Genomic DNA, 57,671 nt, shown 5'->3' on the forward strand with positions numbered 1-57,671 from the left:
GGTAAGTTAAGAAATGATCAAAAAATACTGTTTGTTATTATTTGTCTTAGTACAGAATTTATTGACCCTATTTGTATAATCAATCCATTTATAATTCTTTATTTTCAATTCAAGCTTTTTAGTTATTTCATCTTCAATTTCATGCATTATTCTAACTGTTTCACCTATTGTCATATTAAATCGGCTGGCTGCCTGGTGGTAAGGCGACTGGTCTTTGAGAAGGTTTAAAAATTGCTCCCTGGTTTCGGATTGTTGAGCTAACATATCTTCTACACTTTCAATAAATTGATAAATCCGTTTTTTTCTCCTTGGCAAAGAAGCAACAATATTTCTCGCAAAAATTTCCATGATTCTTTCGTTCATTGCAGACCATTCTCTTCACTTATACTTTCTTCAAAGGCAGGAAGGGGGTCTTCTAATAAGGACCAGTCAGATACAAGCTCTTCCGGTGTTAGTAAACATTTATCCAACGTCTCTTCGATTTGAGTTCGGTCCATATCAATACCGATCATTACTAATTCATTAATTCGGTCACCATATTTTTCATCCCATCTTTCTAACAATTCAGGATCTCCCTTTAAAATCTCCTGTTGTTCCTCAATGGTTAATGCTGCAACCCACTCTCCTGCCCCCTGAATCGTGATTGTTGGACCCGCCTGAGAGAAAAGTCCGGCTACTTGATTTCTCGAAGCCAGCCAGATAAACCCTTTGGCTCTGACAACCTCAACCGGCCAATTGTTGATCCAATCCATTAGGCGAGAAGGGTGGAAAGGGATTTTTCTTCTGTAAACAAAGGATGATATTCCATATTCATCTGTTTCAGGAATATGTTCTTCATTTAGTTCTTTAATCCAACCTGCAGCTTGGCTTGCTTTTTCAAAATCAAAGCTGCCTGTATTCAGCACTTCTTTTAAATCAATTTGGGAAAATAAAGTTGGAAGGATTTTGGCGTCACCATTGAGCTTTCTCAAAAAAGCGATTAGTTCGTCTACATCTCCCTTCTCCAATAAATCTGTTTTATTTAAAAGAATGACGTCAGCAAATTCAATTTGATCAAGTAATAAATCGGCAATATCTCGGTAATCCTGTTCATCTGTTCCCAGTTTCCGATCCAAAAGGGTTTCGCCTGACACATAATCCTGCCAGAAACTATTACCATCTACTACTGTCACCATTGTATCCAACTGGCAACGATCTGAGAGGTTAATTCCCAGCTCTTCATCATAGTAAGTAAAGGTTTGTGCTACAGGAATCGGTTCGCTAATCCCGGTAGACTCAATGACAATGTAATCAATATTACCCTCATCTACTAACCTTTTTACTTCTATGATTAAATCCTCCCGTAATGTGCAGCAAATACAGCCATTTTGAAGTTCAACCAATTTCTCTTCTGTTCTTGAAAAACCTCCGTCCTTGACAAGACGGGCATCCACATTTATTTCACTCATATCGTTTACAATAACGGCTACTTTTAAATTTTCACGGTTATTTAGAATATGATTTAACAACGTTGTTTTACCTGCTCCCAAAAACCCACTTAACACAGTTACAGGGATTTTCTTCATACCTGTCAGCCCCTTTGCTAATAATAGTTTGTTCTCTATGTACCTGAATGTTAATTGCTATACATTCACAGTTAAATTGCAGATTTTACTCAAATCGTAATAATTACGTTTTATATTGTATACTGCTATTAAACAATTGTAAATAATTACTTTCGTAATCATTACGTTTTAAGTTGACAATCCCAATTTTAACAGCTAAAATTTAAACGTCAATAGTAATCATTACGATTTAAACATAAGGAGTGACAAAAATGCGTGTAAAAATCACATTAGCTTGTACTGAATCTGGAGATCGAAATTATATCACAACAAAAAACAAACGAAATAACCCGGATCGTTTAGAATTAATGAAATATTCACCTCGATTAAAAAGAAAAACCCTTCATAGGGAAACAAAATAATTTATTAATGGAGCATTCATGACTAATATGGGTGCTTTTTTATAACAGGTAAGAAAGGAGCTGATCTACGTGTACGATTGGATTATCATTGGTGGCGGCATTCAAGGATGTACTCTTGCTATTTCATTGATTAAAAGTGGAAAGGTTTCTCCCCGTAAGCTTTTGATCATTGATCCTCACGAACAACCAATTTCACAGTGGAAACGGAATACAGACAGGATTGAAATGGAGTATTTACGGTCCCCATCTGTTCACCATCTAGATGTAGCCCCGTTTAGCCTCCAATGGTTTGCCCGGAAGGCAAAATTCTCTCAGCCTTTTTACGGCTACTATAAAAGGCCTTCACTTTCACTTTTTCATCAACATTGCGAGTCCGTTTTTCATGAAATTGACCTGAAACAATCATGGCATATAGGCAGAGTTTCTAATCTCGAAAGAAAATATGACGAATGGTGGATTCAAACTGAGGATAACTCTTGGTTACATACAAAAAATGTTGCTATTGCAACTGGATTTACAGAAGCATTAAACTACCCATCCTGGTCAAATGAGATGAAGGAAAGATATCCTCATCTCATCTGCCATATCTTTGAAAAGGAAGTGCCTGAAACTTTTAATGAGGGTCAGCCCTTGGTTATTGTAGGAGCTGGAATTACTGCTGCCCACTTATCCTTAAAGCTTAGCAAATTACATGAGCAGGTGATATTAATAACAAGACATGATTTTCGTGTCCATGATTTTGACAGTGATCCCGGTTGGTTAGGTCCAAAAAATATGACCTCCTTTTTAAAAATAAAAGATTATAAAACTAGAAGACAAACGATTACAAACGCAAGGTATCGAGGATCATTTCCAAAAGAGCTTTCACTGGCATTATCCCGTTTAATCCAGAAAAACAAGCTAAAAGTGTTCTATGATGAAATTGAAAGCTGTTCAAATTGTGACGAATCATCACTCCTATTGAAACTAAAAAATTCTGAAGAAAAAATTGAGACTCCACGAATTCTTCTGGCTACTGGGTTTCAGTCAAATATGGAATACCTTAGCTGGCTTCAACCAGTAATTAACCATGAAAAACTTTTATGTGCTGAATGTGGCTTCCCAATTGTCTCAAAAAACTTGGAATGGGGAAAAAAACTCTTTGTAGTAGGTGCCCTTGCGGAATTAGAAATTGGTCCTACTGCCCGAAATATCTCAGGAGCTAGAACGGCAGCAAACAGAATCGTAAGCGCAATATAATTGAGCAAGTAAAGCATCCTAATACCATTCTTTTGAATAAAGTTGATAAAATTTCAGAACAAAAACAAAAAGAGATTGAGAATGAACTGCAAACTCTTAATCCATCTGCTAAGATTCTTCCAACCATGTTTGCAGACATAGACATTAGCCTGCACAATACGAATCCTAATGGTCGGGCTGAACATGTAAAAACACACGCTATTGAATTTCTGCATATTAACACGTACGTTCATACATTCTCTCAGCCTATTAATAAGGAATTATTTGAAGAATTCTTACGAACAATGCCTGACTCGATTTACCGCATTAAAGGGTATATCCGATTTCTAGGTACACAAGCAACATATCTATTCCAGTACGCTTACGGCATGCCTTTACATACCAAGTCGGGACTAAACATAAAGAACACGCTCGTGTTTATTGGGGATAGATTAAATCGTGAGTATCTACAGAACGCACTTAAAAATTTAGAGTTAAAAAGTGAATACTAAAAAATTATTTATCACTAAGAATTTGCACATGGTTTAAACTTAAGTTAAAATAAACACAAATCGTAATGATTACGCTTTTCAACATTCGTTTTACCAAAGAAAGGGGCTGCAAATAATATGGCCAAAAAGTCGAAAGTAGTAAAAGAGAAGCAACGCCAAGAAATGGTCAACAAATACGCGGAATTGAGGAAAGAATTAAAAGCAAAAGGTGACTATGAAGCACTGGCAAAACTACCCAGGGATTCATCTCCAACCCGTTTGCACAATCGTTGTGAAGTCACAGGAAGGCCTCGAGGGTTTTTAAGAAAATTCAAGATGTCTAGGATTGCATTTAGAGAATTGGCCCATAAAGGACAGATTCCAGGTGTTAAAAAGTCAAGTTGGTAGGTTTTTCAGTATTTCCCTTCACTCAATGTATAGATCAATCAGTAGGTCATGCAAAAAGTACATGAATATAAGTCGTTTGGAAGGCAAATAATGTCATTATTATCAACTTTAAATCGTAATGATTTCGTTTTGTATAAGAAGGATCATGAATATGGCTACATGGGATTTAAGTAACACCAAAAACCACGTCTTCATTTGTAACGGTAGCAGCTGTGATCGAGCGGGAGCAGAGGAACTACCACAAGCAATCCGAAAAGAAATTTCTAAACGAGAATTAGATGATTCGATTCACACCACTCGAACGCGGTGTAATGGAAGATGCCATGATAAGTGTGTTGTTATCACCTATCCAACAGGGATATGGTGTTGTACTGTTCGCGGAGATTTAATTCGTATTCTGCGGACGCTAGTTTTTTCTATGGAACAAGGGCAAGTAAAATTTGATCGTGTATTAATTGAGACAACTGGTCTTGCAGACCCTGCCCCTGTAGCGCAGACATTCTTTATGGATAGTATACTTTCAGAAAAGTTTGAAGTCGATAGCATTATTACCGTTGTAGATAGTAAACATATCTCGATGCATTTGGATGGTCATGACGAAGCACAAGAACAAATCGCCTTCGCCGATGTCATCATTTTAAATAAAACCGATTTAGTCTCTAATGAACAATTGGATATGTTAGAAAACAGAATTAGCCAAATGAACCCGACAGCTAAATGCTTGCATGCGCAGAATTGCAACGTTGCCTTAACTACTATCTTGGGGATTAATACGTTTGATGTTAACCATAAACTCGAAATTGACCCCCACTTTTTAGAAGATCACCATCACCATCATCATGATGATATGGTATCCTCCATTGCTTTTAGAGAAGAAAGACCTCTTGATATGGAAAAAGTTAATCAGTGGATGAGTTACCTTGTTCAAGAAAAGGGGGAAGACTTGCTGAGATATAAGGGAATTCTTTATATTCAAGGAATGAAAGAAAGACTTGTATTCCAGGGACTGCATATGCTCTTCGCAGGAAGACCAGATCGAAAGTGGAAAGAAAATGAGGAAAAATTAAGCCAACTAGTATTCATTGGCAAAAATTTAAATAAGAAAGAACTTGAGAAACAATTTAATAATTGTATCGCGAATAACATGTAATCCCCCTTCTCTGTTTTATTAAGGAATAAGAGAAATACTATAAAAAGGCTTCCAAAAAGTATAAACAATAGCAAAAGAAACATCTTTGGTGGAGGTGTTTCTTTTGCCAGATACCACACGGTTACTAAACAGTTAAACGTAAAAATTTTTTATGATTGCATTTTCCGACAATTCTCTACTGTAGTTTCTTTCTTAAATCTATACAATAAAAAAATAGCACGTATATATAAGTCAATTGCTATCGAAAACCAAACGCCTGCTATCCCCATACCTAAGTGAATTCCTAAAATATATACTCCAATGATTCTGATTACCCATATCCCTATAGCTGTACTATACATAGGACTTTTTGTATCACCAGCACCTTGTAAAGCACCTGCCAACACTAAACCGATTGCTAAAGCTGGTTGGGCAAAGGCATCAATTCGTAAAGCAGTAACAACCATATCAACAGCATTTTCATCCGTTGTGAACCATGTAGCAAACCAAGGAGAAAGGAAGTATAACAATACCCCCACAAATGACATAAAACCAACTGCAATCCAGGATGTAATCATACCGTATTCATACGCTTCCTTTGAACGCTTTGCACCAATACTCTGTCCTACAAGGGTCGTAGCCGCAATGGCTAAACCATACCCAGGCATATAGGCGAACATTTCAATATTTCCAGCAATGGAATGGGCTGCGAAAATATCTGCTCCAATTTTAACAATCAACCCGAAATATAGCACCTGTCCTAAGCGCATGATTAATCGTTCGATGGCTGCCGGAGTTGATAATTTTATTATAAAATAAGAGTCTTTTCGGGAATATGAGCCAAATATCGTGAAGGAAAGACTTGACCTTTTAATGTAAATAAACAAAGCAATGGTTCCAATCATTCTCACAATCACCGTTGCCCACGCAGCTCCCGCTACACCCAAACCGGGAATACCAATGTATCCAAAGATTAAAACATAATCCAATCCGATATGGAGAATATTGATCCACCAACCAACCTTCATAGGCGTTTTTGTATCCCCTGCAGCTCGTAAAATACTTCCAAATGTAAACATGAGAGAAATAAAAATCGATGAAACTCCAACAATCTTAAAATACGTGATGCCGTCTTGTAATACTTCAGCTTCAGCCCCCATAAGGCGCAGCAGCGGTTCACTAAAAAATATCGTTATAAGCCCAAAATTGATTCCAGCAATGACTGATATAAATGTGGATTGACGGGCAATTGATTTTGCTTTGGAAATATCTCCCGCACCAATACTCCTTGCGATAAGAGATGAAGTTCCTACCCCAATAGCCATAAAAATGGCTATATAAACCGCTAAAACAGCATTTGCTACGCCAACTGCTGTTACTTCGTTTAAGCCTAATTTTGAAACGAACAATGTATCCACAAAGCCAACAACTGTTTGTAAAATGTTTTCAATCATTGCTGGTATAGCTAGACCAAGTATTACAACCATTTTCTGTTTAGGTGTTTTGCTATCCTTCAAGGAAAATTCCTCCATGTTTTCACCCACCTACTGAATAAAATTATCCAATGCTTTCTTTATATCATTTAACACCTCTTGCTCGTTCCCTTTCTGTACAGCATCAACAAGACACGTTTCTATATGGTCCGTCAATATTAATTTAGCTGTGTTATCAAGTGCCTTTCTAATCGCAGCAATTTGCAAAAGAAAATCTGGACAATCTCGTTCGTCGATCGCCATTTGTTTTACCCCTCTAATATGTCCTTCAATTCTCGATAGACGATTAATTACATTTTTTCGTTGTTTATGATTATGAGATGTTCTTCATTATTACCGCACATAATTTATTCCACCTTATCATCATAATATATCCCCTATAGGGGGATTTCCCAATTAATTTTTCATGTAAATCGTAATTATTACTATTTATAATCGTAATGATTCCTATTATAATGATGTAGAGTTTTTAAAAGGGAGAGATTAATAAAATGAAAAAGAAATTTATTACTATATTAAGTGTTTTAGCATTGATGTTATTCTTAGCAGCGTGTAATCAAACGGAAAAAACACAAAGTAGTGAAGACACAAAGCAATTAACCGTCTTTACAACCATTTACCCTCTTCAATATTTTACTGAAAGAATTGGTGGGGATTTGGTCAAAATAGAAAATATTGTTCCCCCTGGATCAGATGCCCACTCTGTTGAAATTAGTACGAAAACAATGATGAAAGTAGCAGAAAGTGATGCATTTATTCATACAGGAACAGGAGTAGAGGGATTTGCAGACTCGGTTTCAGATTCGTTGGAAAAAGAAGATGTAAAAATTGTGAGTGCTTCTGAAAACATAGATTTTATTAGTTCCAATCAGGAAGCCCATGATGAGCATGCCGAAGAAGAAGGCCATGATGAGCATGCTGAAGAAGAAGCCCATGATGAGCATAACGAGGAAGGTCATGAAGAACATGGTGAATCTGACATAGATCCTCATGTTTGGCTAGATCCTAATCGTTCGATTATCCTCGCTGAAAATATAAAAAATGCACTTGCTGAATTGCAACCAGAGAACAAAAAAGCATTTGAAGATAACTTCATAACCTTAAAAAATGAATTAGAAAAGTTAGATACTGAGTTTACTAACATGGTTGCCCAAACCAAAACAAAAACGTTTATTGTCTCTCACTCAGCATATGGCTATTGGGAAAATACCTATGGTTTAAAACAAGTAGGCATAAGTGGTTTGTCCCCAACTGACGAGCCTTCACAAAAAAAATTAACCGAGGTTATTGAACTTGTTAAAGAAAATAATTTGCAATATATTTTTTTTGAACCAAACTTAACGAATAAAGTAGCTGAAATTGTACAAAATGAAACAGGAACTAAAGCCTTGACGTTAAACAATTTGGAGTCAATTTCGGATGAAAACATTAAGAAAAAAGAAGATTATTTTGTTATTATGAGAAAGAATATTGATTCTCTAAAACAAGCTCTTAACTAATAAAAGCCAACACTCAGTGTTGGCTCTTATTTTATCCCTTACGATAACCTATTTCTAATAACAGATTTACTCCCTCAAGTCAAGATTCTTCAATTGTCGAAGCCACCGGGACGGTTCTTATGGTTTTTAATGAAGCTAGTTCAGGCCACAAGAACCGTCCCCACGGCCCCCCGTGGTCCCTTAATCTCTTAGGGTGTATTCAACTTTTGTTAGTGCTCCTTTAAAGACGAATTCTCCTTTGTCTGCGTATTTCGGGCTGACTGGTGTTTTCGTATCTTTTCCGACATCAATGCCTTCAAATGAGAGCTTATATCGATGAGTATCCTTTAACTTTGTTGCCCCCACTTTTTGACTATCGATATACAACACACCATTTCCTTCGTCAGGTCCTGTTTTATTAAATTGGTAGGTCACGACCGATTTCCCGATCGGTACATTGATATCTGATACGATTTTATAGCCACCTCTGTTCCCCATTGAATATTCATACACTAACTTGTTTTTCCATATATAAAAGGTATAACCGCCATCAAAACCTCCATGGGCAAGAAGTACACCATCTTCATGTTGACTTTTCCGTTCGATCGGAATCTTAATTTCATACGATCGATTGATCACCGGAGCAGCGGCTGAATCTGTGAGTCGATCCATCCCCCTATAATACGTATAGTGTTTTTTGGCTCTGATCGTATCGGGTGGAATGGATAAAAATCCTTCCTCAAAAATATCAGTTAGCGGAAATACGTCATATTTTTCGGCTTCTTTCAACCACATTTTCTGCAAGTGCTTCAATTTTTCTGGATACTTTTCCGCCAAATCTGTGGACTCGGAGAAATCTTTATCTATATGAAACAAAAACCATCGATCTTTTTCATACGGTTCACCTTTTTTATGATCGGCAACCGCTTTCCATCCATCATGATAAATCGCACGATGTCCTGACGTTTCAAAATATTGCGTGTCCCTTCCTGCTGCTTCCCGATTCATTAACAAGCCCTTAAAGCTTTTACCGGACAATTCCAATTCTTTCTCACCTTTGATGACCCTTGGAGGGCTAATTCCTAAAATATCATAGACGGTAGGCGTAATATCACTCGAATTCACGTACTGAGAGCGAATAGAACCAGGATCTTTAATAAGTGTAGGATGATAGACAATTAAAGGTACATGAACTCCCCCTTCAAAGGTAGAATTTTTAAAGCCTCTAAAAGGTGTATTACTGACTTGAGCCCAACCCTTTGGATAATCAGGCCATACTTTGCCACTTCCAATTTCCTTATAATGCTGAGCTAACTCGTCAATCGTTGGATACCATCCATTAATGGCGTTTGTAAAATTAAGAAAGCCTGTTTCCCTTCCAGAAGCACTAGCTCCATTATCAGATAAAAGGAAAATCATCGTATTGTCTAATTGATCTGTTCTACGTAGGTTATCCAGCAATTTTCCAACTTGTTCATCTGCATGGGTTAACATTCCAGCATACGTTTCTTGGAATCGAATAAAAATCCTTTTCTCTGTCCCACTCAATTCATTCCAAGCCTTTACATCTTCGGCTCTAGGAGGTAATTTGGAATCTTTCGGAATCAGACCAAGCTCTTTTTGTTTCTCAAAACGCTCCTGTCTGAAAACATCCCAGCCTTTGTCATAAACACCTTTATACATATCAATATATTTTTGCGGAACTTGATGAGGACTATGCTGTGCGCCAAAAGCCAAATATAAGAAAAACGGCTTATTGGGATAAGCACTCTCTAGATTGGTAATATATCGATTGGCGTTTTCCACAATTGCTTCAGAAAAATGATAATTCTCATCCATTGGGGATGGAATTTGCGTGTTATCAATCGTTAAGTCTGGCTTGTATTGATGTGATGAGTCCTCTAAAAAGCCATAATATTGATGGAAGCCTTTTTGAAGTGGCCAATGATCAAATGGTCCTGCCGGTGAGGTCTGATGGGTCGGAGTTAGATGCCATTTCCCAACTGCATACGTATTATAATCCTTCTCACTCAGCACCTCAGCAATCGTTGCGGCCTCTGTCCCTCCCCGTTTATTCGGGAATTCTGGGCCTAAATCAAAATTCTCTACTGTTCCCACCCCAACTTCATGGGCATTTCCACCTGTTAGTAATGCAGCTCGTGTTGGTGAACAAAGCGGCGTAACATGAGCATTATTGTACCGCAATCCATTTTGGGCTAACCAATCCATATTTGGTGTTTGAATTTCAGAGCCGTAGCTTCCTAAATCAGAAAAACCTGAGTCATCGAGGACAATATAAATGACATTCATAGGTCCTTTTTCATTGTTGTTGTTCTCTAATGACTTACTCTCCTTTTTAGAAGGACCTTTCTCTTTTGCTATATGTATTGCAGCTAGTGAATCACCATTAAATGTCAAGGTTGATGCCATTACGGCAGCTGTACTCAACACACTTAATTTATTGAAATAATTCATTTCCATCCTCCTAAAACGTATCAATCGGTCCAGTCTTATGTTTATATCCTTATTGTTGCCTATGTCTTTCTAAGAATGCGATTATTCTAGGCAAAAATAAAAGAGCCGCTATGACAGAAACTTTATTTTGTCAGAGCGACTCTTTTATTTAAAAAGGAACTGTTCCTTTTTCATTTTATGTTTTAATAATAATGGGATGTTTGATTACATCCATAATTTTACTGGCAGGCAGGCCATTTTGAAGAAGCTGAACCATGACTTTCATATATCGATGGATGTGATGAAAATATTTTTTGTAACCCGCGCATAAGTAGTTGAGTCCTGGTTCGCCATCTGGAGTGGTCAAGAAACGATGTTTTGGACACTCGCCGTGACAAGCAAATTTCACTTGGCAACCGAGGCAATACTTCGGTAAAGTAGTTTTTTTGCCTGGCCAAATTGAGTTTGCTGGATTGAATCCATCATCTCTTTAAACGTTTAATCTTGAATATTGCCAAGTTTATAATCCAGGTACATGAAGTGATCACAGGAATACACGTCCCCATTATGTTCAATGATGGCCGCTCTCCCGCATGTCTCGGAAAAAATACATACAGTCGCTGGCAGACCCATCCACGATCACCTCATAAAAAGTAGTAAACTCTTAACAAAAGATTGGTTGATTGATATTGAAGATAATTATTTACATGCCAGCTTCACAAAACGGGTGAAAAATAGCCGTAACTATTTCTCATTTTGAGTGCATAATGTAGGCTTTAAACCTACATCATGCCGCCCATTCATGACTATATAAAATAAAGGAAAAAAGTTTTTAAAAAAACTTGGAATTAGCGGTTTTCAACTCTGAGTCTACAATAAATCTATAAATATAAATTGTATGAGCAAAATTATGAGCATTTTCAATTAGCCTAAGTATCGCAACCACCAAAGTAATTTTTCCTGCTCTTCCAAGTAAAGGGCTACTTTTTCTCATTCATATCTTCACAAGGAATTACATCAAACAAACTTAATTATATAGGTTCTCTATTTTTTCTTTGTTAATCGGGTTGATGTTACTTATATTTCAGGACTCCGGAGGATTCGGGGATTTCTTTCCTGAAATGTCCATTTTATTGAGATATAAAATAAAAGGAAGGTGTCCTTCACCTTCCCTGTGAATATTTAGGATGACGCCTTGAAAATCTAGATGATACGTTTCTCCTTCAATCGTGGCTCTACCGTCAGATTTCCTGCCCGCTTTAATTTCCCCCAGCCAACCCGGGTTCCTTTTAGTGCAGCAAAAATGGATTTCCACGTTACCCATAACAATAAGTAGCGGTAGAAAAACCTTTGCAAGAACAGGGAAATGAGCGATGTAAAGCTTAACTTCTCCATCCTAAAAGCAACTAAGCAAATAAGGAAATCGACCAAAAAATAACTGACAAAAATCAATAATGATTTTTGGGCATCCCCTGCTAGAATTCCTAAAATAAACAATATATCTAAAAGCGGAGCAAAGAAAGGAACAATAAATTGAAATAGAATCATATTAGGGAGGGCAATGAACCCAAGTGATTTATGCTTTATTCCCCCAAACGCTTTCTTATGCTTCCAAAAACATTGTAAAGTTCCAAAAGTCCATCTATACCGCTGTTTTAGAAAATCGCCAATCGTTTCCGGAGCCTCCGTATAGGCATAGGCCTGTTCATCAACCACAACTTTATAGCCTTGGCGGAGGATTTTTAATGTCATGTCAGTATCTTCTGCAAGAGTATCATCGGTAAAATAGCCTAGCTCTTCAACCACCTGTTTGCGCCACGCCCCCAAAGCTCCTGGGACGACTGGGACACAATTAAGAGTGGCAAAGGCACGCTTCTCCAAGTTAAATCCAGTTACATACTCAATATGCTGCCAGGCAGTTAACAGGTTTTTTCTGTTCCCTACCCTCACATTTCCAGATACCGCCGCAATATTTTCATTAGAAAAGTGCCGAATAAGCATCGAAATCGAATCAGGAGGAACAATGGTATCTGCATCAATCGCAACAAGAATGTCCCCCTTTGCCTTCCTGACTCCCAGATTGATGGCTGAAGCTTTTCCTCCGTTCTTCTTGTGGAAAAGAAGTACCTTTTTATTAGCTTCGTAATCTCGGGATACTACCAAGGATGTTTGGTCTTTGGAACCATCATCAACAACAATGACTTCTAGGTTAGGATAATCGCTTTTCAGGATTGACTCGATGGTCCTACTTATAACCTTCTCTTCATTGTAGGCCGCGATGATGACACTTACAAACGGTGTAGACTGCCTCAACGGATGACTGGCATGTTTTTTATGTTTAAAAGCTAAACTGCCCAGAATCAAAATGCGTAGAGCCAAAATGAACATCACACTGTAAAGCAAAATGGAAATACCCTCTTTAAAGTTTGCTATATTGAACAGCAGCACTTTGAAGCTTTGTATAATCGGATTTTCCACCTCTTTGACAGGAGGCATGATATTACTTTTGCCTTTATCTATTAGATCGCTGACCGAAACAAATTTATATCCTTTATTCTGTAACTGTTCGATGATTTCAGGCAGTGCCTCAACGGTCGCCTGCCTATCTCCGCCGCCGTCGTGAAGTAAAATAATATCGCCGCTTGATGCCTGGCTCAAAACATTCTCGACAATGGCCTCGCTATCACGTAGCTTCCAGTCCTTTGAATCTATATCATAATTGACGGTGACGTACCCCATTCGGGTCACATCCAGTAATTTTTGAAAATGTGCTGGCATGTACTTTGCCTCTTCATCTCCATATGGAGACCGATACAACGAGGTGGTACGTCCAGTAATTCCTTGAATAATACGTTGAGTACTATTTAGCTCAAGCTTTAACTCCTTATCGGACATTTTATTTGTTTTTGGGTGGGAAAACGTATGGTTACCAATCTCATGGCCATCCTGATAAATTCGTTCGATTATATCCTGATTGTGTATTGCCTGATTACCAATGACAAAGAACGAAGCCTTAACCTGGTATTGTTTTAGGATGTCCAATATGCTTTCCGTATATTTAGGATCGGGCCCATCATCAAAGGTTAGGACAATCTCTTTTTCCCCCGGTTGGCTTAAACGCTCAAATTCGGATGATATTGGGTTGGTAATATAGGTTTCACTCGTAATAAAGCCAGAGTCATCAAACTGAAGGCTGCGTTCCCCCTCTTTCCAACTCTCTTTTGCCCGGTAAATATTCCCTTCTCCTGTGCTGTAAATATTTCCTCCATTCTTGACAGTAAGCAATTCTTCCGTTTTATGCCCTTTAAGAATATCCCAAACAGATGGATCCTCCGATCCGAGCCTCCAGAGTGCAATTCCCTGCGCTCCAGCCTCGGCAGACATTTTCAATTGGTTGTAGAAGGTTGCACTGTCCAGGAACCATATTTCATGCACTTTGTTGTTCTCCATATATTTAAGATAAGGAGTATGGCTCATATCATCCCATTGGATGTTCAAGTTGGCTTTTTCGGCCAGTCTTGTGACGTCATCAAAGGAAACGACTTCTCCCGGCTGCTGGCTTTCCCATTCCCAGTCATATCCATAATTCCCAAGCGCAACTATCAGCTTTTCCTTGGATAATTTTGAGAGAATCTCTTTAAACCAGGATGAAGAAGCAATGGTGCCTGGATTGTCCACATTCTCATCGTAAGCCATCACAATCATCTGATCAACGTACCTTTCCAACTCTTTGTAATCAAACGCCTCACTGGCAGCCGGTACATCGATTGAAACAGAGAGACCGTCAGCATGAAAAACCGTGTACAGCTCCTTTATAAACTCGGTCAATAAATCCCGGTCATTCTTGTTTAGATTCTCAAAGTCAATATTGATCCCATCAAAGCCCTGCTTTTTTATTAGTTCATGTAGTTTATTAATTAACTTCGCTTTTTCTTCAGGAGAATTTAAAAGTTGATGAACTGTCTCCTGATTCCACTTACCATTCTGTATGTTGTGAATTAACGGTACGATCTTAACATCATTCTTTTTGGCGAGCTCTACTATTTCCGGCTGAATATCGCTCTCAAGCTCCAGTTCAGCATTCAAACTCAACCATTGCGGGATTAGAACATCGATTGTATCAATATTTTCCCTTAACGATTGTTCACTGTTGCTGTCCCAATTCACATAGAATGCGAAAACATCATCCTTATAGGCAACTTCCTGCTGGAGAAATTTTTCATTCGCATCAATATTTGCAGATGCAACCTTAGGGGAAGTCATGGTTGCAGATGGACTGATGTGTGAAAATTCATCCGTTTCTTTTGTCTCCAATTTAGGAAGATGGGGGTTAGCATAAAGACCTAAACCAGAAAAAAAGATCACCAGACAGAATAGAATAGCTAGAAGAGCAAAGAAAATAATCAGCAGATTCCACCGTTTACTCGATTCACTTTCAAAAATAAAATCTTTTTGGCCGGGCTCAAGGTGCAAATGTGTTTTATTATTTTCACCTCGGCAACGGAAGGTCCTTTTTTTCATTTTATTACCTCCCTCATATTATTTTTTATCTTGCATAAGAACGACCTACCAGGAACTTCCTACTCACTATTTAAGCAAACTATTTTGTTCACATTTTCACAATAATAACGTAGTTTTCAATTTTGAAAGGAAACCGCTAATAACCAAAGCCATAAATTCTACCAGTATTCCAATCATTACAACAGTAACAAGAGGATTTACAAGAAGAAATAAGCTAATTTATCTAATTTTCTCGGACATCACCACTTCAAAGGAATCTTCCCTGCATAATTACCTAATAAATAAGTATTTATTGACCAATTTACCTAGTTCTGTTTCCTTTTTATTGCTGAACCCAGTAACTTCAAGTCGGCTACAGCCACTGTTTCAGTAAAATAACGATCCTTAATGTTTTTGTAATATAACTTTAATATAGCAGAAACGTTTTGATAATAAAAAAAGGTTCCTCCTGCCCAGGTATATTCTACTAATCAAGGAGGATTACTGTCTTTTTGTCGCTCCTCTAGTTATTTTGTCGAATACCTGTAAATTTTTTTAGATGCTAAAATAAAACGAGATTACTGAAAAGGAAGTGTTTGAAATGGAACCGGAACACACATCCCCGCCCCCTAAAAAAAGGAAGCTGGGCTTAAAAATAACACTTGGAGTCATTTTCCTTCTAATTATTGGTGCCGGCGCATACGGATTTTCCGTTTATAACTCTGTTGCCGGCACGCTCCAAAAAACACATGAACCACTGAAACGTTCAGAATCAGAGCAGCGTGTTATTAATTTAGCAGATGGAGATCCCATCTCCATCTTATTATTTGGGGTGGACCAGCGCGAGGGAGACCGCGGGCGTCCAGACTCATTAATTCTATTAACGGCAAACCCAGGAGATAAATCTATTCAAATGGTAAGCATTCCTCGTGATACATACACCGAAATTATCGGCAAGGGAATAAAGGATAAAATCAATCATTCGTATACATACGGCGGAGTTGATATGTCCATTAAAACCATAGAAAATTTTCTAGATGTCCCGATTGACTACTACGTGCAAGTAAATATGGATGGTTTTAAGGATCTTGTAGATGCTGTTGGCGGTGTGACCGTGGATAACACCTTGGACTTTTCCTATGAAAGGACAGACTTCCCTGTCGGTCAACTGGAATTGAACGGTGAAGAAGCCCTGAAGTATTCTCGTATGCGTGCTTTTGACCCACAGGGTGACTTAGGCCGACAAGAACGCCAGCGTAAAATCATTCAAGCTTTCATCAAAGAAGCGGTACAAATCGAAACTCTCACAAACTATGGAAGCATATTAGAGGTAATTGGCGATAATGTAAAAACAAATTTAACGTTTGAGGACATGAAAGTCATTCAGGAAAACTATTCTGAAACGCGTCACAATCTCGAACAAATCCATATAAATGGAAGTGGTAAGGAAGAAAAGGGTATCTATTACTACATTGTGCCTGAGGAAGAACGGATAAAGCTGTCTAAGATGGTTAAGAAACACTTGGATATTGAGTAGTTTACGATTAAATCAAGAATTACTGCCGTGAGAGAAATTGGGGACAAAATCATTGATTGATTTTATCAACTGGACTGATTTTGGTTTTCGGAGTTTTTGAGAAAATAGTTACAGACGGGCTAACCATGGAAGAAATCATCAATCAAAATTTATATGATGAATGGTACTTTAAATACCCTACCCAATTTATTGAACAGAATATTTAAGAGACTAGAAACAAAAGAGAGTGCCTGTTACCCCACTCTCCATTATCATTCCCACTCTAATTTGAAAAAGGGAAAAAAGGAACCTATACTTATATAGCCTTAGGTTCCCGCATCCTTTCAAGCAAAATTAACATCATTACAAGTTTGAAAACTTTTACTTCACTATAAGGCTGTCCATTAATCGCAAAAACTGCTAGCAATACAACTACAAGACATCTTAAAAAGTTCATCATATCAATACAAACAATGATGAACATCTATGACATAGACTGACAATATAGAGAAAGGCCACCATTTGATTGCGTTAGCAAAATGTTAGCAATTTATTTCCAAACAATACTTTTGAATTTTGTGCCTGACACCTAAATTTATTATTTTTTACAAGGTTACAAAGGATTTCCTCGCTACTCCTGTTTCTACTGCCGCAGTTGCAACAGCTTTTGCTACTGCTGAAGAAACACGGTCATCAAAAGGACTTGGAATCACAAAGTCTTCTGATAGTTGTTCTTCTGAAATGAGTGAAGAGATCGCATATACTGCAGCCTTTTTCATTTCTTCATTTATATGTGTTGCTTGAACATCTAGAGCACCTCGGAAAATCCCTGGGAAAGCAAGCACATTATTCACCTGATTCGGAAAATCAGAACGTCCGGTGCCTATTACTTTTGCTCCAGCAGCTTTTGCTTCATCTGGCATTATTTCCGGAATAGGATTTGCCATTGCAAAAATAATAGCATCTCTTCTCATTGTTCTAATCATATCCTTTGTTACTGCACCTGCAGCAGATACACCAACAAAGACATCTGCACCGACAATGACTTCCTCTAAGCTTCCCTCTGCATTGTTGCGGTTTGTTTGCTTGGCAATTTGATCTTTAAATGGATTCATACCAAACTGGCGATTTTCATAAATTGCACCTTTTGTATCACATAAAATGACATCATACACACCAAAACTTAATAGCAATTTAGCAATTGCAACACCTGCCGCACCCGCACCATTAATTACTACTTTTATTTCTTCCAGTTTCTTATCTACAAGTTTTAGAGCGTTGACTAATCCAGCAACAGTTACAATTGCTGTACCATGCTGGTCATCATGAAAAATGGGGATATTTGTTTCTTTTTTCAAACGTTCCTCAATTTCAAAGCATCTTGGGGCTGATATATCTTCTAAATTTACTCCGCCAAATGTTGGTTCAAGACGCTTTACCGTTTCAATTATTTCTTCAACATTTTGTGTATTTAAACAAATAGGGAATGCATCCACGTTAGCAAAACTTTTAAATAAAGCTGCTTTTCCTTCCATGACTGGCATCGCTGCTTCCGGGCCAATATTCCCAAGCCCTAATACTGCTGAACCATCTGAAACAACTGCAATGGTATTCCCCTTCATTGTATATTCATATACTCTATTTCGATCTTCATATATTTCCTTACATGGCTCCGCGACACCAGGTGAATACGCTAGACTCAAATCATTTGCATTGTTAATCGCTACCTTCGCTTTCACTTCTAATTTCCCTTGTTTGTCCCGGTGCATTTGTAAAGCTCTATCACGCAATGTGTCCATGATACCTCTCCCTTTTCCTAAAGTGTTTATGTACTTTATTTCACATACCAACTTTTAAAACGCTTCCTAAAAATTAAGAGCTATAAATATAACCCAATCATATATACCAACACACCACTTGAATAGATTTTTAAATTAATTAAATTCTTTTGTAATTAACGACCACAGGTTGATGAAAACTTTTTCAAAAATGGATAAAAACCCCGGGAACGGTTCTGCTGTTTCAGTTGGAAGCAAAAGAACCATTCCGGGGATAATACCTATGGAATAACTATTTAGTTATTAAATTCTTGTCTAAATACCGCACGCTCTTTATTTTTTTATACTCAGGTTTCCACATAGCACTTTCAATAGCATTCTCAACATCTTGGATATCCGCCCTTGCAATTCCTTCGTATATTGCAGCATTTGCTACTTCAATGGCTACGTATTTTGAGACTTCATGAAGTTTTTCAATCGATGGCAGCAGGGATGCTCCAGGTGTGCTAGTGTCTGACATTCTTGCAACCGTATAAGCAGCAGCTGCGAACATTCCTTTTGAAATCACTTTAGCCTTTGCAACAATTGCGCCAAGTCCGAGACCTGGGAAAACAAATGCATTATTAGACTGCCCAATTTCATAGGAAACGCCGTTGTATTCTACATTGGCAAACGGGCTGCCGGTTGCAATTAAGGCCTTTCCTTCTGTCCATTTGATCAGATTTTCCGGAACTGCTTCAGACAGTACAGTCGGGTTGGACATAGGCAAGATGATTGGACGCTTAACGTGTTTGGCCATTTCTTTCACAATTTCCTCAGTAAAGGCGCCGGCTTGTCCGGAAGTTCCGATTAGGATGGTTGGCTTAACCCTCTGAACTACTTCCATTAATGAAATGATCCCATCCTTATTCCTTGCCCAGCCGCTTACTTCATCGGCTTTCCTTACATAAGGCATTTGGAATTTCAGGACATCTGTTGTTTCATCTGTGAGTAATCCCCGATAGTCAATAGCCCAGAAACGGTCATAGGCTTCTTCTCTGGTTAGCCCTTCAAGAACCATGGCATCTGCCATTTGGTCAGCGATACCGATGCCGGCAGCCCCTGGTCCGAAGACAACAATTCGCTGATCCTTCAGAGTAGCTCCTGTTACTTTCAATCCAGACATAACAGCAGCAAGGCTAACCGCACCTGTTCCCTGGATATCATCGTTAAAGGTAAGGATTTTGTCACCGTATTTGTCCAAGATCTTACGGGCATTCACATTGCCAAGGTCCTCCCAGTGAAGAAGAACTTCTGGGAAGAATTTTCTTGCAGTCTGAATGAATAAATCAATGAAATCGTCATAACGCTCACCGCGGACACGCGCGAATTTGTTACCAATATAGATAGGGTCGTTAATCAAATCCTGATTGTTCGTACCTACATCCAGGACGACTGGCAGAACACGACTTGGATCAATACCGGCTGCTGCTGTATAAACGGCAAGTTTACCAATCGCAATATTAATACCACCTACGCCCTGGTCCCCTATACCTAAAATGCTTTCGGAGTCGGTAACGACGATTAAATCAATGCCATCTTTAGGTTGTCCAAGATTATAAAATGCCTTTTCAATGCCCTCAGGATCATCAATTGAAAGATATAAGCCACCTGGGCGCCGGTAGCTATGGGAATATGACTGGATCGCATCCCCGACAGTGGGGGTGTAGATGATAGGGAGCATTTCTGCTAAATGTTCTTTCAAAAGACGGTAAAACAGTACAACATTGCGGTTATATAAATCATAAAGCACTCCATTTTTAAACAGATTCGTCGTCCGCATCGAATATTGCTCATAGGCTCTGTTCACCTGTTCATCCAGGGTGAGCACCTGGGGTGGTAACAGGCCGTCGAGCCCAAGCTCTTCCCTTTCCTCTTTAGTAAAAGCCGTTCCTTTATTTATAAAAGGATTAGAGAGAATTTCTTTTCCTCTTAATGTTGTGATAATTACATTCTCATGAACATTCATGAATTTTCCTTCTTTCTTTAATAAAATACCTGTTCAACAATTTTCACAAATTCATTTCTTACCTTTCCATGTTCATAACCTCTGCACTTTTTGGTATAGGTTATTTAATTTATTTACCCTGTTTTTTAACTAAGCCAAAGCAGACAGTAAACCGCTGCCTGCTTTAAATCTTTGTTTCATTTCAAATTAGCTTAAAAGCTTTAGCAGCATGATTGCGAGGATGACAGTAGATGCTCCGCCAAGCCTTGTAGATATTTGGGCAAAAGGCATCAATGACATACGGTTAGAAGCTGAGAGGATTGCAACATCCCCTGTTCCTCCAAGACCGCTATGGCAGCCTGTAACAATGGCAGAATCCACAGGATACATTTTCATAAGTTTTCCAACAAAGTAACCAGTTGTGACCATCGAAAGCACTACAGAAACACAAACGATTACGTATGAAGGAGTAACGGTTTTTACCACGTCTTCAAGTGGAATGTAAAGCATTCCAAGTCCAACCATCAATGGCCATGTAAGACTTGATGATACAAATTTGTACAAATGGTATGCACCTTGTTCCATTTTTGCCGGCATGAGCTTAAGGCTTTTTACCAGTGCAGCAGCAACAATCATAAGTACAGGGCCTGGCATTCCCAATAACATGTGTCCTAGTCCTCCAAGTATAAAGAATGTACACGCCATTAAGAGACCTGCTCCCATCAGCGGGAAGTCAACTGGCTTATTAATGGTTACAGATTCAGTAATACCATCTCCGCCTTTTGTTTTAACCAAAACACCGTTACCAGTAAGGTGTGGTTTCTTTTGACCGAGACGAGAAAGGAGACCTGCACAAATGATTGCGGCAATATTTCCGATAACAGCAGCCGGAATCAATTGGCCGACAAATGTTTCTGGAGCTGCTCCGAGAACCTGACCATAACCGATGGAAAGTGGCAGGATCCCTTCACCGATGCCGCCACCGATAATAGGAACAACGATATAGAACAATGTATGCTTTGCAGAGTATCCAAACAACATGCCAACTAATACTCCAACACCTACAGAAGCGAGTGTACCGAGAATAAGCGGGACGAACATCTTAGAGAAGCCCTGGAGCAGGACTTTACGGTTCATCCCAAGGATACTTCCTACTACTAGTATACTTATATATAGATAAAGGAAGTTTGAGCTTTTCATTAACTGAGTGACAGCGTTTAATCCAGTTTCATTAATCACACTAAAATAGACTAAAATTGATGGAACAAGGAGTGCGAGAATTGCAGGGCCCCCAATATCCTTCAATACAGGAATTTTCATTCCAAGATGTCCGAGTAAAATCCCCATCGTAATAATGACGGCAAAGCCGCCAATCATATCAGCTGGAAGAATTTCATAAACTGCAGCAAAATAGACAACTACTGCTATAATCATGTAAAGCGGAAGTGGAACAACGCCAATCTTCACGCTGGCTAATTTTGCAAAGAAACTATTATTTTTTTGGCTATTTTTATAACTTTCTCCAGTCATTGTAGAGAGCGGTTCCAATTTTCTTGCAGGTTGTGCCATCTTTTAATCCCCCTTTGTTTGATTACATGTTCATCATATTACCAAGTAAACCGTTTTCATAGTTTGTGAAAATTTAATAATTCTTTTGGCAAATAAAAAAAGTAAGCAGTTACATCACTGCTTACAGAAAATTTTTAATTAAGTGCTCTTTGTATTGATTATATTCATGCTGATAAACAGGCCTTCCAACGGTTCCATAGATTACCTTAACATCTAGGATTCCTAAATCCTTAAGGAAGTTAAGATACTTTCTAGCAGAGACTCTTGAGATGCCTACTAGATTTGCTATTTCATCAGTGGAAAAAGGACCTTCCTTCAATTCCTGAACAGCTTCCCATACCTGCTTTAAGGTATCCTTTGTTAACCCCTTTGGCAATTCCTCTGCTATTACTGTTTCTTCTCTGTGTAAAAGAAAATCATCGAGTTCTTGTTGACTAACTTCTTTTTGTTTATCGATAAACCTATTATGCTTCTGGTAACAAGCAAGAGCAGCGTGGAACCGTTCAAACTGAAAAGGCTTAATTAAATAATCGACAACACCATACCTTAACGCCCTCTTAATCCGTTCCAGATCCGAGGCAGCCGAAATGATGATGACATCAATTTCATGCTCATTTTTCCGAAGGTACGAAAGTAACTCTAGACCCTGCTTACTCGGCATAAAAATATCCAGAAGAATGAGCTGAATATCTTCCTTCCCCAAAAATCGGATAGCTTCATCGACTGAATTTGCTGTTGCAGCCAAACGAAACCCATCAATTTTGGAAAGGTATTGTTTATTGATCTCTGCTACCATCGGGTCATCTTCGACAATCATTACATTAATCAAATCTATTCATCCTCTGCATTATAAGGTATATACACGGCGAAATTTGTTCCCTTTCCAGGTTTAGACGAAATAATCAGGTCCCCTTCCAATCTTTCAATTGCCTGTGCCAAGAGATATAATCCGAACCCGCGGTTATCTCCTTTTGTCGAGAAGCCTTTATCCAGTATTTTATTTTGGATTGCCGTCGTCATGCCCATCCCAGTGTCTTTAACCTCAATTGTTAAAATATCCTCTGCGTAATCCAGTTTTAGTTCGACTTTTTTATTTGGGCTGTCAGCAATTGCATCCATTGCATTATCCATCAGGTTTCCAATGATTGTAATCAACTCATGTGTCACTTCTGGGTTTCCAGGCGTGGGTAATTTATTTGTGCAATCAAATGATAGTGACGCTCCTGATTCTCTTGCAGAACTTAGCTTGCCAATCAGAAATCCAGCAAGTACGGGATCTTGAACTTTCTTCGTTACAAAGCCCATTTCTGTCTCCCGGTGGTTTACCGTTTCACTCACATATTTAGCAAGTGTATCATATTGTTCCGTACGAACCAGTCCAAGAATGACATGAAGTTTATTCATGAATTCATGCGCCTGTGCGCGGAGAGCATCCGCATAATTGCGCACACCAGTGAGCTGTTCGGCCAAAACTTGAACCTCCGTTTTATCACGAAATGTAGCGATTGCTCCCACCGGTTGATTTTCGACAACCACCGGCACCCTGTTTACTAGGATCGTAACCCCATGCAGGTTCTGTTCTTGGTCTAACTCCGTTTCATCCGATTTTATAATGCGAGTTAACCGAGTCTCTGGTAAATAATCTTCAATGTTCATCCCCATAGGATTTCCTTCAAGCCCAGCTTTTCTAAAAAGCTTACTAGCTGCCCTGTTTACTAGGGTGATTTTCCCTTCTTGGTCAATAGCTATAATTCCTTCGCGCACAGACTGCAGCATGGAACTACGCTCTTCAAGCAGCTTAGCAATAGCGAATGGTTCGAGTCCTAAAAGGATTTTTTTAATGTATCTCGCAAGTCCCACTGCACCGACTACCCCAATCATTATTCCGATTAAGGTACCAATAACCATACCCATCTGACCTTTATGTACTGCCTTTGTTACATTTTCTAATGAAATTCCTACTGCAACTGCACCGACTTGTTTTCCGTGTGAATTCATAATTGGAGTAAATGCCCGCATTGATGGGCCTAGTAAGCCTTTTGAGATCGATACGTACTCCTTCCCTTGTAGGACAGGCCCTTCATCTCCTCCCCTGAAGTGCCTTCCAACTTTACCGGGATCCGGGTGGGAAAGCCGAATTCCTTTCATATCCATAACGACAACAAAGTTAACTTTCGTTAAACCTTTTACTCGATTGGAAAAAACTTGAACTTCTTCCTGATTATTTTCCCCTTCAAGACCCCCAACCACTTGAGGGCTAATGGCAACCATCTTTGCAACATTCAGGGCCTTTTCTTTCTGTGTTTCTTCCACACTGGAGATAATCCCTTTGCTTATTAGCAAATCAGTTATTCCAAGTGATAACGCGACGACAATGCATACAAATATAATAATGATGGCTTGTAAGCTTAATTTTTTTTTCATGATATCCCCCAGGCATTTGCTAAGTTATTATATGTATAAGACTATTCCATTAAATAACAAGAGACCGCTAAGCTAGTAAATGAGCTTCAAGCAGTCTCTATTTTAAATCATGGAATCAGCAAAATTGCGCCAGCCATAATTGGAGTGAGAACCATAGCACTTTTTAAGATTGGCAGTGGAACACTATCGGTAAATTTAGCTCCAATATAAGAACCGATCATGGTTCCAATAAGTACCTGAACCAGAAGCTGGACGTTGAAGTAACCCTCAAAATAGTAGCCTGTCCCGCCTGCCATAGCGATTGGAAGAATAACAAGCATTGTTGTGCCGACTGATTTTTGTACAGAAAGCCCCAACACAATCATCAACCCAAGCTGGATGAATGGAGCCGCCCCAATACCAAACGTACCAGATAAAATACCAGTTACTATACCGACTGCAGATGCCCTGAATAAAAAGCTGCCTGTTGATTTAATTTCCCCTTTATTTGTTTCTTTAAGCCTATTTACAATAAAAAGGCGAATCATTAGCATAATAGCGGATAGAAATAGCATTCCCGCTGTAAGAAAGTGGAGTGAATGGACCGGAATCCATACGGCAATCCTGGAACCAAGATAGGAGAAAATCGCCCCAAAAACACCTACAGTAATTCCTGCTTTCACATCAACATTTCCCTGCCGGTAATGGCTGTAAGCTCCGGACATTGTAGTAAACACCATAGCAGCAAGAGACGTACCTAACGCTGTGTGGATTGACACTCCAAAAACAACGGTTAAAAGAGCAATAATAAAACCTGATCCTCCTGCCCCAATAAACCCTAGTAAAATACCTATTAAGAACATTGTAAGTGTGATTATCAAAGATGTCCCTCCCCAAACACACTTCCACTTCGGTAGTGAAATTTGTCAAAATTCATTATAGTACTTGAAACCAGAAGGACACTATTTGTAATTAAAAAAAGTGTTTTGGCTGAAATAAAACGGGTATTTGTCTCTTTGTTAAAACCAGCTTTCTTAAAAGGAAATGAAAAGAGGCCTTTCAAAAGTTTAGTGAACTTATGAGAAGAATTACATCATGCCGCCCGTAAGATGAGAGTGTGTAAAATCTTTAACGAGGTGTGCAAAAGGTGCGGTAAATCAAGGTTATGCTAATTTCATCTGTAACATCTTTAACGATAGTTTATTCATCCTAAGGAATTTACAAACGATTCAGACTTAGTAGCTGGAGCCAATGTATTACTTGAAGTAGTTAGTAAACTTGCATCTATTTAGTAACTAATCTGTTAAGAGTAAATAATCCCCACCAGTAAACTAGGTGGGGATTATTCGATATTATCAAAAGCATTCCATCATTATTACTAGATTCTCTTTTCGACAATTTTCTTGCTAATCAGAAGGAATAAACACAGGTTTGACAGCGTTTAAAGAATTTTTAATCAATCGTTTAGTTAATGCCGATTCAACTAATTAAACGTTTGGTTAAATACCGCTAAGCCCTTTTAACAAACGAATTTTTGGCTGTTTTCAAGAGAATTAATTGTCGTATAAAAGTTGAGGGTGTAAGGAATCATCTTTAATACTGACAATAGAAACTAGCAAAATGCATATTCTGACAAATAGAAATATATTTTTTACTAACTAATCGTTTGATTGAAAGTGCAGCACACCCTTTTAAAATAGGCTTTTCCACGTTTTCTAGCAAAACTTTTTGTCGAAGGAAACACTTGTATTTCTACTATCGACGAAAGGATTGGGGAACAAATCTATAATCTAAAAATATTCAGGGAGTGACAGTAGACGGTATACTATACTCCCCCTTCTCCCGTGGTAATAACACCAGCCATACTTGTGAAAGTACCAACCATTTCTTTCAAATACGGATGTCCGTAAAAATTGTATATCAAAAAATGGTTTTGATAATCAGTACCATAACATCTTTAACTGGATTTTAACGTTTTTATAAGATTGCATTAGCAAAATATTAGCATCTATTCACAAAAGTAACATAATTCAACCATTTTATACGTTTATGGGAAGGATATAATAGGAGTAGTCCCATGCAAAATTCTCCTTTAACCCTCTCTTTTCTTTTCCAACAAAACAATTCACGATGAAAGCAGGTTGATTGTATGAAGAACAGCAACAATACGAAGGATATTTGTGATGAGAATGAAATGCAAGTGAAGGTATTAATGAAGCATTTTGAAAATCCAAAAGAGCGTGAAGATCTATTAAAAAATATCAACATAAGTGCTGAATTTGAAATGAGGTACCGAGGACACTTTTTATTTTATGGGAAGGACTTTATTGACTATAAACTTTTACGCCCCTACGACAAAGACCGCAATGAGTTTCTCCGTATCTTATCAAACTTCATGACCACCGTTTTGGAAGATGACTGTCCACCCTCATGGAAAAAATGCAAGCGGCCATTCTGGGAAGAACTGATTTTCACCCACTTTCCTCATGTTATGAGAATTACCCCTGATCAAAAACAAGTAGAAATCTTCCTTTTCCAGTTAAGAATGTTTATCCAGTGGCTTGATAAGCGTGTTGGAACAACATGGTTTACAGTCGTTGATAAGTATTCAAAAGAGGCTATTTCCGACCTGAAAGTATGTGAACAAGTACTGAATACTATTTTTTTGAGAGACTTCCCACAACTCCATCAGAAAGGCTTTAGCCCCGAGCAACAAATTGAAATAGCCAACGAGAGTTTCAAGCAATGTACGAAAAGATGGGATAGCCTTTTTGAGGTTATAAGTATTATTGATGACCAGATTACTGTAATAAAAGAATTTAACACCAATATATCCTATTATGTAAAAGGCTTGCCCACCCATTTAATCTTTCCTGAACTTATTATGAGTGGCTGTATTGGCCGAAAGAGAGGCACCTTGCTCTGGGAGTGGTTTCAAACCGAAGGGATCTATCCACAAAAAGGGAGAAAATACCTTAAATTGATTAATTAAGATTTGAGTAAAACATAAGCCCCGTACCGTTAAAAAGAGGATGAACCAATAAGAGTGCCAGGCACCTTAATGTAAAAAAACAACAGATCTTCCCAAAAAGATCAATCATCTAAAAGACCCATGGAGGATTGATCACGCAGAGAAAATTTGTTTGCAATGGTGTTAAACCGGGTAAGTATATTTTGTATGCTTTATCAGCAAACAAAAAGGGAAATGGAGGCTATAACTATGGGTAAAACAGTTTTAGGGGTTTATAATTCCAGTGAAGAAGTAATTCAGGCCATTGAGGTATTCCAAAACGAAGGATATTCCAGAAAGGACTTTTCAATTATTGCCAATACAGCAGATGTCCCTTCCACCATCGAAGAGGAAACAGGGGTGGCTTCTCAGGAGATAACCACAAGGAATAATCCACCATCAGAAGATCACTTAGCGTTCTTAGCAAGCCTGTTTACCCCGTTTGTGGATAATACCGCCCAAAATGACGGCAGAAATACCTATTATGATCATTTGATTGCTCAGGGTATTAGTGAAGCAGATGCGTTAAAATACGAAGAGGATATCAACTCCGGAATGATTCTGCTTCTTGCTGAAAAAGGATTAGAGAACGTTAGCGCTGCCGACCGTATCTCTACAGAAGATTTTGCTCGTAATCAAACAGGTCTTGAGGATACTTTCGATACAAATAAGCAGCAATCACTAGAGCTGCGGGAAGAACAGTTGGATGTGAATAAACAGCCTGTTCAGACAGGTGAGGTAGAGGTAAAAAAAGATGTGGTTGAAGAACAGAAAACAGTAAATGTCCCAGTAACACATGATGAGGTCTATGTGGAAAGACGGTCAGTCGGCAATACTGGTGCAGACACCTCCACACCAATCGGCGATGAAGAAACCATCCGCGTTCCAATTGTTGAGGAGAAAGTAGAAGTGACAAAGAAACCCGTCGTTGCTGAAGAACTGGTGATTGGCAAGAAACAAGTTTCTGAAACCCAACAGGTAATAGAAAATATTAAGCGCGAGGAAGCAAAAGTGACCAAAAAGGGCGACGCTTCGGTCAAAGAAACCACAACTGACAGCAATAGTATGGATACTGATAGATTCTAATGGATGTGTCTAAAGAGTTTATCTATTAGGGGCTAGTGGGTCTGTCCCCCGCGCTACATTAGCACTTTAGCAGAATGGGGGACTGACCCTTTTTCCCCTTGCTATAGAATGTAGCCTTGGTCATATTTGTATTTTCATAGCTTCAACTGCGGTGTATATAATGTCTTTAACATTAATACTTAATTCTCAATGTAGTAATCCCCAAATTCCATAAAAGCATTTCATGATTTTTGATATTCATTTGGTTGTTCTTGAAACGTATGTCATCCAAAAAGTCTTGCAAATTTTAACAACACAAAAAACCACTCCCTAAATTTTATAGGAAGTGGTTTTTGCTATTGATATAAGAAAGGGTGAAAAATAGCTTCCACTACTTTTCGAGTGCAAGGCTTAAAAGCCTTACATCATGCCGCCCATTCCGCCCATACCGCTCATATCAGGCATGCCGCCTTGACCTGCTGGTTCTGGCTTGTCAGCAACAACTGCTTCAGTTGTTAAGAACATAGCCGCTACAGATGCAGCGTTTTGAAGTGCAGAACGAGTTACTTTAGTTGGGTCAACGTGCGCCACTACTGGGTTTTATAGTGATGATTCATTTATATTTAATTAACAACAACCACTTCTCTTAATTTTTCTACTTCCTCCATTATAAAGTGGTGGTTGCTTTTTGTGAAGATGTGGTTCAGAATATTCTATTATTAATCCTTTTAACTCCTTATTTTGCTTCAAGTAAGGATTGTACGGTCGTCCAGTTTTAATAATGTTTTGAATCGTGCCCATTGATATGTTATATTCTCGCCTCATTAAATTAGCCATTTCTTGTCGTGAAGCTGTCTCTATTCGTCTACCATCTGAGAATATAGCCACCATAGGTTTTGCAAAAGGACTCTTGCCCCCTGTTTTCCCGTACATACCATTCCTACGACCTTTCTTCTTTTCGCTTAATTTCTCTTTTGTTTGATCTGTAATTTTTGTGCCTAAGCTTTCGTTTGCTCGACACAATCCTATGCTTTTATATAATTCAATTAATTTCTTTTCAAAATCATATGCTTCTATTTCATCGTGAAACCTAGCGACAATATTAACTTGTACATCACCTGATTTATCCCTAACAATTTGATTCCAGCGTTCGCTCCTACGAGTGAGTCGACTTGCTCTTGCTCCTGAACCTTTACCAGCATAAAATATTTCTCCGTTTAGAGAGTGTGTATAAACATAGTATTTCATCTTACCTTTACCTTTCTATTATTTCTAAAAAGTAACCGCAAAGCTCGTCCAAGCCTGCGGTTTAGTGATGTGTTTAAAAATCGGGCATATCTTCAATAACTATATCTTTTGAAATTACCAAAACTTCTTCTTTATATCCTTCTTGCCAAGGGTGTTGAGGTTCTTTATGAAAAAGTTTCATGCCAAAATATTTTTCAATACCAAAGCCAATGTATAATTCATTTTCATACGGGAAATGCTTTTGAATTTCTTTTTTTAATTCTTCAGATATAGCATGATAAACTTTCACAAAATCAGCTTCTATTGGGATAGTTGTATTTGCTGGAAAAACTAAGTCTTGTTTATAATAGATGTCTTTTTCTGTTAAAATAATTTCATTTTTCATTTTTATAATTCCTCCGATTTGTTTTTGTTGTTGTTGTTTTTGATTACACGACTATTATATTGAAGAATTTTTATATGTTAGGTACCTCGGATACTTTTTTGAAAAAATTTTTTCTTCATTAATATATAGAACAAAAAAATAAGCACTCCCGAAGGAATGCTCTAGTTAAATATATCTGCTTCAGGGAAGATTAATTTCCCTAGCATTTTTCCATATCCCATTAATGCTTGTATAGTACCCAAATCCTCGTTTGCTTGGTTCGCCTTGTTCATCACATTTCGGATTATCCCTTCTGCTTCTTGAGGGGTCTGTGCTGTCATTACTTTAGAAACCTCTTGAAAAAGTTCAAATGTTTTTTCGTTTATCTCATTATTTTTCCGCACTAAATCAATAATTTCACTAATACCTTTAGTGTTTTCGGAAATCTGCTTGAGATAATCCCTTTGGTCAATTTGTACTTGTTCTGCTCTTCTTTTATTTTCCGTCATTTGGTCAGCGACTTCTTGTATTTGCCGCATTTGATTTCTCAAATGCTGATTCAAATTAGCCATTGGGTCATTACTCATGTTATCACCTCATATTTTCTTAAGGACCCCATATTGCTTTTTTAACAGTTTCACTGACAACATCAACTAATATATCCCTAAAACCTGTTACGATTTCAGGTCCTGTTTTGCTTAAAATCCGTTTAAACCTTGTTTGTGCCACAACAGTTCTAGGTCCATCCTTAACTAAGTCGTCAAGCGATTTCTTCAGTTGTTCTTGCTCTTCAGGGCTTAACTCATCAAGTAGATCCGCCAATTCCTTTGCTGCATTTAATTTTTCAGCAGTCCATGGATAAGGATTGCCACAATTATCACAATAACTAGGAGCCTTAAACTTACTAAGTGAGCCTACTCCTGGTATATGAAGATATCCTCGAATATTTGCGTCACAAATAGGACACTCGGTAATTGTTTCTTCACCACATTTATCACAAAAGTTTTTATTGGATTCAGGATATGATATAGAAAATTCATTGCTTACGTGTCCATTTAAACAAATTTCAGCAGTATCATACCAAATTTCACCGTTCTTCATAATGTCACCTCCCACTTTCCAATATTCGACATATAAGAGCTAAATCCTTGTGACAAATTAAAACCACTAGTAAAAATAGGTTACGGCAAATGAGAATTTAATAGTTTAACAAAAACACATCAAAAAAGCACCCAAAATGGATGCCTCTTAATCCCTAAATTCTTCATTCAGTTCTATAAACAATCTCCACCAAGCGCTATACTTGTTTTCTTTTTCCTCTTTTTTCTGTGCTAATTCTTCTTGTAAATCTTCAAATGCTTTTTTTAATGGTTCTTTAACTTGAGTATCAAATTCTGATGTTTTTACATTTAATGCTAGTTTTTCAGCATATTCAGACCGTATTTGTGCTCTTTCTAATTGGTCTTTCATATCTTCTATTTCTTCTTGCATTGTTTCTAATTCTTTCTTTAATTCATCTCTCCATTTTTTCAATTCGTTTCGTTTATATTCAGCACGTTGTTCTGCGTCCAAAGTACTCACCTCCCCTTCCATAATTCGACATATGGTACTATTTTTCCTTCTAATATTTAAAAAACTTAGTGAAAATTACCATTTTTTTAAAAATATTGGTATAATTGAACTAATAACAAAAGATAATTTAAAAGAATGTTAGATTGGAGAATTTGAATTTGAATCCTTACATTCCGGCAATTATTACAGCATCTGTAGCTTTGATAGCAGCTGTTTGTGCACAATTTTTAAATAACTGGTTAACTCAAAAAAGGGAAGAAAAAAAATACAAAAAAGATTGTTATCAAAATTTATACGGTCCTTTAGGTATGAGGTTGTATAGATGGATTACGTCAGGAGACAGCGAGTATTATCGACTGTCATGGAAAAAAATAACAGAAGAAGATTATTTAAATTCTTACAGGGATAGAGAATGGAGGGACATTTTAAATTTTTTTAATGATAATATAAAATATGCTTCCCCGGATTTAATGCAAAGTTATTTCGAAATAAACACTTCATATCGCTATGATGATGAGAGGGTTAATTTTTCTTTACTGTTTTTCAAAGAATTAGACTCAATAATGCGTTCCTTGAAATTAAAACATCGCAAGTCTATGGATATAAGAGAATTAATAAGTATATTGGAATCATGGAATATATTGGATGTTCAATTCAATCCAAACATTGCTAATTTATCCCTGATATACGAAGTCCTCCCAGTCGATTTTGCTAAAAAGACTAAAATATATTATAAAAAAACAGACCCAGGTGTTCCGAGAACTGTAGATGATGATTTTTTACGATACTACCCATACTTTAAAGAAAACTTCTTTGATAAGTTAGTAAATATTGAAGATTACGAGAAAGAATATATCAAGCATTACGATGACCTCTATAAGAAAATCCAAGAAGAGCAGAAGGCTTGATTTTTGCCTTCACTTTTCTTGCTCTTATTAAGATAGTTTCCACAAAAAAACGCTCTTATACAGAACGTTCCCTTTCCAATCGCTCTTGCAGTATAGCTATATCCCTATCTAGCTTATCAGTATGAATTAGCACAAATACCTGATACTTGGGATTTTCACGATTCCTCATTGTATGATGTAAATCATTCCCCATCTTGATTAATTCAATTGCCATCGACTTTTTGTAAATATTTTTTAGCATAGGTTTTTCTTGCGCTTTCTTTTCATCGTCGGATTCTTCTAATGAAACTTCGATTATGATCTCAATATGTTCACCCTCTCTATTCCTTTCCCATTCTGTAATAAACTTGTCATATGCTTTTAGCATTGCTTCTGGAGTCAAATGAGTGTAAATCCAAAATCCTTCTTTGACGAAAATATTTTTCTTTTTACTCCCGTTAATAGATACAAAATATTCAGAATCAGAAGTGCGGATTCCTGCACTTTCTATTGTTTTAATAGTTTTGTTCAAATCTAGATTCATGAAATGAGCCCAAAATTGACGAAAAATTCCAGCGTGTGACTTATCCTCCAAAAAGGTTTTTCTATCATTTACATTTAATTCAAATTGTTTCATTAGTTTCCCTCCTTTTTTGTTTCCTACTCTCGTCACTCAATTGGTGTTAAACAAATTCTAACCATAATTCTAATTGCTTCACAGCTTCTTCATTTATCGCCCTCATTGGTTCCAATAATATTTCGCCTCGTTGTCGTTTTATCTCCTTTGCTAAAAGCGGAAGATCTTCAAGTAAACCAAAATCAATAAGGTTCTCTAATGTGTTCATACGAAAGTATTCATTTTCAATCGTGTTAATCTCGAAGTGTTCGACTAACATTTCAACCATAATATCCAAGGGATATTCTCTCATGTTTTCATCTCCCAAATACATGTACTAACTATATTGTAAGATGGCAAAAAAATGCCGTCCAGAAGAAATTTCCAGCCCTTGGTATTACTGGATTTTTGCATTTTTTAAAATTTTTTTCTCCCACTTGCCTTACATTTGAAAACCTTCTCAATATAATAGCGGTGTCATGAACAAGACAAAAAAATTTAAATATCGAGGACAGTAAACGACATTACAATCAACTTTTTACCAGCACTATAAGAGAATTCAACTTAATGCTGTTTATTGTCCTGAAAGGGAGAACAGAAATGGAGAAAAAATTTAACTACATTACGGAAATATTAACCAAAGCTGATTTGAAATTGATGTTGGACAGCAAAGAAGGGTTTACATTAGTCGTTTCACCTACAGGAACTGGTAAATCTACCTTCATTATTGAAGAAATTATCAAACCCCATTTTGAAAATGAAAACTATGGCTTCGGTAAAGGAAAGTATCATGATTTAGCTAGTAAGGAAATTTTAGTAATGGCTAATCGAACTGCTGTTGTTCTGAAGTTCAATGATGATGTTGAACGAGCTTGTGAAGAAATGGGAATCTATAGAGCTAAAGGGGTAACTGTTGCAAGCTATCAAAAAATATCCCATGATGAAATGCTTTTAGCGATAGATGAAGCAGAAATAATCCTGTGTGACGAAGCTCATTACTTTATTGCAGATGCTTGGAATGGCACCACTGGTATTATCATGGACAAAATTCTTGAGGTATCTGATAGTAAGCCCGTTATTTTCTTCACTGCTACACCACAGCAAATCATAAAATATTTCAATAATAAAGGTTTGACTTATAAGGAACTTGATTACAGGGATGTGCTTGGGTTTAATGACAGAATGGACTTCATCTGTACTAATAAGGACTTGGAGCAACTCATCAAAGGAATTAATAAAAATGAAAAAATAATGGTATTCGTTGCTGATATGACCTCCAGAAAAATGATTGCAAAGATGTGCCAAAAATATCGGGAAAATGGCTACAAAATTGAATTCTATCATTCCGTTTGGGTCAAAACACTTGATGGCAGATTTAATGGTTTAAAAATACCCGAAATGGCTGCTAAAGTTGGACAACTGGTTAGCAACAAAAAATTTGATACTCAAATCACTATAGCCAATAAGGCTATTGATAACGGTATCGACATAATTGACCCTGACTTTAAACATATTATCCTTTTAAATCAGTATGACCATGTTCAGATCCAACAGATGGTTGGACGTAAACGGTTTGATATTCATAATCCTAATGACCGCCTAACTGTATGGCTTTCTACTGAAAACAAACCTGTTTTAGATAATTTTTACGACTTAATAATAGCTCAGATTGGTTTTATTAAAAAGTTCAGAAATTATCGAGATAAAAATATTGAAAAATTTAAAAATGGTTTAAGGGTCTTCCCTGGCAACGAAAACAAGTCAGATGAAAAAATCCAAATATTAGCTGGGTCAATGGCTGTTGATTACTTTTTTAATGATGATGTAAATGGGGAAGAATCCGAGAATTTAAAAATAGAAAAAAAGCTTATTCAAAGTGATGAATATGCCAAATTACTAAGCTATCAGTTGGATTATATTTCCCCATTGGTTTGCAAATACTTAGTGGATCTAGACGATGATGCTTTATCTACTGATGAACTCCAAAGCATTGTAAAAAATTATCAAAAGCTGGTCAAAGAATTATTCGATAGACCTGCTGTAATCCATTGGAGAAATAAGTATATTGCTTCTGAGGAAAACAAAATGGAATTTAAACGTAGAATCACTGAGGAGTTAGTTCCGTATTTGCAGAAGTTGGAAGACATTAGGCTGTTTGATGATGAAAAGCGTGTATTTGAAGACAAAATCAGCTATTATTTTGGAGCTTCAAAAAGAAATAATAGATTGGCTAACTTGACGACCATTAATGAGATTATCAATGCTCATGGGTTTGTAGTATCTGATAAACGCCAGATGATTGATAAGAAGAAGAAAACCGTTTGGATTGTCGAAAGAATCAACGGACAGCAAATGACATTAGAATCAACTTCCTTATAGATCCTATAAGAGAATCAATCCTAATGACGCTTAATGTCCGTTGGCAGGTAAAAAACCACTGTAACTTCGCACGATAGTGCGAAGTTCAGGCGGACAGCTTGCCTGTCGCCAGCCCTAGGCTGTGTCTGGGCCCACCGGAGGTAAATAGTTAAATTTTAACGACTTTATAGCCATAACCTGTGTAATCCTTATATGGCTTGGTATCCTGATAAATCCGTTCACCTGTTTTCACTGACCGTTTAACCCATCCTTCATTACATATCTTATTAGCTACGCAATATTCCCTACAAGCTTTTAAGTTTTCAAACTCACGAACTACTTGATTTTGTGCATTTAATAACTGAATCATAAGCAATTCCTCCTATAGATATATTTACTTAATTATATTAGCTCTGGTATTTCCTATGCTAGTAAAAAGTAGGAATTAGACATGGTGTTTCCAATGATAATTATTAATACCTGCTCATAACGATACTTACTTCTTTAACAGTACTGTATAGATACTATATAGATACTAAATCAGAAAGGAAGAGTTAGATGAGAGATAAAAAACAGGTGCACTTGTATTTGCCTGAGTCTGTATATCAAGAGCTCGTTATTAAAGCGGATAGTAATGGATTAAAACCAACTCCATATATGGTTATGATACTTACCCAACAAGCTAATCATGGCAAAAGGACGGATATTAAATTATGAACACACTGAAATTAGAAGAAGCTAAATATTATAAATTTCATAGACTATTTTCCAAGATCGCAGCTGATGACTTATTTGCTTTTGGTATTGAGCTATACATCAAGCAACATGGTTATCATTTTGATTGGGGACAAGATCATAATGTGACATGCAACCAAAGTGACTACAAGCTACAATTTAAAATGAGTGGCTATAACGAGGACGTTATTGTTACTTATGACTATGAAGGCAATGTGATTATAAGTGATTACGAGATTGATTTTAATAAATGCCAGTTTTATGACGTTAAATTTGATGGCAGTAAATTTCAATATGAGCTAATTGATTAATCAGAGCCCCCTCAAAAATAGAAAAACGTCTTGAAAACACAAAGGACATCGAAAGGGAGAATTTACCTCGCCAGTCCGATTATCCGATTTTTACAAAAGGAGCTGACACTATGCCAATCATTAAAACCTGTAGAAAGTGTCATCAAAAATACGAGTATGGCACAAAATGCTCCTGTTTAAGTAAATACAGAAAACAAATGAACACTGTTCAAGGGAAAGAAGATAATTTTTATATTTCTAAAGAATGGCGTGCAGTACGAGAATTGGTTTTTATTGAGTATGGCATAGAAGATGGTGCTTTATGTTGTCAACGCTGTTTAATCAACGAAAGAATAATCGTTTATAAAAACATGGAAGGACACCATCTAAAACCCCGTAGCAAATATCCAGAGCTCGAACTAGACCCAGACAATATTGTTCCACTTTGCAAATCTTGTAATATAGAGCTCGGAGATTCTGGCATTGTTGACTGGGATAGAAGTAAAGAATTGAGAGAAAAAATTGATTATACACTATAGGAGTTGAAATTGCATGGGAGCACATAAAAAGCCAGCAAGTCAATTAACTGGTCATGATAATTCCAAGGCAAAAATAGAATTGATGAAACGGAAAGAACGAGAAGCAGCTGGAGCCAATGACCGTTTGAAACAAGGCCTTGAAGGTCTGAAAGAAGTAGAAATGAAGCGATTAATCAATATAGGCGCCAAAGAATTGTATGATTCCTTAGCTAAAGAAGCTTCAAAATCTTCCGTTTTAAGCAACAACCACATTCATGACTTGATAGACATGGCAAATGAATACGAAAAGCTTAAAGAATACAATCGACTTATTAAAAAATATAAAGCAGTTGTATTTGAAAACGGTAAATTTCAAGCCAACCCTGCTGAAAAAATGCGTAAAGATTCACTGAAGGAAATTGACGCTATTAAATCACGTTTAGGCATGAAAGCAGTTGATATTGTCAATTTGGCTCGTGAAAATGACGAAAATAACGAGATAAATAATTTAAAAGCATTGTTCACTGATGATGAGGAGGAATAATTTTGGAATATAAAGTAAACGAAGCAATATTTGAAGGATATAGTATTCCTTCTGAAGCAGAACTACAACAATTTCAAACTAAATATCAATCTTTAACTAATGAAATCAGTCATGTTCCTGACAAGAATATGGCTGATTTTTTATTTACTTCATATGTTTATTTATTAAAAGCAAAGGCAATTGGAGATAACCGCATAACCCACAAGGAAACCAATGCTATTAAACGCTTTTGTCGTGACTATATGAATACATATGATCTCAAAGACAATTTGTTATACGATATGGCTTTTGGTCTAAACAAATACCACAAGGAACAATGGGACGGTTATCTTTCTTCTGGACGAATGAAACACATTGTTAAAAGTGGACGGTCACTAGAAACAAGGATTTCATCCAGCATTGATTATAACGACTTACTGAATAGTTTGCCTATCAAATACGCATATGACGTTATGACGGACAAAAGCGAATGTTACTGGATACGGTTGCAAGCAATGAAATTTATCGAGGACTTTACAGTTAATCAATTTAAGCCTGATTTTGAATTTTATTTCAATGCTGATGTGCTCCGAGTGATTGAAATTTTCCTTCGTTTAGTCAATCTTGCAACAGCCAAAGACGTAACATTAATTGGTGATTCCATTATCAATCATGTGAAGCCTTTTCAATATTTTATGTTAATGAATGTGTTTGCTTGGAGAAAGAAAGATGATTTTGCGGAAAATCGCTACAGAAAATTTGTACTATTTATACCACGCAAAAACGGAAAAAGTTGGCTCGTGGCAGTTGTGAAAATGTTAGGCCTGATATTGTTACCAAACGAAAGTGAATTGTTTTCAGCAAGTAACACTCGAGAACAAGCCATGCAAATTCGTAAGGAGTTTGAAAATATTTGTGGGGCTTCACCTGCTATCAGTCGTTATTTCAAAATTAATCGTGATGTTATTCAAACCTTGCATTCCAATAGTGAATTTAAAGTATTAGCTGGAAAACCAAAGGATGGCTCCCTCCCTTCTATCGCTGCCATTGATGAAAACGGAGATGCTGAAGTCGACAATCCAGTAGCAAGTTCATTGGAAAAAGGTATGTCAGGCTCATTTCAATTACTATTTTACGTTTCAACTGCTTATGAAAAATATCCTTCTGGTATGTCAGTTGAAGTTGAAACAGCTAAAAGTTCATTGGCTCCAGAAAGCGATTATCTAGATCAACGGTTATTCGCTATGCTATATACAGCTCAAGAGCCAAACCTTGAATGGACTAGCCATGAAGCATTGAAAGCGACCAATCCATTAATGTGGTATACCAATCGTGACCAATTAATAAGCGACCAGAAAACAGCTATTGAACAAGAACATAAACGAAATGCTTTTCAAACCAGACGTTTAAACATCTTTTTAGCAACAAATGCTGGTACATCTATTGCTCCAATTGAAAATCTGAAAGCGTGTTATAGGGCAACTCCTGACTTTAATTGGCATGGTCGTCAATGCATCTTAGGGCTCGACTTGTCACTTGGTGATGATAATTCCGCCATCAATTTAGTTACGCATGATAATGGAAAATATCATGTTAAACAATGGGCTTTCGTGCCAGAAGGTCGCCTTGATGAAAAAAAAGCCACAGAAAAAATTGATTACCGGAATTGGATTATGCAAAAGCAAGTTTTTGCTACTGTTGATGGATCTTCCAATAGCAAGATGATAAATTACAAAACTATTGAAGATTTCATTATCAGTTTGCCAAAGAAATACGGTGTAGATATCACCCATATTGCTTATGACCATTACAATGCTGGTAACTTGGTTCAAAATCTTCAAGATAAAGAGTTATTCTACAATACAGAATTTAAAATCATTCAGCAAAATAAAACTGGTCGTCACTTTGGCATATCATTGCTACGTCAAGCTGTTATGCAGAATCGGTTATTTTTTGACAACTCCATGATGATACATGAATGGGGAGCAGTTCAGATGAAGCAGACTGATAATCTGTACTATGTTGAAAAAGTGAAAACAGCCAAAAATAAGACCGATATGGTATATTCACTGATAAATGCTTTGGACGTATGCAACGAGCTTTATGAGGTAAATCGACCAGACGTTGCCGAGGATTTAGTTTTTGGGCTTTGATAATTTTTTATCAAAGCTCTGTCTTCTTTTTTGTTTAGAGGAATAAGCACAATTTACTAAATAACATCATATACTAGAAATAATGAATAATTTATGCCTTTTTTATAGCAATCTTTATCTTGTATAATCCAGAATAATCACAAAGTTGACAAACTATGTATCTATTGCCTATCTTTCCAAAAATGCTTAAATAAGTTATTATAAGGGTAGGGGTAACTATAAGTTGTCCAAAAAAATAGGAGGTGTATTATTATGGCTAGAGCATTAGATGTGGCTCGGTACATGATTCACCTTAATAATCGTGTAAATGCGCCACAAACAAGTCTGACTAATTTGAAAATTCAGAAATTATTGTACTATGCATTCGGTATGCACAGGGTTATGACAAATGGTGAAAACCTATTTAATGAAAATGTGTCTGCTTGGAAATACGGTCCAGTAATTAAAGAAGTTTATGACGCTTTTAAAAAGTATGGCTATTCCGACATTGAAGATGATTACTGGTACGAAGATTTTAATCTAACGCCAAGAGAAATAAATACTATCGAGAATACATGGGATCAATTAGGACAATTACCAGCAAATGTTTTAGTGGAAATGACACATAGAGAAACTCCATGGATAGAAGCATGGAACAATTACAATAAAGAAATTAACCCTAATATTATAGAGGAGTATTTCCGACAAAATTATGTGGCAGCAGTTTAAAAAATCATTATTAATCATTAAAATTAAAACTAACTGGCACTTTCTGTTGAGTAGGGCTAAGTTCCGGAAAGCATTTATTCCAGCTATCTGTGGACTTGTGGCCCTCTTTTATTTAATAACGGGTTTACTCCCTGAATTCTCAAATTCAACCAAAATTCCAACTTTAATTACTTCCTTTGTATTTCGATATATTCTCTTTTTGATTCCCGCTTCTGTTACACTTTATGTTTTTACATATAGAGAACGAAAGGAAGCCTTTTACAATAGCACTAAAAGCAATCATGTTACAGACCTTTTTTATCGTCAATTAAGTATTTCGCTTCTGAGTTTATTTTTAATTATCTTATATGTTTTTTCTCCATTAAACAGCAATAACCATGGATTGTTTATTATTATACTTTCATTTATTGCTTTGTTTTTAGTGACCTATTATGGAGTAGTGCTCTTTTCATCAATTAATTTTACTTCATTTATGTCTAGACTTAATGGAATGAGTAAAAAGAAAACTCAACTTTTAATTGATTCTTTAAATATAGCATATCCAGAAAGACAGCATACACTTTACACAGAATATAAAGAAGAAGAAATATTTATAGATGAGCATGTAAAAGAAGGCTACTATTATAAGTCCTACATAAAGGTAGACCCATCTGATTTTATTGAAGAATTATGTACAATTATTGAATCTGAGTACCAACTGTTACATTCAAATCTAAAAAAATCAAGTCAAACTTCTATATCTGATTCTTATAACTTAATTCATAAGAATGCAGATGATATTTTTCAAAACATTATTAATTTTAGTTCCAATGATAAGACCAATGAATTAGTTGGTTTAATTATGAACTCAGAAAAAGGATTCAAATTAATAGTTTATTTGTACCAAACATTGATTTTTCGAATCAAGGAATTAATTAATGAAAGTAATAAAGAATCATTTACTAAATTAAACAAGGAATTTATTCAATCATTGTTTAATTTTACACCTACATATCTCATTGCTGATAGTAAGGAAAATTTCAAACCAAATGTGAATGAAAAACTCGAAGAATATGAAGAACAACTGATGAATATATTTTTCGGTGCAATATTTGACCTGTTTATTTCATCAATAAAAAATGATAACTTGGAATTTTCATATATTTTAGAGGAATATTATAATGTAGTAAAATCAAAAATTGATATTGAAGTTGCCACAGGAGAAGATTCAATAGAAAAATTCACAAAGAAATTACATGATTTAGAGATTTCTTTGGCAGCTTGGGCTACGACTCATGATGAGCTTAAGGTATTGACGGAAACAATTATTGTAATTCTTCGAAACACCAATAACAAAAAGAATGAACCAAAAGATGAACGAGTAAATACACAAGCCAAAATCGGAAAAGTAGATTTCACTACTGCTATTAGTAATCTATCAGAAAAAAATCAATCTAAAGCAAATAAACACAAGGAATCTTACCTCAGAAACCTGTTATACCTTATGATTAAAGGACATGAGCTGGGTTATTATGAAATTGTAGGATATTTAGTGAAAGTTACATGTAGTAATTTTAATAGTAAGGATATTTTAGATCAGTTGGGAGAAATCTATAAAACTGATATGTTAAAGACTAGAGAAAATATGGAAAAAATTACAAAAGACCATGGCTTTTATCATTATATACTACATGAATTTTCATTTGAACATTGCTTTAAAAAAACCTTTACTCTTATCAAAATCCACTTAGAAGATGAGGATACCAGAGGTGTATTTACACAGAATGACAATGTCTTTAGAAATGATAAAGAACTAACTTACTTTGAAGGGAAAGTATTAGCAGCTGGAAAAGATTACGGAATGTTATCAGTTAACAGACTTGTTGATATTAGAAAGGCTGAGGCTTCCAAAGAGAAAGATCCTGTAGGTGCAGATAGTAATTAAAATCCCCTTATTGGGGATTTTTTTTATGTGTTAAAAATTAATCTAGCTATGGTATCCTGGTTATAATGGAAATGATTACACAATATTTTTCGATTACAAATAAAATAAGTCGAAAGGATGTTGTTTATGCCATTACCGAGATACGATGAAATCCATTTGCCACTACTAAAGTTAATACATAATAAACGTATTAATACATTGAAAGATGCTGTTGAAATTTTGGCTCAAGAATTTGGTTTAACACATGAAGATTTAAATCAAAGAGTCCGAACAGGCAGGCTAAAGTTTTATTCCCAAGTTAGCTTTTCTAAAATGTTATTAGTAAGAGCTGGACTAGTATTCAAGGAATTCATTCCTTTAAGAACAACTGATAAGGCTAGACAAGTATTAAAACATAACTCTAAAAAGATAACCAAACGATATTTGGACGATTTAGCGACGGTTAAGGAAAATATGAAAATCGAAAAAGAGCAGGAGATCGCTAAGAAAGCCCGCTTAGACAGCTATGATGAATATTTACAGAAATTAAAAAGCCTTTCACCTAGTAGTTTTGAACAAATTACAGGACTAGTGTTGTCGAAGGGCTATAATTTAGACTATATGAAAAGAGTTGAAATAACGCCTCCAACCAATGATTTTGGCATTGATGGTATCCTCCATCTTAGCGACAAAGAGAAAGTTTATTTTCAATCCAAACGCTTTAATAAGGGCAGTATAGGAGTTCCGTCAATACAACAATTTGTAGGTGCTTTGGAAGGTATCTATGGAACAAGAGGATATTTTGTTACAACAAGTAAATTTGCAAAAAAGGCTTATAAATATGTCGACAGCCTAAAAGAGAAAGAAATCACATTAATTGACGGCCACACGTTAGTTGAACTTATCTATAAATATAAGCTCGAAAATGAAATTATACAGATAAAATAAAAATTGTTCATTAATTTGTCAATTTGGGACAAGGGAAAGTTTGCCACGCATGAAGAATCCTTTCATTAAGAGAGGAGATGTTATATGGCAAAATTAATTACTGTTAGTAATGCACAAAAAGAAATTAAAAGGTTGCAACACTATGTGGATCTGGTTGAATCATATGAAGCAGATACTCTTGAAAAATGGATAATAAAAGAATATGCGTTTACTAATAGCCTTGTAGAAGTGGCTAAAAGAGCAAATGATAAAGGTTTTACTTTAAATGGAGAGCCAATCGACAAGACTTATGCTGTGTCGATTGTTAATGGGAAGGCACAGGATGAGTTACATAGATTATTAAGATTAGGTTATCAACAGAAAATAAAACCTAATAAGAGGTCTCAAGGACAAGTCAGCTATTATCAAAATTAAATAAAATGTTAATTTTACTGACTAGGGAGCTTAGGAACTCCCTAGCTTTTTTTATCCAAATTTATATATCAAATACAATCATTCTACAATATTAATGCAACTCTCTTAAATACATATCGGTAACCGAGGTTTAACAAAAGTTGCATTTTATATATATATCATTGACACCTTTAAATTACCGAACTGTGTAAAAACAACTTTAATCAACCTCATGATGTTAACCCCTTTTTCGTTACCACAATGCACTGGACGTGTCAGCATTGACCGATAAACAGTAAAGGCACCTACTAATCCCCTAAACATTTAATCGTCAAGGCTGACCGTCTAATTAACTGTAAAAATCACAGTTAAATTGAATATTAATATTCAAAAATTATTGATTTATCCAATCATAAAATGGCAGGTCGCCATCATATTTAAAGTCAAAATTGCCCTTTCTCAAGTCACGATGATAAACAACATTATTCAACACTCCACGTAGATACGCTATATAATTATTGATTCCTTTCTTATCCCCAATTTCATTTAATACTCGTTGAAATACTGCTTTACTAATGCCTTTTGAAGCATATTCAAGATAAATTTCATAAATGATTTTTGAATTGTCAACATCCTTGTTAACAATATTAGTATGTAAGTCTATGTTAATATTTTTACTCAATACTAAATGATTAGTAGATAAACTAGAAGTGAATTTGGCTACCTCGTAGCTTTCGTTGAAGTCTTTAACGGGCTCCGATTGTTCACCGTTTGATATACCGTTTGACATTTTTTGTGGAATGAAAGTAAATATCAGTGAAGCAAATCGCTCGTCTATGTTCCTGTTTTGTTCGATTATTAAAAGATCACTACATTGTTCTTTTATTTTCTTTAGGTTTCTACTGATGGTGGAAGCCGTAACATTACACTTTATTGCAAGTGTAGAGTTTTTCTGACTAACTACAAACGATTCTTTGACGTAAGCTTGACGAGTAATCGCCTCAATAATAGTGAACATCGTCGTTCCTTTTCTGACGTTTAAGCGGTCAAGCAGACGTTTCTGCAAATAATTGATTTCCGATTTGATTTTCATTAACATTTTTCCTCCTTTTAGTAAAGGAGCAAGCCATGCTAAAATAAACATGACAGCTCCTTCGTGAGTTGTTGGCAACCGTTTATTTCTCAAACTTTGGTCAGGGCGAGAAATAAGCGGTTTTTATTTTTATCGTAACACAGAACATATGTGCTCTAAATCTCTTTTTTTCTTAAATTTTTTCATTAAATGTCTAATGTATTTAACGGGTTGAATTTATCATTTTGCTCCCTTAACTCATTCCCCCACATTGCCACATATTTCATCGTAACTGTTATATTTTGATGTCGCATGAGTTTCTGGATAGCGAAAGCACTCATACCTGACATAGCCAGACGATGGCAAAAAGTATGCCTGAATGTATGTGCTGATACCCTAACGTCTTTGAAATTCATTTTCTTCTGTAGATACTGGAACACCAACATTAAAGCATTTTCTGTCAGTTGTTTGTTATCCCTTTTGACAAAGACATAATCGCTCATTGTTCCCCAATATTGCTTACAAAATGTTTGATAACCAGCCAGTTCCTTAGCCAGTTTGTCCGTAATTGGAATAGTTTCCTTTCTTCTGGTTTTACCGAATACTGATATAGATTTATTTACAAAGTCCACATCGCTCCATTGAAGGTTGATAATTTCTCCCCTCCTAATTCCTGTGCCTAGGATTAAAACAATAACCATGTAATCACGATAAGCAACATAAGTTTTTTCACGTTGCTTTATCCTTCTATAGAAGTTTAGCATTTGCCGTATTTGCTCATCAGTGAAAACATCAATTTTCACATCGTCCTTTTGCATTTTCACTTTGTGAGCTGGATTGTTTTTAATCACTTCACATTCCACCATGTAATTTAAAAAAGCTCTTATCCTCATCAGCTTGGTGTTAATGGTGCTGGCTTTATCTCCTTTTTCCTGGCATTTCATAAGATATTGTCGAACATGGCTATAAGAAATGTCCTCAACATTTACTACTTGGCTCTCAATGCAATACTCAATAAACTTGGCTAGTATCATTTCATAATTTTTGATATTCGTCTCGGTTGTGTTTTTGAATTTCCTATCGTCCAAAAAGTCTTGATAACCGAATTTTAACAACATAAAAAACCACTCCTCAAATTTATTGAGAAGTGGTTATTGTTATAGATATAAATTTTTTACATCACAGCTTCACAAAATGAAGTGAAAATCGGTTGAGAAATAGCTTAATTATTTCTCAAGATGAAGGCTTAAAACCTACATCATTCCGCCCATTCCACCCATTCCGCCCATGTCTGGCATTCCACCCTGACCAGCTGGTTCTGGCTTGTCAGCAACAACTGCTTCAGTTGTTAAGAACATAGCCGCTACAGATGCAGCGTTTTGAAGTGCAGAACGAGTTACTTTAGTTGGGTCAACGATACCAGCTTCGATCATGTTTACCCACTCACCTGTAGCAGCGTTGAAGCCTGTTCCAACTGCTTCGCGCTTTAAGCGGTCAACAATTACAGATCCTTCAAGACCAGCGTTGTGAGCGATTGTACGTACTGGCTCTTCGATCGCACGTAATACGATATTTACACCAGTTTGTACGTCGCCTTCTGCTTGGATTTCTGCAATCTTGTTGTATACGTTAAGAAGGGCAACACCACCACCGGAAACAATACCTTCTTCAACCGCAGCACGAGTTGCGTTTAAAGCGTCTTCGATACGTAGCTTGCGCTCTTTTAATTCTGTTTCAGTAGCAGCACCAACTTTGATTACCGCTACACCGCCAGCTAATTTCGCTAAGCGCTCTTGTAATTTTTCACGGTCAAATTCAGAAGTAGTTTCTTCTAATTGAACACGGATTTGATTAACACGAGATTGAATTGCAGCTGTATCTCCTGCACCTTCAACGATTGTAGTGTTTTCTTTTGTAACAACGATCTTAGAAGCGCGTCCTAAAGATGCGATTGTTGCAGTTTTAAGTTCACGGCCAAGCTCTTCAGTGATTACTTCACCGCCAGTTAATGCAGCGATATCTTCAAGCATTGCCTTACGACGGTCACCAAATCCAGGAGCTTTAACAGCAACTGCATTGAATGTTCCGCGAAGTTTGTTCAATACTAAAGTAGAAAGTGCTTCACCTTCGATATCTTCAGCAATTAACAATAATGGCTTGCTTTGTTGAACAACTTGCTCAAGAACAGGAAGGATTTCCTGGATGCTTGAGATCTTTTTGTCAGTGATTAAGACATATGGATTTTCTAAAACAGCTTCCATCTTGTCTGTGTTTGTTACCATGTAAGCAGAAGTATATCCGCGGTCAAACTGCATACCTTCTACAACATCTAATTCAGTTGTGAAACCTTTTGACTCTTCGATTGTGATAACGCCGTCGTTACCAACGCGCTCCATTGCTTCAGCAATTAGTTGACCTACTTCTTTATCATCAGAAGAAATAGCAGCAACTTGTGCAATAGACTCTTTGCCTTCGATAGGCTTAGAAATCGCTTTTAAGCCCTCAACTGCTACAGCAACTGCCTTTTCAATCCCTTTACGGATTCCCATTGGGTTAGCACCAGCTGTTACGTTTTTCAAACCTTCACGGATCATCGCTTGAGCAAGAACAGTTGCAGTTGTTGTACCGTCACCAGCAACATCGTTTGTTTTGCTAGCTACTTCAGCAACAAGCTTAGCACCCATATTTTCAAAAGCGTCTTCTAATTCGATTTCCTTCGCGATAGTTACACCATCATTCGTAATAAGTGGTGAACCGAATTTCTTCTCAAGAACCACGTTACGTCCTTTTGGTCCAAGAGTAACTTTTACTGTATCTGCCAATGCATCAACACCACGAAGCATTGCGCGGCGTGCATCTTCACTAAACTTAATTTCTTTAGCCATGTTCAAAAAACCTCCTCGTATTTTTTAAACTAATTAATTTTTTTAAAATCCTTATTGCCCAATTACAGCAAGGATATCGTTTTCACGTAAAATTAAATATTCAGTTCCTTCGAACTTCACTTCTGTACCAGAGTATTTTGAGAAGATAATACGATCGCCTACAGAAACTTCAAGAGCAACACGTTCGCCACTTTCAAGCACTCGGCCTGTACCTACGGCAACAACTTTTCCTTCTTGAGGCTTTTCCTTAGCTGAGTCTGGTAACACGATACCGCTTGCAGTTTTTTCTTCTGATTCGACAAGCTCAATGACAATACGATCACCTAATGGTCTTAACAAATCAAACAACCTCCTCAAATAGATATGTAATTCTGACTTATTAGCACTCTCTTAACTTGAGTGCTAACACAATTCTTATAATAATAAATGGAAAAAAATTTTGCAAGTATGAAGCTGCAATTTTTTATAATTTTTTACAACCTTACAAGTATGTGATTTACAAGCAGGAATATACATCAATTTTTAAAGATAATCTTTAAAATTGAAACAACCTTGCTATTATTAGTAGAATGGAGAATAGGGTAAAATATTTTCATTAGCTGCTTAAAGGAGATCTATGAATTTGAAAAGGGAATATTGGATTATTTTAATTGTCTATATAGCCATGCAATTATCAAGCCTAGTAGGAATTCCTGGACTGATGTTCCTATTTGGCTATTTAGGAATGGAACAAGGGCTCGTTGTCCCCTATTGGTTAATTTTCAGCTTCACCCTTGCATTAATTATTATTCTTTTCCTATTACGCACAGAAATGAAGAAACCAGGGTTGAATAAAAGAGGCAGTTCCTTTGGTTATGCTGCTTCCTGGGCCGTAATTGGTGTTTTCTTAGCCTTATTTGCCCAAGCTCTCGCTGCGAATATTGAACGGCTTATCGGGGTTGAAATGGGCTCAGAAAACACGCAGCAAATTCTCAACATTATTGAGTCCTTTCCGCTTGCGATTTTAGTCAGTTCCGTAATTGGACCAATATTAGAGGAAATTGTTTTTCGAAAAATTATTTTCGGCACTCTCCATAAACGACTTAACTTTTTCTTCTCAGCGTTAATCAGCTCTGTCATTTTTGCTTTGGCCCATATGGAGCCGCATCATATACTGCTCTATTCTGCCATGGGTTTCACTTTTGCATTTCTCTATGTAAAAACAAAACATATCCTTGTACCGATTTTTGCCCATGTTGCGATGAATACATTAGTTGTTGTCATTCAGTCCGTTTATAAAGATGAGATTGATCAAATTATTCGTGAGGCAGAAGGTATTCAAAACTTTATCGGAGGCTTTCTATGAGACGTTCACCTGTGTTTTCCGGAATCATTTATATTGTGCTTGGCTGCTTATTTACTTATTTTGCGGTTGAGGATGTCACCCAAAACGGATGGGGGTTCTTCAGCTACTTGCTCGTAATACTAGCCACCTTCGATTTCGGATCTGGTTTAAGAATGATTTTCTTTTACAATAGATATAAAGACAAAATAAAAAAGTAGGATAATGAAAAAACCTTTTCACTTTACTCGTGAAAAGGTCTTTTTTGTTTTTATTCTTCTATTTCCTCTGTAGGGTAGTGCTTCAGGAAGTAAATAAGTGATTGCAATTCGACAGCCAAGTCGATATGATGAACCCTTATGGATGTAGGAACATTTAATCTTGCTGGTGTAAAATTCAGTATCGCTTTAATATTGGAGTTAACAAGTCGATCCGTAATTACCTGAGCCACTGGAGCAGGTACCGTCAGGATGGCAACATGAATATCATCATCACTTAATACCTTCTCGAGTTCATCCATATGGTACACAGGTACATCCCGGATAGTTGTTCCCATTTTGTTCGGATCCACATCAAAAGCACATTCAATTTTTGTATTATTATTTTTTAAAAAATTATAATTTAGAAAGGCGGTTCCAAGATTACCTACCCCAATTAACGCTACTTTTGTTAATTCATCTTGATCTAGTGTTTTCCGAAAGAAGGTTAATAGGTAGTTGACATTGTAGCCATATCCCTTTTTTCCTAAGGCTCCAAAATAAGAAAAATCCCGGCGAATCGTTGCCGAATCCACCTTCACTGCTTCACTTAATTCTGCTGACGAAACCCGCTGTTTACCGGAAGAATGCAGGTTCTTTAAAAATCGATAATATAAGGGCAGCCGTTTAGCTGTCGCTTGTGGTATTTTCATTGTTTCATTACTCATATTCTCCCACCCCTCATAAATAGTTGCTTATTTATCTAACTTTTTCCGTTCGGTGGAAATCCCCATTTTTCCCGCCTGTTTTTTCAACCAGATAGGTTTTTCCAATGACCATACCTTTGTCCACTGCTTTACACATGTCATAAACAGTTAATGCACAAGTGGAAGCAGCTGTTAACGCTTCCATTTCAACACCTGTATTTCCTTTTGTTTTAACTGCAGCGGCTATATTTAATGTATAAGTAGACTCGTGTTCTTTTTCCCATGAGAAGGATATATTTACTCCCGTTAAAGGTAAAGGATGGCACATCGGGATTAAATCCCACGTTTTCTTTGCCCCCATAACCGCAGCCACTTGAGCTACTGCAAGAACATCGCCTTTTTTCATTTCATTATTTGTTATTTTTTCGTAAATTTCTTTACTAACTGTAATGCTGGAATGAGCAAGTGCCGTACGGGCCGTTTCTGGCTTATCGCTAACATCCACCATTTTCGCTCTTCCTTCTTCGTTAAAATGAGTAAATTCAGACATAAACAGTATCCTCCCACAAAAAATCATACTATATTTTTCACAATTTGTCTGTGAAACTTTGAACGAATGATGAAAAATTTACATTTATTTCTTTCGAGATATTTTCTTATTTTCTCCAACACCAAGGCACTTTATTGCCGACATTCTTGGAATAAGGTACACTTATTTTAGTAACTGAGGTGAAAATCAATGATATTATTACAAGTTAATCAACTAGCAAAATACTATGGTGCAGACCTAATTTTATCGAATATAAAACTTGAATTACAAACTCGGGACCGTGTTGCACTTGTCGGGCGAAACGGTGCAGGGAAATCGACATTATTAAAAATTATTGCTGGGCATTTGTCACATGATGGCGGAGAAATTATTAAACCAAAGGGAGTAAGCATTGGTTATTTAGCCCAGAATACCGGACTAGAATCGAATTTGTCGATATGGGATGAAATGCTAACCGTATTTGAATCACTAAGAGCTATGGAAACGTCACTTCGACAACTCGAGGTTCAAATGTCGGATCCTGAAGCAATAGACGACACTAGCAAATACGAGCGAATCCTTAAAGAATACGATCAACTGCAAGTGAAATTTAAAGAACAGGGCGGTTACCAGTATGAAGCAGATATTCGCTCCATCCTGCACGGATTAAATTTCCATGATAGTACGGTCATGATTTCTTCTTTAAGCGGCGGACAGAAAACACGCCTCGCTCTGGGGAAACTACTTTTAACGAAGCCCGATATTTTAATCCTGGACGAGCCTACAAACCATCTTGATATTGATACTCTTTCCTGGCTCGAACAGTACTTACAAGGCTACGACGGGGCAATATTAATTGTGTCCCATGATCGTTATTTTCTAGATAAAGTGGTAACGCAGGTTTATGAAGTTTCACGTAAACAAATTCAAAAATTCATCGGGAACTATAGCGCATATCTGGACCAAAAAGCGGCCAATTATGAACGCGATTTAAAGCATTATGAGAAGCAGCAGCAGGAGGTTGCTAATCTTCAAGATTTTATCCAGCGTAACCTAGCCCGTGCCTCTACGACAAAACGAGCTCAAAGCCGGCGCAAAAAGCTTGAGAAAATGGACTTGATGGACCGTCCGCTAGGGGATGAGAAGTCTGCTACCTTCTCGTTTGAAATTGAAAAACAAACCGGAAATGATGTACTCACAGTGGACTCCCTAGCAGTCGGTTATAATGGCCAAAAGGTATCTGAGAATATTAACTTGAGGGCTTATAGAGGTGAAAGCATTGCCTTAGTCGGCCCAAACGGTATTGGGAAATCTACTCTTTTAAAAACCATCATCAAAAAACTGCCGGCACTGGCTGGTAGTTTTCAATATGGTGCAAATCTAGCAATTGGGTATTATGACCAGGAACAGGCAGAGTTGACCTCGAATAAGCGCGTTCTTAATGAACTTTGGGATGATTGGCCTTTAAAAAGTGAAAAAGAAATACGGACCGTCTTAGGTAACTTCCTTTTTTCAGGAGACGATGTTTTAAAAATTGTTTCCACACTAAGCGGCGGTGAAAAAGCAAGATTGGCACTAGCCAAATTAATGCTCGAGAAGGCAAACGTTTTGATATTGGACGAGCCTACGAACCATCTGGACCTAGACAGTAAAGAAGTACTTGAAAATGCATTAGTCGACTATCCTGGAACAATTATTTTTGTCTCACACGATCGATACTTTATTAATCGAATCGCCACTAAGGTATTGGAACTTGGACGTAATGGCAGTACAGAGTATCTAGGTGACTATGACTATTATTTAGAGAAAAAGCTTGAGGAGGAGGAGCTCAAGGCTTTAGAGAGCGCAAACGTTATAAAAAAGCAGACTCCATACGAAGCTCAAGAAAAGAATTCGTATCATCAGGATAAAGAAAGTAAAAAGCTAGAACGTCAGCGGAAGAGAAAGTTAGAAGAAATCGAATTACGTATAGAAGAGTTGGAGGCACTCATCCAGGATAACGATGAAAAGTTATGTGAACCTGAAATATTTCAGGACCACGAGAAAGTGCTCGAAATCAATTTAAAAAATGAAAAGGCAAAGTCAGAGCTCGAACAATTAATGGACGAATGGGCTGAACTTGCAGAATAATAATAGGGCTTGGATAGCGATATCCAAGCCCTTTTTTTGCTATTTTAATGGAATGGTTAATATGTCAGTTTTGGATCCATCCTTTGCGGAATAAACAAATAGTTCGATCGAAACTTCTCCGTTTGTTAAGAGCTCCTTTTCGACTGTTATTTCAAAGTTTCCCCAAGCAGGGGCACCATCTGTTTGATAATGATTTTCTTGTAATATCTCCGTTCCTGAGATTACTGCATATTGAAAGACACCCTCAAAGACCCTTGCCTTTCCTCTTATCACTGCCTCACCATTCGATTTTGAAACTGTCACTTCTTTAAAGACTTCATTTTGGTACTGTTTATTGTTTTCCTGTTCTTGGTTATTTCCATTATCAATCACGTCTGGTTTTTTATCATCTGTTGATATATTTATATCTATACTACAGGCAGTTAATCCAAAGAAAAGAATGATGAAGATCCCTAATAAGTATTTTCTTTTCACCCTATCCCCACTTTCTAACATTCTTGTTTATCTACTATATTCACTTACTACCCAAGATGAGAACTCTACAAATTACCTTAAAAGTCGACAAAATTCGTGAAAAACTCTTATATTTTTATCCCAGATATTTTTTTCCACAAGTTTATGCACATATAAAAACTTTATTCTATAACCTTTTGGCTACTTTTCCACATTATCCACAGAAAAAGCCCTACTTATCCACATTGTCCACATGATATCGGTTACTTATCCACATAATTCATGCAATGCACATTTTTCTGAAAAAAGTTATCCACAAAAAAAGAATGTTTTACACTCATAAAGTGTGGAAAATCGTGCTGCGAAAATTATTGTGGACCATGTTTTTGAGAAAAACTCACTCTGTTTTAGTTAAGATGTCTTGCCCTTAATAATTAACCAGCAAGAGTAAAATAAGCGGAGATTTTCCGGTTAAATGCAGAATGGAGCTCGTTTCGGGGTAAATAAGCGGAGGTTTTCCGCTTAATCAAAGCAAAATTCCCCATTTTCGGATAAAGTCCATATAATTGTGTAAAAAGAAAGAGTCATTTTATTCACTCTTGGCAACACTGTTTTCAGCGACGATAAACAATGAAAAGAGGAAATAAAATGACTCACTTACAGTTTAACCTAGATTTAGACCTTTTAAAAGAATCCGTTATCAATTCTAATCTGGATATGGTGATTAAATCAGCCATTGTCATAGTCCTTAATGAAGTCATGGAAAATGAAAGGGACAATTACTTACGTGCGGCTGCTTATGAACGGTCTCCAGATCGCCGAGACTACCGAAACGGCTACTATGAACGTGAATTGATCCTAGGTATTGGGAAACTAAAGCTAAAGGTACCTAGGACCAGAAATGGTGAGTTTTCCACTTCTGTCTTCGAAAAGTATGCTCGCTGTGACCAAGCCCTAGTCATCTCCATGCTAGAAATGGTCATTAACGGTGTTTCAACTCGGAAAGTTACGAATATAGTTGAGCAGCTCTGTGGGGAAAGTATATCGAAATCGTTTGTATCTTCCCTTACTCAAAAGCTTGACCCCATTGTTAATGATTGGTCCAAACGCCCTTTGAATGTCATGTATTATCCTTATATTTTTGTGGATGCCATGTATATTAAGGTCAGGGAACATAACCAAGTTGTCTCAAAAGCTGTGTACATTGCGACTGCTATTACCGAGAAGAATACACGTGAAATCCTTGGGCTTAGTGTGGATCATGCAGAGGATTTCGAAAGTTGGAGTCGTTTCTTCCAACAGCTTAAATCCCGTGGGCTTCAATCTCCAAAACTGGTCATCTCAGATGCTCATCTAGGGCTACAAAAGGCAATACAGCGCGATTTTATTGGTACTACCTGGCAAAGGTGCACGGTGCATTTTAAACGCAACATAATAGGGAAACTCCCAAAGAAGGATTCCGCAGAGATACGCACAATGATTAAACGGGTCTTTGAAGCTGTTACGGTGGAGGACATCCGCAGATTTAAGAATGAATTAATGAACCAGTTTGGGGATGAGGCTAAATATGCTAAAGCCTTGGAAACTTTAGATGAAGGCTTCGAAGATGCCATTCAATACCTAAACTTTCCTGAGAAGGTGCACCCTCATATCCGAAGCACAAATTCTCTTGAACGCTTAAACCAGGAAGTCCGTAGAAGGGAGAAAGTTATTCGTATTTTCCCCAATACCCAATCTGCTTTTCGATTGGTAGGTGCTGTTCTCATGCAATACCAGGAGGACTACTCCAAGAGAAAGATAATACTTAATAACAAATAAAACTTTTATTTTCAACTCACTTCCATTATGGAATGATTACATATCCGGGAAGGGCTGTCAAAGTGAAAAGCCTTTGACAGCCCTCCCCGGATATGTAGATAAAAAACCATGGAAGTTTCGTCAAAAAAAATGAAAGGGTATGGATAGAGAATAAGCAAAGGTGAAGCTGAGAACAGTTACTTTTGAATTTACACAATAATCAGGACTTGACTCATTTTCGAATTTTTCGAGCCAATAGGCGGAATCTCTCCGTCTATTTAAGCCTTTTTTAATACTAATTACTAATTAATCGGAATTTCTCCGCCTATTTATCAAATCGGTTGCTTAACCTGTTCCCCTAACGTAGAGACCTTGATAAATAAAAAAGACGTATGCCAATTCATACGTCGATTCTTCGTCTTTTAATAAGAATGCCCCCGAAAACGGAACCCTTTACTTATCTATAAGGACTTTACTCTAATTATATAATTCAATGTCTAAACCAGGGTTTGCATTTAATGAGAGATCTGCTCGAATTCCTTTTTCAAACATAATGCTTCCAGCAGCCGCAATCATGGCCGCATTATCGGTACACAAGTTTAAAGGAGGAATCACCAAATCGATTTCTGCTTTGGTTGAGAAGGCCTCTTCTAATGCCTTCCTAAGGCCTTTATTAGCTGCAACACCACCAGCCAAGAGTACCTGCTTAACCTTATATTCCTCGGTTGCCTTTACGGTCTTTTTCACCAATACCTCGATAACACTTTCCTGAAAGCTTGCTGCAAGATCCTCAGGTGCGATGGTTTCACCACGCTGCTCAGCATTGTGGACCGTGTTAATAACCGCTGATTTTAGCCCGCTAAAGCTAAAATCATATGAACCTTCTTCTAGCCAAGCTCTAGGCAAATTGAGCGTATCACTGCCCTCTTGAGCCAGACGATCAATATGTGGACCACCAGGATAAGGCAATTTTAAAGTCCTCGCAACCTTATCATAGGCTTCACCTGCCGCGTCATCCCTGGTTTCACCTATAACCTCAAAATGTCCCTGTTCTTTCATGTATACTAATTCCGTATGTCCACCTGATACTACTAAGGAAAGTAGAGGGAAGGTAAGTTCTTTCACTAACCGGTTTGCATAAATATGACCAGCAATATGATGAACAGGAACAAGTGGAATGTTATGCGCAAATGCTAGGGCTTTGGCTGCATTTACACCAATTAACAGGGCTCCAACTAGTCCTGGTCCTTCTGTTACTGCAATGGCATCCAACTCAGGCAGTGTAAGGTTTGCTTCTTTTAAAGCCTCTTCAATCACAATTGTCATTTGTTCAACATGATGACGAGAGGCTATTTCAGGTACGACCCCGCCAAAACGCTTATGACTTTCAATTTGAGAAGCTACGACATTGGCAGCGATCTCCCTGCCATTCTTTATGATTGCAACAGCTGTTTCATCACAGCTTGTTTCTATTCCCATAATCCACTGATCTTTTATCATATATTCACCCACATCACTAAGGCATCTTCTTGATTATCTGTATAATAATTTTTTCGAATGCCGCCATTTTGAAATCCTAACTTACGGTAAAGAGATTGTGCAACATTGTTCGTCACCCGTACTTCAAGCGTCATCCTTCTTGCTCCCATATCCTTCGCCACAGTCATCATTTTACGAAGCAATGCTTCCCCAAGTTTTTTGCCTCGATAGTAAGGGAGGATGGCCAAATTTGTTACATGGGCTTCATCGATTACAACCCAGGCACCACAATATCCAATAATTTTATCGTCTTCTTCTAATACGATATAAACCGCAAATTTATTATTATATATTTCATTATAAAAAGCTTCTCTGCTCCAAGGTGTAGCAAAAGAGGCATGTTCTACCTCTAGAATTTGATCGAGATCCTCTTCCTTCATATAACGAAAAACAACTGAATCTACCATATTTCTTTAATCCTATCCTTTTAAAATTTTCCCATTTGCCTCTAACCACTTCGCCTCTGCCTCTGCTAAACGGATATAGTTAGGCACAAAGGAATGAATGTCTTCCCCCTGTTTATCTTTACCTAATAAAGCCAGCTCCGAAGGACGTGGATTATGCTCCGTAATCGCCGCAAACACTGCCTGGGTGCTTAACGTATTTTCTATTACAGTTTGATGAAGTGGCAGGTCGTTCCCAATAAATAAAATCGGTTTCTTTACTTCCTTTAATGCAGCTGCCCAATCAGCTGACAAAACTAATCGGTCCTCTTTAACGGCTGTAAGCTCCCCACTTTGGTATTCATACAGTCCTGTATAGACTTGTCCCCTTCTCGCATCAATAAGGGGTGAAATATAACCATCAAAGTGCCTTCCTGCCCCAGCCGCGATAATTTCAATACTAGACACTCCTACCAATGGAATCTTTAACGACCAAGCCATCGTTTTGGCGATTGTAACGCCAATTCGTACGCCAGTATAAGAGCCTGGACCTTTGGCCACCACTATTTTAGTTAACTGTGCTGGGACTCTTTCGCAATCTCTCATTAATGTCTGAATCGCTGGCATAATACGCACAGAATGATTCTTCTTTAAGTTGGTAATATATTCGCCTAGAACTTGATTATCTTCTATAAGCGCAACCCCTAATGGATAATTAGAAGTATCAATCGCTAGTATGGTCATTTAGAAAAATCTCCTTACATAATTGCTCATATCTTTTTCCCTTCGGAACAAACACCATTTTTCTTTTTTCAGGACCTTCGTGATATAAATAGATGGTTAACAACTCTTTTGGCAGCTGTTCCTCAATTAAATGAGCCCATTCTACCACCGTTACCCCATCTCCTTCAAAATATTCATCAAAACCTAAGTCCTCATAGGAGTCGGCCACTCGGTATACATCCATATGATACAAA

57 protein-coding genes and 2 pseudogenes (1 of these 59 only partly in view) are annotated in these 57,671 nt (G+C 37.1%); 26 read left to right on the plus strand and 33 right to left on the minus strand.

Translation table 11 applies throughout. The features are described 5' to 3' along the window. Positions 1-6: 6 nt before the first annotated feature. Both QFZ28_RS00700 and QFZ28_RS00705 read right to left on the minus strand, forming a co-directional pair. On the minus strand, positions 7-363 hold the full coding sequence (locus tag QFZ28_RS00700) for a hypothetical protein (RefSeq protein ID WP_307192943.1): 357 nt from the start codon (positions 361-363) through the stop codon (positions 7-9). Then, a complete protein-coding gene (locus tag QFZ28_RS00705; RefSeq protein ID WP_307192944.1) occupies positions 360-1,565 on the minus strand; it encodes a GTP-binding protein in 1,206 nt (401 codons plus the stop codon). The genes QFZ28_RS00700 and QFZ28_RS00705 overlap by 4 nt, the downstream gene beginning before the upstream one ends. A gap of 251 nt (positions 1,566-1,816) precedes the next feature. Here QFZ28_RS00705 and rpmG point away from each other — a divergent pair, with 251 nt between their 5' ends. The 6 genes and pseudogenes from rpmG to QFZ28_RS29640 all read left to right on the plus strand — a co-directional run bounded on the left by rpmG (position 1,817) and on the right by QFZ28_RS29640 (position 5,233). Continuing rightward, positions 1,817-1,966 carry a 50S ribosomal protein L33 gene (gene rpmG / locus QFZ28_RS00710; protein ID WP_307192945.1) on the plus strand — a complete coding sequence of 50 codons (150 nt, stop codon included), beginning with the start codon at positions 1,817-1,819 and terminating at the stop codon, positions 1,964-1,966. 69 nt (positions 1,967-2,035) lie between these two features. Beyond that, positions 2,036-3,205 carry an FAD/NAD(P)-binding protein gene (locus QFZ28_RS00715; RefSeq protein WP_307192946.1) on the plus strand — a complete coding sequence of 390 codons (1,170 nt, stop codon included), beginning with the start codon at positions 2,036-2,038 and terminating at the stop codon, positions 3,203-3,205. 32 nt (positions 3,206-3,237) lie between these two features. Beyond that, the gene (locus QFZ28_RS00720; RefSeq protein WP_307192947.1) at positions 3,238-3,696 is read left to right on the plus strand and encodes a GTP-binding protein; all 459 of its coding nucleotides are present in this window, start codon (positions 3,238-3,240) and stop codon (positions 3,694-3,696) included. Between the two features lie 117 nt (positions 3,697-3,813). Next, positions 3,814-4,083, plus strand: a complete 270-nt coding sequence (gene rpsN, locus QFZ28_RS00725) for a 30S ribosomal protein S14 (protein WP_307192948.1) — start codon at positions 3,814-3,816, stop codon at positions 4,081-4,083. A gap of 151 nt (positions 4,084-4,234) precedes the next feature. Continuing rightward, positions 4,235-4,792: pseudogene (locus tag QFZ28_RS29635) on the plus strand (GTP-binding protein); the annotation flags it as partial. Positions 4,793-4,930: 138 nt separating this feature from the next. Beyond that, entirely contained in the window at positions 4,931-5,233 is a 303-nt protein-coding gene (locus tag QFZ28_RS29640; RefSeq protein ID WP_373428103.1) for a CobW C-terminal domain-containing protein, read from the plus strand. A 149-nt stretch (positions 5,234-5,382) separates the two neighbouring features. Here the strand turns inward: QFZ28_RS29640 and QFZ28_RS00735 are convergent, their stop codons facing one another. Beyond that, positions 5,383-6,744, minus strand: a complete 1,362-nt coding sequence (locus tag QFZ28_RS00735; protein ID WP_307192950.1) for an MATE family efflux transporter — start codon at positions 6,742-6,744, stop codon at positions 5,383-5,385. Between the two features lie 12 nt (positions 6,745-6,756). Beyond that, entirely contained in the window at positions 6,757-6,996 is a 240-nt protein-coding gene (locus QFZ28_RS00740; RefSeq protein ID WP_373428104.1) for a metal-sensing transcriptional repressor, read from the minus strand. Positions 6,997-7,196: 200 nt separating this feature from the next. On the opposite strand from QFZ28_RS00740, the gene QFZ28_RS00745 reads away from it, so the two are divergent. Continuing rightward, positions 7,197-8,204, plus strand: coding sequence for a metal ABC transporter solute-binding protein, Zn/Mn family (locus QFZ28_RS00745; protein WP_307192952.1), 1,008 nt, complete (start codon positions 7,197-7,199; stop codon positions 8,202-8,204). Positions 8,205-8,384: 180 nt separating this feature from the next. Here the strand turns inward: QFZ28_RS00745 and QFZ28_RS00750 are convergent, their stop codons facing one another. The 3 genes from QFZ28_RS00750 to QFZ28_RS00760 all read right to left on the minus strand — a co-directional run bounded on the left by QFZ28_RS00750 (position 8,385) and on the right by QFZ28_RS00760 (position 15,158). Further along, complete coding sequence (locus QFZ28_RS00750; protein ID WP_307192953.1) at positions 8,385-10,658, minus strand: arylsulfatase; 2,274 nt, start codon at positions 10,656-10,658, stop codon at positions 8,385-8,387. A gap of 477 nt (positions 10,659-11,135) precedes the next feature. Further along, a complete protein-coding gene (locus QFZ28_RS00755) occupies positions 11,136-11,270 on the minus strand; it encodes an SPASM domain-containing protein (protein ID WP_307192954.1) in 135 nt (44 codons plus the stop codon). A 570-nt stretch (positions 11,271-11,840) separates the two neighbouring features. Further along, the gene (locus tag QFZ28_RS00760; protein ID WP_307192955.1) at positions 11,841-15,158 is read right to left on the minus strand and encodes a glycosyltransferase; all 3,318 of its coding nucleotides are present in this window, start codon (positions 15,156-15,158) and stop codon (positions 11,841-11,843) included. A 580-nt stretch (positions 15,159-15,738) separates the two neighbouring features. On the opposite strand from QFZ28_RS00760, the gene QFZ28_RS00765 reads away from it, so the two are divergent. Both QFZ28_RS00765 and QFZ28_RS00770 read left to right on the plus strand, forming a co-directional pair. Further along, positions 15,739-16,674, plus strand: a complete 936-nt coding sequence (locus QFZ28_RS00765; protein ID WP_307192956.1) for an LCP family glycopolymer transferase — start codon at positions 15,739-15,741, stop codon at positions 16,672-16,674. A gap of 56 nt (positions 16,675-16,730) precedes the next feature. After that, positions 16,731-16,880: a hypothetical protein gene (locus QFZ28_RS00770; RefSeq protein WP_307192957.1), complete on the plus strand. Its 150-nt coding sequence runs from the start codon at positions 16,731-16,733 to the stop codon at positions 16,878-16,880. Between the two features lie 378 nt (positions 16,881-17,258). On the opposite strand, the gene QFZ28_RS00775 is transcribed toward QFZ28_RS00770, so the two are convergent. The 6 genes from QFZ28_RS00775 to QFZ28_RS00800 all read right to left on the minus strand — a co-directional run bounded on the left by QFZ28_RS00775 (position 17,259) and on the right by QFZ28_RS00800 (position 25,271). Continuing rightward, entirely contained in the window at positions 17,259-18,452 is a 1,194-nt protein-coding gene (locus QFZ28_RS00775; protein ID WP_307192958.1) for an NAD(P)-dependent malic enzyme, read from the minus strand. Between the two features lie 271 nt (positions 18,453-18,723). Continuing rightward, positions 18,724-20,439 (minus strand): NAD-dependent malic enzyme, encoded by a 1,716-nt coding sequence (locus QFZ28_RS00780; protein WP_307192959.1) that lies wholly within the window; start codon positions 20,437-20,439, stop codon positions 18,724-18,726. 186 nt (positions 20,440-20,625) lie between these two features. Beyond that, complete coding sequence (locus QFZ28_RS00785) at positions 20,626-21,948, minus strand: 2-hydroxycarboxylate transporter family protein (RefSeq protein ID WP_307196920.1); 1,323 nt, start codon at positions 21,946-21,948, stop codon at positions 20,626-20,628. Positions 21,949-22,108: 160 nt separating this feature from the next. Beyond that, positions 22,109-22,816, minus strand: a complete 708-nt coding sequence (locus QFZ28_RS00790; protein WP_307192960.1) for a response regulator — start codon at positions 22,814-22,816, stop codon at positions 22,109-22,111. Between the two features lie 2 nt (positions 22,817-22,818). Beyond that, on the minus strand, positions 22,819-24,411 hold the full coding sequence (gene dcuS / locus QFZ28_RS00795) for a DcuS/MalK family sensor histidine kinase (protein ID WP_307192961.1): 1,593 nt from the start codon (positions 24,409-24,411) through the stop codon (positions 22,819-22,821). 107 nt (positions 24,412-24,518) lie between these two features. Next, entirely contained in the window at positions 24,519-25,271 is a 753-nt protein-coding gene (locus tag QFZ28_RS00800) for a sulfite exporter TauE/SafE family protein (RefSeq protein WP_307192962.1), read from the minus strand. A gap of 1,268 nt (positions 25,272-26,539) precedes the next feature. On the opposite strand from QFZ28_RS00800, the gene QFZ28_RS00805 reads away from it, so the two are divergent. Both QFZ28_RS00805 and QFZ28_RS00810 read left to right on the plus strand, forming a co-directional pair. Then, positions 26,540-27,382 carry a hypothetical protein gene (locus tag QFZ28_RS00805; protein ID WP_307192963.1) on the plus strand — a complete coding sequence of 281 codons (843 nt, stop codon included), beginning with the start codon at positions 26,540-26,542 and terminating at the stop codon, positions 27,380-27,382. A gap of 228 nt (positions 27,383-27,610) precedes the next feature. Then, on the plus strand, positions 27,611-28,486 hold the full coding sequence (locus QFZ28_RS00810; RefSeq protein WP_307192964.1) for a YsnF/AvaK domain-containing protein: 876 nt from the start codon (positions 27,611-27,613) through the stop codon (positions 28,484-28,486). A 399-nt stretch (positions 28,487-28,885) separates the two neighbouring features. Here QFZ28_RS00810 and QFZ28_RS00815 read toward each other — a convergent pair. The 6 genes and pseudogenes from QFZ28_RS00815 to QFZ28_RS00840 all read right to left on the minus strand — a co-directional run. After that, positions 28,886-29,047, minus strand: a pseudogene (locus QFZ28_RS00815) (hypothetical protein); the annotation flags it as partial. Positions 29,048-29,092: 45 nt separating this feature from the next. Continuing rightward, positions 29,093-29,713, minus strand: coding sequence for an NUMOD3 domain-containing DNA-binding protein (locus QFZ28_RS00820; protein ID WP_307192965.1), 621 nt, complete (start codon positions 29,711-29,713; stop codon positions 29,093-29,095). A 73-nt stretch (positions 29,714-29,786) separates the two neighbouring features. Continuing rightward, positions 29,787-30,098, minus strand: a complete 312-nt coding sequence (locus QFZ28_RS00825) for a hypothetical protein (RefSeq protein WP_307192966.1) — start codon at positions 30,096-30,098, stop codon at positions 29,787-29,789. Positions 30,099-30,259: 161 nt separating this feature from the next. Beyond that, positions 30,260-30,664 (minus strand): hypothetical protein, encoded by a 405-nt coding sequence (locus tag QFZ28_RS00830; protein ID WP_307192967.1) that lies wholly within the window; start codon positions 30,662-30,664, stop codon positions 30,260-30,262. A gap of 19 nt (positions 30,665-30,683) precedes the next feature. Next, on the minus strand, positions 30,684-31,178 hold the full coding sequence (locus QFZ28_RS00835) for a DUF2321 domain-containing protein (RefSeq protein WP_307192968.1): 495 nt from the start codon (positions 31,176-31,178) through the stop codon (positions 30,684-30,686). A 147-nt stretch (positions 31,179-31,325) separates the two neighbouring features. Then, on the minus strand, positions 31,326-31,649 hold the full coding sequence (locus QFZ28_RS00840; protein ID WP_307192969.1) for a hypothetical protein: 324 nt from the start codon (positions 31,647-31,649) through the stop codon (positions 31,326-31,328). 158 nt (positions 31,650-31,807) lie between these two features. Between QFZ28_RS00840 and QFZ28_RS00845 the strand changes: the two genes are divergently transcribed. Beyond that, entirely contained in the window at positions 31,808-32,557 is a 750-nt protein-coding gene (locus QFZ28_RS00845; RefSeq protein WP_307192970.1) for a hypothetical protein, read from the plus strand. Between the two features lie 55 nt (positions 32,558-32,612). Here QFZ28_RS00845 and QFZ28_RS00850 read toward each other — a convergent pair whose 3' ends face one another. Together QFZ28_RS00850 and QFZ28_RS00855 are read right to left on the minus strand one after the other, a co-directional pair. Beyond that, complete coding sequence (locus QFZ28_RS00850) at positions 32,613-33,173, minus strand: hypothetical protein (RefSeq protein WP_307192971.1); 561 nt, start codon at positions 33,171-33,173, stop codon at positions 32,613-32,615. A 46-nt stretch (positions 33,174-33,219) separates the two neighbouring features. Then, complete coding sequence (locus QFZ28_RS00855) at positions 33,220-33,465, minus strand: hypothetical protein (protein WP_307192972.1); 246 nt, start codon at positions 33,463-33,465, stop codon at positions 33,220-33,222. 287 nt (positions 33,466-33,752) lie between these two features. Between QFZ28_RS00855 and QFZ28_RS00860 the strand changes: the two genes are divergently transcribed. Further along, a complete protein-coding gene (locus tag QFZ28_RS00860) occupies positions 33,753-35,531 on the plus strand; it encodes a DEAD/DEAH box helicase (RefSeq protein ID WP_307192973.1) in 1,779 nt (592 codons plus the stop codon). Between the two features lie 148 nt (positions 35,532-35,679). Here the strand turns inward: QFZ28_RS00860 and QFZ28_RS00865 are convergent, their stop codons facing one another. Next, positions 35,680-35,880: a hypothetical protein gene (locus QFZ28_RS00865; protein WP_307192974.1), complete on the minus strand. Its 201-nt coding sequence runs from the start codon at positions 35,878-35,880 to the stop codon at positions 35,680-35,682. 218 nt (positions 35,881-36,098) lie between these two features. Here QFZ28_RS00865 and QFZ28_RS00870 point away from each other — a divergent pair, with 218 nt between their 5' ends. The 9 genes from QFZ28_RS00870 to QFZ28_RS00910 all read left to right on the plus strand — a co-directional run bounded on the left by QFZ28_RS00870 (position 36,099) and on the right by QFZ28_RS00910 (position 43,702). Then, entirely contained in the window at positions 36,099-36,227 is a 129-nt protein-coding gene (locus tag QFZ28_RS00870; RefSeq protein WP_307192975.1) for a hypothetical protein, read from the plus strand. Beyond that, positions 36,224-36,556, plus strand: a complete 333-nt coding sequence (locus QFZ28_RS00875) for a hypothetical protein (protein ID WP_307192976.1) — start codon at positions 36,224-36,226, stop codon at positions 36,554-36,556. Before QFZ28_RS00870 ends, QFZ28_RS00875 begins: the two co-directional genes overlap by 4 nt. A gap of 110 nt (positions 36,557-36,666) precedes the next feature. Further along, complete coding sequence (locus QFZ28_RS00880) at positions 36,667-37,074, plus strand: HNH endonuclease (RefSeq protein ID WP_307192977.1); 408 nt, start codon at positions 36,667-36,669, stop codon at positions 37,072-37,074. A 13-nt stretch (positions 37,075-37,087) separates the two neighbouring features. After that, positions 37,088-37,597 (plus strand): P27 family phage terminase small subunit, encoded by a 510-nt coding sequence (locus QFZ28_RS00885; protein ID WP_307192978.1) that lies wholly within the window; start codon positions 37,088-37,090, stop codon positions 37,595-37,597. 2 nt (positions 37,598-37,599) lie between these two features. Continuing rightward, the gene (locus QFZ28_RS00890) at positions 37,600-39,729 is read left to right on the plus strand and encodes a terminase TerL endonuclease subunit (RefSeq protein WP_307192979.1); all 2,130 of its coding nucleotides are present in this window, start codon (positions 37,600-37,602) and stop codon (positions 39,727-39,729) included. Positions 39,730-39,981: 252 nt separating this feature from the next. Further along, complete coding sequence (locus tag QFZ28_RS00895) at positions 39,982-40,437, plus strand: Panacea domain-containing protein (protein ID WP_307192980.1); 456 nt, start codon at positions 39,982-39,984, stop codon at positions 40,435-40,437. Continuing rightward, on the plus strand, positions 40,421-42,361 hold the full coding sequence (locus QFZ28_RS00900; protein WP_307192981.1) for a hypothetical protein: 1,941 nt from the start codon (positions 40,421-40,423) through the stop codon (positions 42,359-42,361). Before QFZ28_RS00895 ends, QFZ28_RS00900 begins: the two co-directional genes overlap by 17 nt. A gap of 126 nt (positions 42,362-42,487) precedes the next feature. Beyond that, entirely contained in the window at positions 42,488-43,288 is an 801-nt protein-coding gene (locus tag QFZ28_RS00905) for a restriction endonuclease (protein WP_307192982.1), read from the plus strand. A gap of 84 nt (positions 43,289-43,372) precedes the next feature. Beyond that, entirely contained in the window at positions 43,373-43,702 is a 330-nt protein-coding gene (locus QFZ28_RS00910) for a hypothetical protein (protein WP_307192983.1), read from the plus strand. 373 nt (positions 43,703-44,075) lie between these two features. Here the strand turns inward: QFZ28_RS00910 and QFZ28_RS00915 are convergent, their stop codons facing one another. The 4 genes from QFZ28_RS00915 to groES all read right to left on the minus strand — a co-directional run bounded on the left by QFZ28_RS00915 (position 44,076) and on the right by groES (position 47,977). Next, on the minus strand, positions 44,076-44,774 hold the full coding sequence (locus QFZ28_RS00915) for a hypothetical protein (RefSeq protein ID WP_307192984.1): 699 nt from the start codon (positions 44,772-44,774) through the stop codon (positions 44,076-44,078). A gap of 185 nt (positions 44,775-44,959) precedes the next feature. Further along, positions 44,960-45,871: a tyrosine-type recombinase/integrase gene (locus tag QFZ28_RS00920; RefSeq protein WP_307192985.1), complete on the minus strand. Its 912-nt coding sequence runs from the start codon at positions 45,869-45,871 to the stop codon at positions 44,960-44,962. Positions 45,872-46,006: 135 nt separating this feature from the next. Then, a complete protein-coding gene (gene groL / locus QFZ28_RS00925) occupies positions 46,007-47,638 on the minus strand; it encodes a chaperonin GroEL (protein WP_307192986.1) in 1,632 nt (543 codons plus the stop codon). 51 nt (positions 47,639-47,689) lie between these two features. After that, the gene (gene groES / locus QFZ28_RS00930; protein WP_307192987.1) at positions 47,690-47,977 is read right to left on the minus strand and encodes a co-chaperone GroES; all 288 of its coding nucleotides are present in this window, start codon (positions 47,975-47,977) and stop codon (positions 47,690-47,692) included. A gap of 283 nt (positions 47,978-48,260) precedes the next feature. Between groES and QFZ28_RS00935 the strand changes: the two genes are divergently transcribed. Continuing rightward, positions 48,261-48,983 carry a CPBP family intramembrane glutamic endopeptidase gene (locus QFZ28_RS00935; protein ID WP_307192988.1) on the plus strand — a complete coding sequence of 241 codons (723 nt, stop codon included), beginning with the start codon at positions 48,261-48,263 and terminating at the stop codon, positions 48,981-48,983. Further along, a complete protein-coding gene (locus tag QFZ28_RS00940; protein ID WP_307192989.1) occupies positions 48,980-49,180 on the plus strand; it encodes a YdiK family protein in 201 nt (66 codons plus the stop codon). Before QFZ28_RS00935 ends, QFZ28_RS00940 begins: the two co-directional genes overlap by 4 nt. Before the next feature lie 50 nt (positions 49,181-49,230). Here QFZ28_RS00940 and QFZ28_RS00945 read toward each other — a convergent pair whose 3' ends face one another. Both QFZ28_RS00945 and moaC read right to left on the minus strand, forming a co-directional pair. Next, complete coding sequence (locus QFZ28_RS00945; RefSeq protein ID WP_307192990.1) at positions 49,231-49,884, minus strand: redox-sensing transcriptional repressor Rex; 654 nt, start codon at positions 49,882-49,884, stop codon at positions 49,231-49,233. A gap of 31 nt (positions 49,885-49,915) precedes the next feature. After that, positions 49,916-50,413, minus strand: a complete 498-nt coding sequence (gene moaC / locus QFZ28_RS00950; protein ID WP_307192991.1) for a cyclic pyranopterin monophosphate synthase MoaC — start codon at positions 50,411-50,413, stop codon at positions 49,916-49,918. Positions 50,414-50,602: 189 nt separating this feature from the next. Here moaC and QFZ28_RS00955 point away from each other — a divergent pair, with 189 nt between their 5' ends. Next, positions 50,603-52,522, plus strand: a complete 1,920-nt coding sequence (locus QFZ28_RS00955; protein WP_307192992.1) for an ABC-F family ATP-binding cassette domain-containing protein — start codon at positions 50,603-50,605, stop codon at positions 52,520-52,522. Positions 52,523-52,561: 39 nt separating this feature from the next. On the opposite strand, the gene QFZ28_RS00960 is transcribed toward QFZ28_RS00955, so the two are convergent. Further along, on the minus strand, positions 52,562-53,017 hold the full coding sequence (locus QFZ28_RS00960; protein WP_307192993.1) for a Gmad2 immunoglobulin-like domain-containing protein: 456 nt from the start codon (positions 53,015-53,017) through the stop codon (positions 52,562-52,564). A gap of 606 nt (positions 53,018-53,623) precedes the next feature. Here QFZ28_RS00960 and QFZ28_RS00965 point away from each other — a divergent pair. After that, a complete protein-coding gene (locus QFZ28_RS00965) occupies positions 53,624-54,793 on the plus strand; it encodes an IS256 family transposase (protein WP_307192994.1) in 1,170 nt (389 codons plus the stop codon). A 456-nt stretch (positions 54,794-55,249) separates the two neighbouring features. Here the strand turns inward: QFZ28_RS00965 and tsaD are convergent, their stop codons facing one another. The 4 genes in view from tsaD to tsaE are tightly spaced (at most 12 nt apart) and all read right to left on the minus strand, a layout consistent with a single transcriptional unit that may run on beyond the window. Next, the gene (gene tsaD, locus QFZ28_RS00970) at positions 55,250-56,272 is read right to left on the minus strand and encodes a tRNA (adenosine(37)-N6)-threonylcarbamoyltransferase complex transferase subunit TsaD (protein ID WP_307192995.1); all 1,023 of its coding nucleotides are present in this window, start codon (positions 56,270-56,272) and stop codon (positions 55,250-55,252) included. Next, positions 56,269-56,718: a ribosomal protein S18-alanine N-acetyltransferase gene (rimI, locus tag QFZ28_RS00975; RefSeq protein ID WP_307192996.1), complete on the minus strand. Its 450-nt coding sequence runs from the start codon at positions 56,716-56,718 to the stop codon at positions 56,269-56,271. Before rimI ends, tsaD begins: the two co-directional genes overlap by 4 nt. Before the next feature lie 12 nt (positions 56,719-56,730). After that, the gene (tsaB, locus tag QFZ28_RS00980; protein WP_307192997.1) at positions 56,731-57,438 is read right to left on the minus strand and encodes a tRNA (adenosine(37)-N6)-threonylcarbamoyltransferase complex dimerization subunit type 1 TsaB; all 708 of its coding nucleotides are present in this window, start codon (positions 57,436-57,438) and stop codon (positions 56,731-56,733) included. Next, positions 57,419-57,671, minus strand: the 3' portion of a protein-coding gene (tsaE, locus tag QFZ28_RS00985) for a tRNA (adenosine(37)-N6)-threonylcarbamoyltransferase complex ATPase subunit type 1 TsaE (RefSeq protein WP_307192998.1). The gene runs 221 nt beyond the window's last position; 253 of the gene's 474 nt are visible here — the last part of the coding sequence; its start codon lies beyond the right edge, outside the window; the stop codon is at positions 57,419-57,421. The genes tsaB and tsaE overlap by 20 nt, the downstream gene beginning before the upstream one ends.

The organism is Neobacillus niacini, from assembly GCF_030817695.1.
Classification (GTDB): Bacteria; Bacillota; Bacilli; order Bacillales; family Cytobacillaceae; genus Neobacillus; species Neobacillus niacini_F.

Excerpts from the sequence above, each read along its gene's own strand:
- QFZ28_RS00825 (WP_307192966.1), bottom strand. The coding sequence starts at position 30,098 with ATGAAAAATGAAATTATTTTAACAGAAAAAGACATCTATTATAAACAA.
- QFZ28_RS00780 (WP_307192959.1), bottom strand. The coding sequence starts at position 20,439 with ATGAATGTTCATGAGAATGTAATTATCACAACATTAAGAGGAAAAGAA.
- QFZ28_RS00940 (WP_307192989.1), top strand. The coding sequence starts at position 48,980 with ATGAGACGTTCACCTGTGTTTTCCGGAATCATTTATATTGTGCTTGGC.
- QFZ28_RS00955 (WP_307192992.1), top strand. The coding sequence starts at position 50,603 with ATGATATTATTACAAGTTAATCAACTAGCAAAATACTATGGTGCAGAC.
- QFZ28_RS00805 (WP_307192963.1), top strand. The coding sequence starts at position 26,540 with ATGAAGAACAGCAACAATACGAAGGATATTTGTGATGAGAATGAAATG.
- tsaD (WP_307192995.1), bottom strand. The coding sequence starts at position 56,272 with ATGATAAAAGATCAGTGGATTATGGGAATAGAAACAAGCTGTGATGAA.
- QFZ28_RS00860 (WP_307192973.1), top strand. The coding sequence starts at position 33,753 with ATGGAGAAAAAATTTAACTACATTACGGAAATATTAACCAAAGCTGAT.
- QFZ28_RS00910 (WP_307192983.1), top strand. The coding sequence starts at position 43,373 with ATGGCAAAATTAATTACTGTTAGTAATGCACAAAAAGAAATTAAAAGG.
- QFZ28_RS00900 (WP_307192981.1), top strand. The coding sequence starts at position 40,421 with ATGTGGCAGCAGTTTAAAAAATCATTATTAATCATTAAAATTAAAACT.
- QFZ28_RS00855 (WP_307192972.1), bottom strand. The coding sequence starts at position 33,465 with ATGAGAGAATATCCCTTGGATATTATGGTTGAAATGTTAGTCGAACAC.
- QFZ28_RS00865 (WP_307192974.1), bottom strand. The coding sequence starts at position 35,880 with ATGATTCAGTTATTAAATGCACAAAATCAAGTAGTTCGTGAGTTTGAA.
- groL (WP_307192986.1), bottom strand. The coding sequence starts at position 47,638 with ATGGCTAAAGAAATTAAGTTTAGTGAAGATGCACGCCGCGCAATGCTT.
- QFZ28_RS00705 (WP_307192944.1), bottom strand. The coding sequence starts at position 1,565 with ATGAAGAAAATCCCTGTAACTGTGTTAAGTGGGTTTTTGGGAGCAGGT.
- rpsN (WP_307192948.1), top strand. The coding sequence starts at position 3,814 with ATGGCCAAAAAGTCGAAAGTAGTAAAAGAGAAGCAACGCCAAGAAATG.
- QFZ28_RS00965 (WP_307192994.1), top strand. The coding sequence starts at position 53,624 with ATGACTCACTTACAGTTTAACCTAGATTTAGACCTTTTAAAAGAATCC.
- QFZ28_RS00775 (WP_307192958.1), bottom strand. The coding sequence starts at position 18,452 with ATGGACACATTGCGTGATAGAGCTTTACAAATGCACCGGGACAAACAA.
- QFZ28_RS00765 (WP_307192956.1), top strand. The coding sequence starts at position 15,739 with ATGGAACCGGAACACACATCCCCGCCCCCTAAAAAAAGGAAGCTGGGC.
- QFZ28_RS00735 (WP_307192950.1), bottom strand. The coding sequence starts at position 6,744 with ATGGAGGAATTTTCCTTGAAGGATAGCAAAACACCTAAACAGAAAATG.
- QFZ28_RS00915 (WP_307192984.1), bottom strand. The coding sequence starts at position 44,774 with ATGAAAATCAAATCGGAAATCAATTATTTGCAGAAACGTCTGCTTGAC.
- QFZ28_RS00920 (WP_307192985.1), bottom strand. The coding sequence starts at position 45,871 with ATGTTGTTAAAATTCGGTTATCAAGACTTTTTGGACGATAGGAAATTC.
- QFZ28_RS00885 (WP_307192978.1), top strand. The coding sequence starts at position 37,088 with ATGGGAGCACATAAAAAGCCAGCAAGTCAATTAACTGGTCATGATAAT.
- QFZ28_RS00945 (WP_307192990.1), bottom strand. The coding sequence starts at position 49,884 with ATGAGTAATGAAACAATGAAAATACCACAAGCGACAGCTAAACGGCTG.
- QFZ28_RS00810 (WP_307192964.1), top strand. The coding sequence starts at position 27,611 with ATGGGTAAAACAGTTTTAGGGGTTTATAATTCCAGTGAAGAAGTAATT.
- QFZ28_RS00755 (WP_307192954.1), bottom strand. The coding sequence starts at position 11,270 with ATGGGTCTGCCAGCGACTGTATGTATTTTTTCCGAGACATGCGGGAGA.
- QFZ28_RS29640 (WP_373428103.1), top strand. The coding sequence starts at position 4,931 with ATGGTATCCTCCATTGCTTTTAGAGAAGAAAGACCTCTTGATATGGAA.
- rpmG (WP_307192945.1), top strand. The coding sequence starts at position 1,817 with ATGCGTGTAAAAATCACATTAGCTTGTACTGAATCTGGAGATCGAAAT.
- QFZ28_RS00820 (WP_307192965.1), bottom strand. The coding sequence starts at position 29,713 with ATGAAATACTATGTTTATACACACTCTCTAAACGGAGAAATATTTTAT.
- QFZ28_RS00700 (WP_307192943.1), bottom strand. The coding sequence starts at position 363 with ATGAACGAAAGAATCATGGAAATTTTTGCGAGAAATATTGTTGCTTCT.
- QFZ28_RS00880 (WP_307192977.1), top strand. The coding sequence starts at position 36,667 with ATGCCAATCATTAAAACCTGTAGAAAGTGTCATCAAAAATACGAGTAT.
- QFZ28_RS00785 (WP_307196920.1), bottom strand. The coding sequence starts at position 21,948 with ATGACTGGAGAAAGTTATAAAAATAGCCAAAAAAATAATAGTTTCTTT.
- QFZ28_RS00745 (WP_307192952.1), top strand. The coding sequence starts at position 7,197 with ATGAAAAAGAAATTTATTACTATATTAAGTGTTTTAGCATTGATGTTA.
- QFZ28_RS00835 (WP_307192968.1), bottom strand. The coding sequence starts at position 31,178 with ATGAAGAACGGTGAAATTTGGTATGATACTGCTGAAATTTGTTTAAAT.
- QFZ28_RS00875 (WP_307192976.1), top strand. The coding sequence starts at position 36,224 with ATGAACACACTGAAATTAGAAGAAGCTAAATATTATAAATTTCATAGA.
- QFZ28_RS00895 (WP_307192980.1), top strand. The coding sequence starts at position 39,982 with ATGGCTAGAGCATTAGATGTGGCTCGGTACATGATTCACCTTAATAAT.
- QFZ28_RS00905 (WP_307192982.1), top strand. The coding sequence starts at position 42,488 with ATGCCATTACCGAGATACGATGAAATCCATTTGCCACTACTAAAGTTA.
- moaC (WP_307192991.1), bottom strand. The coding sequence starts at position 50,413 with ATGTCTGAATTTACTCATTTTAACGAAGAAGGAAGAGCGAAAATGGTG.
- QFZ28_RS00760 (WP_307192955.1), bottom strand. The coding sequence starts at position 15,158 with ATGAAAAAAAGGACCTTCCGTTGCCGAGGTGAAAATAATAAAACACAT.
- QFZ28_RS00830 (WP_307192967.1), bottom strand. The coding sequence starts at position 30,664 with ATGAGTAATGACCCAATGGCTAATTTGAATCAGCATTTGAGAAATCAA.
- dcuS (WP_307192961.1), bottom strand. The coding sequence starts at position 24,411 with ATGAAAAAAAAATTAAGCTTACAAGCCATCATTATTATATTTGTATGC.
- QFZ28_RS00960 (WP_307192993.1), bottom strand. The coding sequence starts at position 53,017 with ATGTTAGAAAGTGGGGATAGGGTGAAAAGAAAATACTTATTAGGGATC.
- QFZ28_RS00850 (WP_307192971.1), bottom strand. The coding sequence starts at position 33,173 with ATGAAACAATTTGAATTAAATGTAAATGATAGAAAAACCTTTTTGGAG.
- QFZ28_RS00750 (WP_307192953.1), bottom strand. The coding sequence starts at position 10,658 with ATGAATTATTTCAATAAATTAAGTGTGTTGAGTACAGCTGCCGTAATG.
- tsaB (WP_307192997.1), bottom strand. The coding sequence starts at position 57,438 with ATGACCATACTAGCGATTGATACTTCTAATTATCCATTAGGGGTTGCG.
- rimI (WP_307192996.1), bottom strand. The coding sequence starts at position 56,718 with ATGGTAGATTCAGTTGTTTTTCGTTATATGAAGGAAGAGGATCTCGAT.